Raw genomic sequence first — 48450 nt, 5'->3', positions numbered from 1 at the left:
GAGCTCGACCTGACGCCGGGGCTGATAGGGCGGGCGCGCGCAGAGAGGGGCGATGCCCCGCTGTCCTAGCCTGAAGGCAAAACGGAATAGACTGACCGACCGTCCGGCTGAGTCTGGGAAGAGGTGCCGGGCGGAGGGCGGAGCATGGCCACCGGACCCATCGAAACACATCTCCACCGTTCCTTCAACTGGGAAAATGCCGCCCCCGGGGCCCGCGAGGGGCCTCGGGGGCGTTCGGCTAGCTGCGGGAACGTCCTATCCGCTCAATGTGTTCGGCTGAGATCGGAAATCAACCCTTGCGCAGGACTGTAGAGCAGGAAACTTAGCCCGTGCCGGGCCCGCTGAGACCAGACCGGCGGGATAGACCGGTTCAGATGGGGCTTTGATGCATGGGTGGTCTGTTGATGGACAATTGGGTATGATGCTGTGGTTACTGCATCGACTCTATGATGCATGTTTGTACGTTCCCGGCGGTCGGTTTGCCAGAAGCGCCCCGTCGGTTGTTCCAGACCCGTTTCGAAGAAAGGAAACCACACTAACCTATGGCAGCTAAAAAATCATCTCCCTTGAAGATCATCCCGCTCGGCGGCCTTGATGGCATCGGCAAGAACATGACGGTCTTCGAGTGCGGCGACGACATGGTGCTCGTCGACGCTGGCCTTATGTTCCCCGACGATTCGCAGCCTGGTATCGATCTGGTACTCCCGGATTACACCTATGTTCTGGAGAACGAGGAAAAGCTCCGCGGCATCGTCGTCACTCACGGCCACGAGGACCACACCGGTTCGCTACCGTATCTGCTGCAGGACCTCAACAACAAGGTGCCCATCTTCTCGAGCAAGCTGACGCTTGGCTTTATCGAGGGTAAGCTCTCCGAGTTTCGTATTCGTGCACCCAAGTTCCGTGAGGTCAAGGGCGGTAGCCACGTCAATCTGGGTGGCATTTCGCTCGACTTCTTCTCGATGACGCACTCAATCCCGGGCGCTCTGGGCGTGTTCATCCGCACCAACCAGGGCACCGTTATGCACACCGGCGACTTTAAGCTCGACCAGACGCCCATCGACGGTGTCACGCCCGACTATGCCGCTATCAGCCGCTTTGCCAAGCAGGGCATCGACCTGCTGCTGTCCGACTCCACCAACGCCACGGTCCCCGGTTTTACCAAGTCCGAGGCCGAGGTTGGCCCCAATCTGCTGCATGCCATCAAGAATGCTCCGGGCCGCGTGTTCGTCGCGTCGTTCTCGAGCCACATCCATCGTCTGCAGCAGATCTGCGACGCCGCCCGCAAGTGTGGCCGCAAGGTCGTCGTGACCGGTCGTTCCATGCTCACCAACACCCGCGTGGCGCGCGAGCTCGGTTACCTCAACATCGATGACGCCGATATCATCGATGCCTTCGATATCGACAACCTGCCTGACGACAAGATCGTCGTCATGTGCACCGGTTCGCAGGGCGAGCCCCTGTCGGCCCTTTCGCGCATGGCCAACGGCGAACACAAGACGCTCTCCATCCACGAGGGCGATACCGTCATCCTCTCGGCAACGCCGGTCCCCGGTAACGAGAAGGCCGTCCAGCAGGTCGTCAACAGCCTGGCCAAGCTCGGTTGCGACGTGTGGGATAAGAACCGCGCTCTTGTCCACGTCTCGGGCCACGGTAGCCAGGAGGAGCTCAAGCTCCTGATGGCCATGGCCAAGCCCACGTACTTTATGCCGGTTCACGGTGAAGCCGTGCATCTGCGCGCCCATGCCCAGCTGGCTCGCAAGATGGGCATCAAGGACGATCATATCTTTATCCTCGATAACGGCGACACGCTCGAGATGCGCGGCGGTATCGTCAAACGCGGTACGCCCGTCGAGTCCGGCGTCGTCTACGTCGACGGCCTGCGTATCGGCGATACCGACCCCATCGTCCTGCGCGATCGTCAGAAGCTCGCCAACGACGGTATGGTTACCGCTGTTGCCATCGTCTCGCTTAAGCATAAGAAAATCGAGGCCATCGAGTTCTCGGGCCGCGGCGTCTCGTTTGCCATCGACGACCAGTTCTCTGAGGATGCCTCCGCGTCCATCATGAAGACGATCGAGAAGGGCAAGTTCAGCTTTACGAGCAGCGGTTCCGATGCTATTCGTAAGGCCGTGCGTGATTCGCTTTCTAACTTTATCTGGAGCCGTACGCGCACCCGTCCGATGATCATCCCGGTCGTCATGGAGGTTTAGTTTGGCGCGCGGATCTGCACAAAACGCCAAAGGTAATAAGGCCAATAACCAACCGGCATCTGCTAAGGGTGCCGGTTCCCATCTGCGTGCCAATAAGGGCCACGAGGCGGACTTCGACGATTTTGAGCCCTTGGTGGAGCCCTCGGCCAACCGCGATATCGCCGGCGTGGTCATCGCCGTTTTGGCGATTGCGTCCTTCATTGCCGTGATTTCGCCGGCGACTGCACCCGTTACGGCTGCGGTTGCCGGTTTCTACCACCTGGGCTTTGGTCTGGGCGCCTACGTGCTGCCGATCGTCATTTTGCTGTTTGCCGCCACGCTCTTTTTAGGCGAGGACTCGCCGCTCAACATTCGCTCGGTCGCGGGCGGAGCCGTGGTCTTTATCGCCGTTGTCTCCATTCTTTCGCTGGTGGTGCCGGGTACGAGCGACTCGTGTGACCTTATGTTCACGCCGCAAAATCTGTCCGCCTCGGGTGGCTACATCGGTGCGTTTATTGCGAGTGCGCTGCAGAATGCCCTGGGTAAGCCTATCGCGATGGTGGTCCTGTTGGGCCTTGTCGTCGTGGGCTTGGTCATCATCGGCTTTTCGGTTGGCGGCGTTTTGCGCTCTGCTCGCGACCGCGCGGCCGATTTTGCCGAGCGCCGTCGTGCCGATGTCAACGCCAGCCCGTGGGGTGACGACGAAGCCCTGTCGGTGCCCGGCGTTGCCCGTCCGCACCTGAGCATTCTTCGTCAAAAGGGCTCTGATGCTGCCGTGACCACGGTCATGGGTAACGATGTAGACCCGGTTTTGGACGATGACGACGAGGACGAGGATCCGTTTGTCGACGTATCCGATGCCGTGGAGGCCGAGCGCGCTAAGACGACGCTGATGCCGCGCCGTCATGTCAAGAAGGGCAAGGCCACACCCAAGTTGAATACGAGTGAGCCTGACCCGTCTTGGTCCGATAGCGAGATTGAGCTCACCGAGGGCGATGACGAGGACGACGAGGCTCCGATTGAGACCGCAAAGACAACTTTGCTGCCGCGTCGCCATGCAAAGCGCGACCAGGTAACCGGTCAGCTTTCGATGGAAGACGACCCCGATAAGATCGACGAGTCCGAGCCGCCGTTTGCCGTGAATCCTGTTTCGGCAGCACCTCAGATTCCCGACTTCTTGAAGCATTCCAAGGTTGCCGATGTGCCTGCCTCGAGTGCTGTCGAATCGGCTGCGGCTAGCGATGGGGGAGCGGATGGCGGCACCGCAGATAACGAGGGCGAAGAAGAGGACGGCCTCAAGCTTCCGCCGCTCGAAATCCTGCATGCCAACCCGCAGTCGGCATCCTCCGCGTCTTCTGACAAGGAACTTGAGCAGACTGCCGAGTCGCTTCAGTCCACGTTGCTTGAGTTTGGCCGCAGTGCCCGCGTGGTCGGCTGGATCGCCGGCCCCACGGTGACGACCTTTAAGCTGCAACCTGGCGAGGGCGAGCGCGTGAGCAAGATTTCGAGCCTCGAGGACGATATCGCGCTTTCGCTCGCTGCTCAGTCGGTGCGCATCTTTGCCCCAATCCCCGGCACCTCGCTCGTGGGCATCGAGATTCCCAATCGCAAGCGCCAAAACGTCAATTTGGGCGACGTGCTGCCCTATGTGAAGGGCGGCCCGCTCGAGCTGGCCATCGGCCGCGATGCCGAGGGCACGCCGGTTGTCGCCGACCTCGCCAAGATGCCCCACCTGCTTATTGCCGGTACGACCGGTTCTGGTAAGTCGGTGATGATCAATTCCATCATTACGACCCTGCTCATGCGCGCCCTTCCCGAGGATGTTCGCCTGATCATGGTCGACCCCAAGCGCGTCGAGCTTGCGGGCTATAACGGTCTGCCGCATCTTTACGTGCCTGTAGTGACCGAGCCCAAGCAGGCCGCGAGCGCTCTGCAATGGGCCGTGTCCGAGATGGAGCGTCGCCTGAAGGTCTTCGAGCGTCTTAACGTGCGTAAGATCTCGACCTACAACGAAAAGCAGGCTGCCGGCGAGTTTGAGCATTACGACAACCCGCCGCAAAAGATGCCCTACCTGGTCATCATCATTGACGAGCTCTCGGACCTGATGATGGTCGCCGGTAAGGATGTCGAGGCCTCGATCGTGCGTATTGCACAGCTGGGCCGTGCCGCCGGTATTCATCTTATCGTGGCCACGCAGCGCCCCAGCTCCAACGTGGTGACGGGCCTCATCAAGGCCAATATCACCAACCGCATCGCCTTTAACGTCGCCACGGGCATCGACTCGCGCGTCATCATCGACCAGATGGGTGCCGAAAAGCTCACCGGTTTGGGCGACATGCTGTTCTCCAAGGTCGACTGGGGCAAGCCCCGCCGTATCCAGGGCTGCTTTGTCTCGGATGACGAAATCAACGAGATTGTCGAGTTCGTCAAGTCGCAAAGCGAGCCCGACTACCACGAGGAGATTCTGTCGGCCGTGGCTCCTGCCTCGATGTCCATGGCGGGTGGTGGCGGTATAGTCCGCACCGGAGTCGCCGAGCCGCAAGACGATGACCCGCTCATCTGGGAAGCCGCCCATATTGTGGTGGAATCGCAGCTTGGCTCCACATCTGGCCTGCAACGTCGTCTGAAGGTTGGCTATGCGCGTGCCGGGCGTATTATGGACATGCTGGAAGAAAAGGGTGTCGTCGGTCCGCCCGACGGTTCAAAGCCGCGCGAGGTCCTGCTGGACGAGGAGGGTCTTGCCGCGCTGGAATCTGTCGACGCCGAGATGGCACGTGAAGATCGTGAGTTTGGAGGATTCTGATGGCTGCACGCTTTGGTGACATGCTGCTCGAGCAGCGTCGCCGAATGGGTCTTTCCATTCAGCAGGTCGCCAACACCATCAAAATCAGGCCGCAGATCATCGAGTTTTTCGAAACCGGTAACTTTGCTTCGATGCCGCCGCGCGGCTATGCGCAGGGCATGATTTCGAGCTATGCTCGCTTTTTGGGCCTCAATCCGCGCGAGGTCGTCAATGCCTACTTTGACGACCTGATGGCATACGAACGCGAGACGTCGCAGCAGGGCGGTCGTTTTCAGGACGCCGCCGGCTACGTTAATTCGCGTTCCTCGGTCGATAACGGGCGCTTTCTGATGGTTCAGGGCGGTCGTTCGACCCGCTATGGACAGCGTCCTCAGCAGGCCGGTTATATTACTGAGACGGGTTCGGGCGAGGAGATTCGCTCACAGCGTGACCGGTTCCGCAGTACGCCGATGCCCGAGGACCGTGCACTTCCCGCTGCTCGCGGCGTGGCGCGTGACCCTCGTGCCGGCTACGGCGACGGCGGCTATTCCGATCGCGGTTACCGTGGTGTCTCCACCGGACGCTCTCGCGGTGGCTATGCGGATGCCGATGCCGCGCAGGTGACGCCGCGTCTTCGCTCTCAATCACAGCCGTATGGCCAGCGCTCTTCGGCTTCGCGTTCGGGCCAGCGTGGCTATCAAGGCCGCGGTGAGCTTGCGCCCCGCTCGGGTCAGCGCAGCCTTCAGGGCCAGGGCGGCTATCGCGGCCGTTCCGATAGCAATCGCGGTCGTATGCCTCAGGGAGGCGGCCGCAGCAGTTCCGGTCGTGGACGCGGCGGATCACGTACTCCTCAAAACAACGGGCTCGATCCGCGTATCGTCTACGCCGGCATCGGTGCCGTTGTGCTGCTGTTGATTGTGCTCATCGTGGTGCTTCTGCGTGGCTGCGCATCTTCGGCGCCCGAGAACACGCCCGAGACGCCCACTGCTACCAAGATGACGACCAAGAAGTCTTCTAAGAAGACCGAAACGGTCGACGAGGACGATGACACCGATGAGGCGACGGATGAGTCGACTGATTCGGACGCTACCAAGACGACGGCCAAGAAGGAAGAGAACGAGGTCACGAAGGTCAAAGTCTCCGTTGCCAAGGGAAAGACCGCGTGGATTGAGGTCAAGGTTGACGGCAAGTCGGTCTATGGCGCCCAGGCGACTGGCCCCTTTGAGCAGGAGTACACGCCCGAGTCTTCGATCGAGATCACCACGTCCAAGCCTTCCGATGTCACCGTTACCAAGAACGGTGAAAAGGTTCGTTACGATACCAAGACCTCGGGCGTGGCGCGTGTGACGATCACCGTTCCCAAGAAGGAGACGTCTGATTCCGAGAATGGTGAAAGTTCTGATGGTACCGACACCACCGATGGTACCGATACCACCGACGGTACCGATGCCCAGTCCACGGATGGCGCCGATACCGCAACTGACGGTCAGACACCCACCGATTCTACCGACAATTCGTACGATAGCTACTAGGCCGCTCGTACGCGAAAGGAAACATCATGGCTAAAGATTCCAGCTTCGACGTCGTGTCCGAGGTCAACATGCAAGAGGTCGATAACGCCTTTCAGCAGACCACGCGCGAGATTTCCCAGCGCTATGACCTTAAGGATTCCGGCGCCACGATCGAGCTTTCGAAGGGCGACAAGCTCTTTACGATCAACGCCCCGGCCGACTTTGTCTCCAAGCAGATTGTCGACGTGCTGAGCTCCAAGCTCATCAAGCGCGGCATCGACCTCAAGGCCGTCTCGTGGGATGCTCCGCAGGCGGCATCGGGCGGCACCGTGCGCGTGCTCGGCCATATCGTCGAGGGTATCGACCAAGCGACCGCCAAGAAGATCAACAAGGACATCAAGGACCAAAAGCTCAAGGTCAAGGTGACCATCGAGGCCGACAAACTGCGTGTTTCCTCTGCTTCGAAGGACGCGTTGCAGTCCGTGATCCAGTTCCTGCGCGACCAGGACTACGGCCAGCCGCTGCAGTTCACCAACTACCGCTAATATCAATCGAAAGGACCGCTCTCCAACATGGATACACCGTTGGGCTCCGTGCTCTACATCACCCTCGGGTGCGCTAAGAACGAGGTTGACACTGACCGCATGCGTTCTCTTTTGACCGCCGCGGGCTACGAGGAGGCATTCGACCCGCAGGATGCCGATATTGCCATCGTCAATACTTGCTCGTTCCTCGCCTCCGCAACGTCCGAGAGCATCGAGACCACGCTCGAACTCGCCAACGAGGTTCAGGACGGCGTTCGTTCTTGCCCCATCGTCATGTGCGGCTGCGTACCGTCGCGCTATGGCGATGACCTACCTGACGAGCTGCCCGAGGTCGCTGCCTTTGTGAAGGCCGACGAGGAGGACGGCATCGTGGCGGTCATCGATGGCGTGCTGGGTGTCGAGCGCGAGATTGCAGCCTATATCCCGCAGGTCAAACGTACCGTCGAGGGTGCTGTCGCCTACGTCAAGATTTCCGATGGCTGCAACCGCTTCTGCAGCTTCTGCATGATTCCCTACATCCGCGGCCGCTATCATTCGCGCAATGCCGAGAGCATCATCTCCGAGGTGCGCGACCTGGTTGCCGGCGGTGTGCGCGAGATCGTGCTGATCGGCCAGGACACGGGCATCTGGGGTACCGACTTTGCCGACGAGGACGTCGCCGATGGCTCGCCGCGCAATCTGGCGCAGCTGCTGCGTGCCGTCGCCGAGGCCGTGCGCCCGCACAACGTCTGGGTCCGCGTGCTCTATCTGCAGCCCGAGGGCATGACTGACGAACTCATCGAGACGATTCGCGATACGCCCGAGGTGCTGCCCTATATCGATATCCCCGTGCAGCACTGCGACGCGCGCATCCTCAAGGCTATGCGCCGTTCCGGTTCGCGCCAGGAGCTCGAGGACCTGTTCCGCGATCTGCGTGAGCGTATCCCCGGCATCGTGATCCGTTCCACGGCTATGGTCGGCTTCCCGACCGAGACCGACGACGAGTTCCGCGACCTTATCGACTTTATGGACACCGTCGGCTTTGACTACACGAGCGTCTTTGCCTACTCGCAGGAGGAGGGCAGCCTGGCCGCTAAGATGGAGGGTCAGGTCGATGAGGAGGTTAAGCTCGAGCGCGCCCAGGAGGCCATGGACCTGGCCGAGTCGCTCGGTTTTGCCGCCACCGCCGCACATGTGGGCGAGCGCGCCCAGGTAATCGTCGACGGTATCGAAGAGACCGAGGATGGCGCCGAGTTGATCGGCCATGCCTGGTTCCAGGCGCCCGATTCCGATGGTGCGGTGCATCTGGACGCCAGCGAGGCGTCCGTGGGCGATATTCTGACCGTCGAGTTTACCGATAGCTTCTGCTATGAGCTTATCGGTCATGTTGTGGAGTAGGAGAGCGTCGTGGCTAACGAGAGCAATAAGGAACTGACGAGTGTCTGGACGCCCGCCAACATCGTGACGTGCGTTCGCATCGTCTTTATCCCGGTGTTCATGATCGTGTCGGCGCTTTCTCACACGAGTGTTGCCGGTACGGATTGGAGCACCTTCGACGGCCCGCTCGCCGCCGCTGCCTTCATTCTGTATGTAATCCTGTCGTGTACCGATAAGGTCGACGGTTATCTGGCGCGTTCGCGCAATGAGATCACCGACTTCGGTAAATTCTTGGACCCCATCGCCGATAAGCTGCTCGTGTTCTCGGCCCTGCTGCTGTTCTTGGATTTTGGCTTGGTGACCGTGTGGTCGGTGTTCATTATCCTGTTTCGTGAGCTGCTGGTGAGCGCCCTTCGCATGGTCGCGAGTGCGGCCGGTGTGGTCGTTGCGGCCGATAAGCTCGGCAAGTACAAGACGGCAACCACGATGGTCTCCATCTGCGGTTACCTGTGCGTTTTTGCTATGGCCGGCTTGCACCTTGGCCCGTTGGCGCTGACGCTCGGCATCTACTCGGTGTCGCGCTTCCTGTATGCCGTTGCCGTTGTCTTGACCGTTATCTCGGGCGCCCAGTACTTCTGGAACTGCCGCAAGATCGTCTTTTCGGTCTAGGTCCTGGTGGGTATGACGGACTCTTTTGAGCAGATTTCCGCACATAACGAGGAGCTGGCGCGCGATATTGTCGAGCACGCGAGCGCTCGGGGCGTGACGGTTTCGACGGCTGAGTCGCTGACGGCGGGTATGATCGCATCGACGATTGCCGATATCCCGGGCGCCTCGGCGGTGCTGCGTGGCGGTGCGGTGACCTATTGCGATGAGATTAAGCATCGCGTTCTTGGTGTTGAGCAGGAGACGCTCGACCGCTATACCGCGGTGTCGCATCAGACCGCGCGCGAGATGGCGGTGGGTTCGCTGGAGCTGTACCAGAGCGATATTGCAGTGAGCGCAACGGGTTATGCCGGCCCCGGCGGTGGCACTGAGGACGATCCGGCGGGCACTTTCTATATTGGCTGGTCGCATCGTTCCGCCGATGGGGGCGTGCCGGTCGTGGACTCTGTGCGCTGCCACTATGAGGGTGACCGTTCGTGTGTTCGTGCCCATGCGGTCACGGAGGCATTGGGTCGCATTGCCCTTGTGCTCAACTCTATGGAATAGACGTGTTTTAAGGGGCCTCCGAGCCCCTTAATTGTGGAGATAGGGACCTTAGGCTCATTTGGCGTTTGTGCTGGTTGTAGATGTATTTTTGCCTGCCTTGTTCATATTTGGTCCTTTGTGGTCAAGCATTTGGTCAGTGTTTGGTCGGCGTTTGGTTGGGTTTTGGAAAGACCGCCTGCATATGATTGGCCTGAACGGTTGACCACGAACAGCCGTTCGTTTATTATCGATGCAGTTTGTTAAGAGGAGGGCTATTCATGGCCAAGAATTCAGGTCCCGTACGTACCGTTCATGCTCGCACGACGGGTAAAGAGCGCGATGAGATGATCGCCACCACCAAGGCCGAGATCGAGAAGAAATTCGGCCAGGGTTCCATCATGAGGTACGGCGACGGTGGTCCCGAGCTCGAGGTCGAGGCCATTCCCACGGGCGCCCTGGCCCTCGATGCCGCGCTGGGTATCGGCGGCGTGCCGCGCGGCCGTATCGTCGAGATTTACGGTCCTGAGTCCTCCGGTAAGACGACGCTTTCGCTCGAGATCCTGGCCGAGGCCCAGGCAATGGGTGGCGTTGTGGCATTTATCGATGCCGAGCACGCGCTTGATCCCACGTATGCCGCGCGCATCGGCGTGGATATCGACGAGGTGCTCATTTCCCAGCCCGATACGGGCGAGCAGGCGCTCGAGATTGTTGACATGCTCGTGCGTTCCGGCGCCATCGATGCCATCGTCGTCGACTCCGTCGCCGCGCTGACCCCGCGTGCCGAGATCGAGGGAGAAATCGGCGATACTACGGTCGGTCTTCAGGCTCGCCTGATGAGTCAGGCGCTCCGCAAGCTCGCCGGCTCCCTGTCCAAGTCCAACACGACGTGCATCTTCATTAACCAGCTGCGTGAGAAGATCGGCGTCATGTTCGGCAACCCCGAGACTACGACGGGCGGCCGCGCCCTTAAGTTCTTCTCTTCGGTGCGTATCGACATTCGCCGCATCGACAGCATTAAGCTTAAGGACGAGGTTATCGGTAACCGCGTGCGCGCCAAGGTCGTTAAGAACAAGGTGGCAGCTCCGTTCCGTTCTGCTGAGTTCGACATCATGTACGGTACGGGCATCTCTAAGGAGGGCTCGATTCTGGACATGGCTGTCGAGTGCGGCATCTGCAAGAAGATGGGCTCCTGGTTTGCCTATGGCGAGGACAAGCTCGGCAACGGTCGCGAGGCCGCTAAGGCGTTCCTGCGCGAACATCCCGATTGCGCCGACGAGATTGAGCATAAGGTCCGCCTTGCCTGCGGGCTTGAGTTTGATGACGATGCTCCGTCCGAGGTGGAGCTGACCGATCAGCCTGCGCCTGAGGAGTTTGATGAGCTTTATGCCATCGATGGCTCTGCCATGCTCGATGATGACGACGAGTAACGGATTCTCGTATGTCGTATACGGTGACCGAGGCCACGGTCGTCTTTCCCGATAAGAAGGCGGCCTCCTCGTTCTCGAACGGGTATGCGTCCAAAAAGCCTTGCGCACATATCGATTGTGAGCTTGAGGAGGGTTTTGAGCGGTCCATTTGGATTCCCGTGCGGGTCGCGCGCCTGTATGTCAAAAACCGCCCCGATCTTCCCTGTGATTGGGACAACTTTCGTGAGGCGGTGCAGTTCATCGAGCGTAAATGTGCACTTACCATGGTGACCGAGATGTTATCGCGCCGCGACCATGCGACGGGTGAGGTCCGTGACAAGCTGGCTCGCTACGGCTTTCACCAGCCCGCGATCGATTTCGCCGTCGAGCGCGCCACCGAGTATCGCTTTTTAGACGAGAACCGCTTTTGCTCGTACTTTATCGAGGAACGCAAGCGGCGTGGTTGGGGACAGCGTAAAATCGAGACCGAGCTCAAGCGCCGTCATGTCGAGCTCGATGACATTCCCGGTTATCCCGAGGATTATTTTGCCGTCGAAGACGATTTGGCGCGTGCGTCAGCCCTGCTCGCCAAGCGGCGTGTTCCAGAGACGCGCGGATTCGAAAAACTGGTTCGGTTTTTGATGGGCAAGGGCTTTTCGTATCACATTGCCGCCGATGCCGTTAAGGCACGTCTCGATGCCGAATGCGAGGAATGTGCGCTTTAGGCGTATGCGTTTTGTGGCCCTGCCGTTCACCGCGTTTTAGCCGCCGTACTGGGGCCATTTATTTGACAGTTGTTGTGGTTCAACGTACGATAAACACTGTCATTTGCTTTGTGATATGTGCTCATCTGTGATGAGTTTGTTTATATGTTTATCTGTATCCGACCCGCATAAGCTGCGCCCATATTACTCAAATGTCGCGAGCCGTTCGTAAGGACGGTTCGCTTTGTTGTGTAACGAATCCATAAAAAGGAGTGAGCATGCCTATCATCGCAGCGCTCGTTGGCATCGTTTTGGGTGCTATCGCCGCCATTGCCTACATGCGCACCGCCAGGCAGGGTAGTCTTCACGAGGCCGACGAAAAGATCCAGTCGGCACACGCACAGGCTGAGTCCCTGATCGGTGATGCAAAGCGTCAGGCCGAGACCCTCAAAAAAGAGGCTCTGCTCGAGGCTAAAGAGGAGATCATCAAAAACAAGCAGGCCGCCGAGGCCGAGGACAAGCAGCGTAAGAACGAGATTCGTACGCTCGAGAACCGCGTGATGCAGCGCGAGGAATCCCTCGATCGCCGTAACGACGCTCTCGACAAGCGCGAGCATCAGCTGTCCAGCCAGGCCGGTCAGGTCGAGAAGCGCTCCCGAGAGCTCGAGGAGCTCTGCGCAAAGCAGACCTCCGAGCTCGAGCGTATCGCCGACCTTACCCGCGAGGACGCCCACAAGGAGCTCCTCGATAAGGTTCGCGGCGAGGTTACCCACGAGGCCGCCACGATCATTCGCGAGTCCGAGCAGCAGGTTCGCGCCGAGTGCCACAAGACCGCCCAGGAGATTTTGTCCCTGGCGATTCAGCGCTGCGCTGCCGACCACACTGCCGAGGTCACCGTTACCTCCGTGCACATTCCCTCTGATGACCTCAAGGGCCGTATCATCGGTCGCGAGGGTCGCAACATCCGGACCTTCGAGCAGGTTTCCGGCGTCAACCTCGTGATCGACGACACGCCCGAGACCGTCGTTCTTTCGAGCTTCGACCCGGTCCGTCGTGAGACCGCCCGTGTCGCCCTCGAGAACCTCATCGCCGACGGCCGCATTCACCCTGCCCGCATCGAGGAGATGTATCACAAGGCTGCCGACCTGGTTCAGCAGCGCGTGCGCGAGGCTGGCGAGCAGGCTGCCTTCGATACCGGCATCCACGATCTGCACCCTGAGATCGTCAAGACCCTTGGTGCCCTGCGCTACCGTACCTCGTTTGGTCAGAACGTGCTTCAGCACTCCCTCGAGGTCTCTGATCTGTGCGGCGTGATGGCTTCCGAGCTTGGCCTGGACGTTGTGACCGCAAAGCGCGCCGGCCTGCTGCACGACCTGGGCAAGGCAATCGACCACGACGTCGAGGGCCCGCATGCCGTCATCGGCGCCGAGCTTGCCCGCCGTTATGGCGAGAAGCCCGTTATCGTCCACGCTATCGAGGCTCACCATGCCGATGTCGACCCCAACACGGTGCTCGATGTCCTGGTGCAGGCCGCCGATGCTGTCTCCGCCTCTCGCCCCGGTGCCCGTCGCGAGTCTGCCGAGAACTACATCAAGCGCCTTGAGAAGCTCGAGGAGATCGCCAACTCCCATGACGGCGTCGAGCGTACCTATGCCATGCAGGCTGGTCGCGAGGTCCACGTCATGGTTCAGCCGGACAAGATCTCCGATGCCCAGTCCACGGTTCTGGCTCACGATATCGCCCATCAGATCGAGGAAGAGATGGAGTATCCCGGTCAGGTGCGCGTCGTCGTGATTCGCGAGAGCCGCGCTGTCGATATCGCTAAATAACATGAGCGACGCGAACGAGCTCATCTCATTTATCGCGTCGATGTCGGGGGAGGGCAACCTTCGCGTCGAGGAGAACCTTGGCGAGGGGTATGTCCGCCTCCGCGTTTCGGAGGCCGAGCGGCGCCAGGCAAAGCACGACATTCAGCATGTCGAGGATATCGTCATCGAAATGCTCCGTAATGCTCGCGATGCCGGCGCCGACAAGGTCTATCTCGCCACGACCAAGGAAGATGGCGTCCGGACGCTTGTCTTTCTGGATAACGGCTCGGGTGTTCCGCAGGATATGCAAGAGCGAATCTTCGATGCTCGCGTTACCTCAAAGCTCGAGAGCATGAAGATGGACCGTTGGGGCGTTCACGGTCGTGGCATGGCATTGTTTTCGATCAAGCAGAACACCGACGAGGCCCGTGTGGTCACGTCCGGCGTCGATCTTGGTTCAGCCTTTAAGGTGAGCGTTGCAGCCGACCGCCTCAGTGAGCGTGCCGATCAGTCCAGCTGGCCCCAGGCCGTCAAGGATGAGGACGGACGTTATGTCTGTGCTCGCGGTCCGCATAATATTATTCGCGCTGCTTGTGAGTTTGCGCTCGAGGAGTTGCGTGGTTGCGATGTCTATCTTGGTTCTCCGTCTGAGATTGCCGCGACCCTTTATGCTCAGGCGTCAAGTCGGCTCGATACGTCTCGTCTCCTGTTCATTGACGACGAGAGCGAGCTTCCGGTTGTCGATCGTTTAGGCCTTGCCTCCGATGCCGAGGACTTTATCCGTATCTGCTCGGGTTTGGGCCTTGAGATGTCCGAACGCACGGCACATCGCATTTTGGCAGGGCAGATTAAGCCCGTTCGCGGTGTGACCGCGCGTCTGCTGCGCGAACGTGATTCGTCCTCGCATGCGCCGGCTCCTGTCGATCTCGCGAAGGATCGTCGCGGGCTACGTATTGCCAAGGATGACATGGCACAGTTTTCGCGTGCTGTGGAGCGCGTCTTTAATGACCTTGCCGCCCGGTACTATCTCAACCTTTGCGGCGACCCTAAGATTCGCGTTTCGCGTGATCGAATCACCGTGACCTTCGATCTTGCCAAAGAGGAATAGTGCCTTTACCGAGTCCACTCGGTACGATACAGTTATTGCAGTTAAAACGTACTTTTAAACGCAGGAGTTTCTTCATGGATTGCCTGAAGGTATCAAGCAAATCATCGCCCGCGTCCGTTGCCGGCGCCATCGCCGGCATGGTCAAGGATGGTGTACCCGTCAACATCCAGTGTGTCGGCGCCGGTGCGGTCAACCAGGCCATTAAGGCCGTGGCTATCGCGCGCGGTTTTTTGATTCCAACCGGTTTTGATATTTCCTGCGCGCCCGTGTTCTCCGACATCCTCATTAACGGGGAGTCGCGCACGGCCATCCGCCTTTCTATCTACGTTCACCAGATCAATCGAGCTGCTATGGATAACGTCGTCATGGATGATGTTAAGCCTGTGGCATAGCTTCTGCTTGCCTCGATTCGCTCCCCATCGTTAGGACTTATACACATGGACCAGCGTTCCGTACGCGATATTCTTGCCGGTAAAACCTACTTTATCCGCACATTTGGCTGCCAGATGAATCAGCACGACTCCGAGCGTGTGAGTGGCCTGCTTGATTCGTATGGCTGCCTCATGGCGCTCGATCCCGAGCATGCCGATATCGTTGTGTTTATGACGTGCTGTGTGCGCGAGGCTGCCGATACGCGCCTGTACGGTCAGTGCAATTCCTGCAAAAGCCTGCCGCCTTCGCCTTCGGGCAAGCGCGTGGTTGCCGTTGGTGGTTGCATCGCGCAACGCGATGGCGAGGGTCTGCTCACCAACGTCGATAACGTCAATGTCATCTTTGGCACGCATTCCATCGCACATGTGGCCGAGCTCATTGCCGAGGCGTTCCTGGACGGCAAGCGTCATATCCGCACCAATGAGCATGAGGATACGGATGCCATGAGTATGCCGTGGCACCGTGAGACGCAGTATCACGCCTGGGTGCCCATCATGACGGGCTGCAATAACTTCTGCACCTACTGCATCGTGCCGTACGTGCGCGGTCGCGAAAAGAGTCGCCCCTTCGAGGAGATTGTCGACGAGGTGACCGGCTTGGTGCGCCAGGGCGTGCGTGAGATTACGCTGCTGGGCCAAAACGTTAACTCATATGGCCGCGATTTGTTTGGTAAGCCGCGCTTTGCCGACTTGCTGCGCGCCGTGGGCGATACGGGCGTGGAGCGCATCTTCTTTACGTCTTCGCATCCCAAGGACCTGCTGCCCGAGACCATCGACGCCATGGCCGAGACGCCTGCCGTTATGCCGCAGCTGCACCTGGCCGTCCAGTCAGGTTCGACGCGGATCCTCAAAGAGATGAATCGCCGTTATACACGCGAGGACTATCTGGGCCTGGTCGATCGCATTCGCAACCGCATGCCCGACATCGCGCTCTCGACCGACATTATCGTTGGCTTCCCGGGCGAGACTGAAGAAGACTTTGAGCAGACGCTCTCACTTGCCGAGACGGTCCGCTATGCTCAGGCCTATACCTTCATCTATTCCAAGCGCGCCGGTACCCCGGCCGCCGAGATTGATGATCCTACGCCGCATGAGGTTATTCTCGAGCGTTTCAACCGCCTGGTTAAGGTTATCGAGACCACTGCACACGAGTATAACCAGGGTGAGCTTCATACTGTGGTGCCGGCGCTCATTGAGGGAACGAGCAAAAAGAATGACGCGGTGCTACTGGGCAAGAGTCCCAAGGATCAGACCGTGCATGCGCCTATCCCAGAGGGTTACAGCATCGACCAGCTTGTTGGCAAGATCGTTGATGTTGACGTTGACGTTGCCAAGACCTGGTATTTGTCTGGCTCCGTTGTGGGCGAGCCGCGCTAATGGTTGCTCCTGGGGCAGGTCTTTCCGCCGTTGCGATCGTCGGTCCGACGGCGGTTGGTAAGAGCGATGTTGCCGATCGTTTGGCAGCTCGTCTTTCGTCCGAAGTGCTGTCGTGCGATGCGATGCAAATCTATCGCGGCATGGATATCGGTACCGCAAAGATGGCGCCCGATGAGTGTACGGCGCCGCTGCGTCTCGTCGACATTGTAGAGCCGGGTGTGGCATATTCTGCTGCGCTTTATCAGGCTGACGCTCGCGCGCATGTTGAGCGCTTGCTTGGCGAGGGCCGCCTGCCGGTGTTTTGCGGGGGTACGGGGCTGTATCTCAAGGCCGCCCTCGATGAGATGGACTTTCCCTCGGGTGAACTTGAGGACGATCGCCGTGCGGGCTATCAGGAGCTTGCCGAGCGTATTGGCGAGGAGGGACTGCATGCCCTGCTTGCCGAGCGCGACCCCGAGTCCGCTGCGGTCATCCACCCCCATAATGTTCGCCGCGTGATTCGCGCTCTCGAAATGCACGATGATGGAGTGTCCTACGCGCAGCAAAAGTCGCAGTTTAGTGTTCCGCGCGAGCATTATCACGCTCTGTGGTTTGGTCTGACGCGTAATCGCGAGATGCTCTACGAGCGCATTAACCTGCGCGTCGACCTGATGTTTGAGCAGGGCCTTGTCGATGAGGTTCGCGGTCTTATGGACCAGGGGCTGGCAGATGCCCTGACTTCGATGCAGGCGATTGGCTATAAAGAGATTATCGATGCCTTTAACGGCGTGATTTCTATGGATGAGGCTCGCGAACTCATCAAGATGCGTTCGCGTCGCTATGCCAAGCGTCAGCTTTCGTGGTTTAAACGCGATGACCGTATCGTGTGGTTCGATATGGACGAGTTTACGATCGATGAGGTCGTTGAGGACATCCTGCATCGTATTGAGGCTGTCTAATGGCTCGTTTTCCTCTTGTTTCCACGGCACCCGAGCCCGAGCGTGCCATTTTGGTTGGTGTTGAATGGCGCGACAATGCATGGCCGCTCGATCGATCGCTTGACGAGCTGGAGCGCCTTGCCCATACGGCTGGTGCCCGGTGCGTGGCGCGCTTGTCTCAGCGTTTGGTAAAGCCGTATCCTAAATCGTTTATCGGTTCCGGTAAGGTTGAAGAGCTGTGCGGCCTGGTGCATCGCATGGATGCCGATGTTGTTATCTTTGACGACGACCTGACGCCCTCGCAGCAATCCTATTTGGAGAAAGCCGTGGGCGAGCCGGTAAAGATTATCGATCGTACAGCACTGATCCTGGATATCTTTGGCCTGCATGCTCAGACGCGTGAGGGACGCCTACAGGTACAGCTGGCGCAGCTTCAATATCTGTTGCCTCGTCTGCGCGGTATGTGGAGCCATCTTGCCAAGGAGCAGACGCGCGGCGGCATCGGTTCACGCTTTGGTCAGGGCGAAAGTCAGCTCGAGGTCGACCGTCGCCTCATTCGTAATAAGATCGCTGCGCTTCGTCGTGACCTCAAGCAGGTTGAACAGCGTCGCGATGTCCAGTCCAAGAGCCGCATTGAGTCACCGGCGTTTCGCGTCGCGTTAGCCGGTTATACCAATGCCGGTAAATCGACGTTGCTCAATCGCCTGACCGGCTCTACGGTACTTTCGCAGGACAAGCTGTTTGCTACGCTCGACCCGACGACGCGTTCGTATCGCCTGCCCGGCGGTCGCGGCATGACGATTACCGATACCGTTGGCTTTATTCAAAAGCTACCGCATGGTCTCGTTGATGCCTTTAAGTCCACGCTGTCTGAGGTTCTTGGTGCCGATCTGATTCTTAAAGTTGTGGATGCCTCTGACGAGGACTACGAGCGCCAGCTCGAGGCAGTCGATCGCGTTCTTGATGAGATCGGTGCCGGCGAGCGTTTGACGCTTACGGTGTTCAATAAAATCGATCTTCTCGATAGCGTTGATCGATTGAGTTTCCGTCGTCGCTATCCCGAGGCCGTGCTGTTCTCGGCCCAGACGGGCGAGGGACTCGACGATCTCGTCGACCGTATTGCTCGTGAGGCGGCTGCCACCGATGTGTTGCTCTCCGCTGATATCCCGTATCGCGAGGGCGCCCTCATCACGCTGGTGCATGAACAGGGAACCCTTTTGCACGAGGAATATCTTGAGGGCGGCGTTCGTATTGTTGCGAAGCTGCCGGCTCGTATCGCGCCGCGGCTCAAGCGTTATCGCACCGAGTAGACGAGCTCCAAAAAGCCCAGAATAATGGGCTGATGCAGTAGATAAAAGGGGAGTGCGTGACGTCCAAGGCTGGCGAGCGCCGGGATGGGATTGGCGTAGGCCCAGCTTGGGACGGTCTTATCGATTCCCTGCGCTATGTGTGCGGCGAAGTATCCTGCAAGATACATAAAGAAAAACGGGATAATGGGGTAGTAATCACCTGAAACAAACCCAGGGCTCGGAAATCCCAGCCACGCCAGGTAGGGGACAGGATAGATCGTTTTGGGGATACTCCAGGTGAGGGCGAACAACACAAGGCATAGGGACATGCCCCATCTCGCCGATATCTTCTTAAGGACGGGATCGGTCAACGCCACGATGCCGGTACATGCGGCCATGCAGCAGATGATGCCAAAATTAACCGAATCGTCGACTGAGACAAGTGTTGTTGCCAACCAGACGACGAGTGCTGCTAAGGCGTATTTGGCGGCACGTTTGATATTGTTGCGTGAGAGCGTGCACATCCAACCCGCGATAAACAAGAATACCCAGCTGATGCTGGCACGCCAGATGTCTTGAAAGGCGGTCTGTGTAAACCAGGGCATATCCCAACCGTACAGGTAGGCGAGATCGTAGCAAGCGTGAAAACCTGCCATTGAAATCATCGTAAACCCGCGGACGGTGTCAAAGATGGTGATGCGTTTTTGCATTACGAGAACCGGCGCATCAAGCCGACGACTTTGCCCAGGATAACGGGATTCGTTGCATAGATAGGCTCCATGGTGTCATTCTCAGGCTGCAGGCGTACGCGTCCCTGCTCCTTGTAGAACGTCTTGACGGTCGCTGAACCATCAATCATGGCCACGACAATTTCGCCGTTCATGGCACTCTTTTGTTCACGGACGATGATGTAATCGCCATTGAAGATGCCGACATTGATCATTGAGCTCCCATGTACCTCAAGGATAAAGGAACCCTGATCAGTGGCGATTTCGGTCGGGATAGTAAAAGTGTCTTCGATATTCTGCTCGGCCAGAATGGGAATCCCAGCCGCGACGCGACCAACGAGCGGTAGCGAGACCGTTCCGCGAGGTGCGGTGGGCTCGTCAGATTTAGAAATTGAGACCGAGGAGCCGTCCTCGTTAAAGAGTTCCAGGGCGCGCGGTTTGGTGGCATCGCGCTTGAGTAGCCCACGCGCCTCCAGGGCAGAGAGATGGGCGTGCACGGTGCTGGGGGAGGAAAGACCCACGGCAGAAGCCATCTCGCGCACGCTGGGCGGATAACCCCTCTCCTGCTGATATTCCTTGATGAAGTCGTAAATTTGCTGCTGACGCTTGGTAATTTTGCGAGCCATCAGGGCATCCTCTCTACCCATGTCAAACAAATGTTCGAATTTTGCTTGACAGGAACAACTGTTCGAAGATAATAATAACCGAACATTCGTTCTCGCGCTAGACATTTTTGTCCGCGCGGCTTGATAAAACTGTTCTCAGCAAAACACGCGAGAGGAGAACATGATGAACGCAACGAATATGGTCCAGGGAAACCTCGCCCTTAAGCTCGAGACGCCTGCCGCGCCCGCTTTTACTGTTGTCAAGGGAGGACGTTCCGGTTATCAGCCTTTGCCCGTAAAGTCTGCTCGCACTCAGTATGCTGTTGCCGCGCCGACTCCCGCTGCCCTGAAGGTCTCGACGATTGTTGCCGTCGCCGTTGCGCTCACGCTCTTTTTTGTCCTCGCTACGTCGGTCTTTAGCGCTCGTCACGCCGCGTATGCCGAGTCCGTTTCCAACGTTACCTACGAGACCATTCGCGTTCAGCCTGGTGATTCTCTTTGGTCGCTTGCCGAGGAATATCCAATTGAAGGCCTTTCCACGCAAGAGACTTCCGACATGATCCGTAACGTCAATCATCTGGAGCATGGTTCGCTCGCCGCCGGTGCGCATCTTAAGGTTCCTACTCGTTCGTAATCATTATCACGCTGCGCATGGTACCCTTGTTATCGTTTAAGAGGAGGTACCATGCGCTGTCCCAAATGCGGCAAGGCACATACCCGCGTCGTTGATTCCCGTATGCAGGAGTCAAATAACACCATTAAGCGCCGTCGCGAATGTTGCTCGTGTAATTACCGCTTTACAACGTTCGAGCGATGCGAAGACCCAATCGAGGTCATTAAGTCGGACGGAACTAAGCAGCGGTTCGATCGCAATAAGCTGCTCGTCGGCTTGATGCGCGCCACCATCAAGCGTGATATCGACACTAAGAAGCTCAATGAGATTATCGACGATATCGAGGTCGAGCTGCGTTCTCGTACGCTGACGGCCGTCACGTCCCATGAGTTGGGTGACATGGTGCTCAAGCGCTTGGCCAAGATCGACAAGGTGGCGTACATCCGCTTTGCCTCGGTCTACCGCGATTTCAAAGACGTCGATGAGTTTCTGCAAGAGCTTGACAAGCTAAGGTGATTCCATGTCCAACATTACCGTCAACATAAAGCGTCTCGACCCCACCGTCGAGCTTCCCAAATACGCCCATCCCACCGATGCCGGTTTGGATCTGCGCTCCAACGAGGACTCCGTCCTGAGGCCCTTCGAACGCCGTCTGGTCTCTACTGGGCTGGCCATCGCCCTGCCCGATGGCTACGCCGGCTTCGTCCAGCCCCGAAGCGGTTTGGCCATCAAGCAGGGCCTGTCTATAGTCAATACGCCGGGCCTCATCGACGCCCACTACCGAGGAGAACTCAAGGTTATCCTCATCAACCTGGATCCCTCCAACAACATCCAAATCAACAAAGGCGACCGCATAGCCCAACTCGTCATCCAAGAAGTCCCCATGGTCAACCTCGTAGAAGTAGAAGAACTAGACGAAACCGACCGAGGTAAAGGAGGCTTCGGCTCCAGCGGCGTCGCCTAGGGCGCTCGTATCCCTCCCGCCCGGGGCTTACCTATATCATTCCATGCTCAAACATTCTCGCGTCGCTTTGCTCGCTGCGAAACTGCGCGTGGAACGATATGTGTGAGAGGCGGGCGGGCGGTTACTCGCTTGAAAACAAAAGTCTTTCTAGTAAGCCGATGCGATAAAGGGACATCTTCATTGTCGCATCGGCTTTCTATATCTATATTTTCTGGTTTCGCCTTTGCAGGTTCTACTGGAAGGGAATCTGGTGTAACTGCTAGCACGTAAACGTAGCTGCTCAGCGGGAGCCGCCCATATATCGTTCCACGCGCAGTTTCGCAGCGCAGCGAGAATGTTTGAGCATGGAATGATATATGGGCGGCTCCCGCTGAGCAGCGGACTTTCGTCTACCTGATATGAGCAGGTTTTCCGCCCCAGTAGAAGCGGCAGAAGGCTCGTTTGCGCTTTTGGGGTTTGCCTACGAGCTCCATGGTTGCGATGGCGATGTCCTCCGCTGCGCGTGGGCGGCGCAGCACTTCGCCATTGATGAGCAGTGCCTTGAGCGACTCGGGATGATCGTGGAGATGGCGTAACGTCACGATGAGTTCTCGTGCGGTGGTGACATGCATACTGGCGCCCATGCCGGTGAGCATCGTTGTGTTGGCCTTTTCCTGACCGTATGATTTGCCCAGCAGGATCATCGGCAGATGTGCGCATAGGCACTCGGTGACGGTGAGCCCGCCCGACTTGAGGATTGCCAGGTCGCAGCCGTGCATGAGGGCCGCCATGTCGTCCACGTAGTCTAGAACCGTGACGTTTTCGAGCTTCATGGCGTCGAAGAGCGTCTTGAGTCGGGTGGCGTATTCTTTATCCTTGCCCGGTAAAAAGACAAAGTGCATGTCCTCAAAGCTGCGTAAGAAGGGGAGCGTGTGGTCCATCGCGGCGCGGAAACGCACGTATGGTTGGGGTAAACTGGCACCGGCCATCACCAATACGACGGTTTTGTCTATGGGGAGATTGAACTTGCTGAGCTCATCTTCGCGTTTGTAATCTGAATCGAAACCGGCTCGGATGGGGATGCCCGTTATGCGGATCTTTGACTCGGGAACCTTGCGCGGGCGCAGCGTTTCGGCCATAAACTCGTTGGCTACACAGAATAGATCGGTGTCCTTGTGGGGCCAAAAGCCTTCGACTTCGTAATCGGTCGGCACGCAGATGACCGGGTAATCGATACCCGTGATGACGCGGGCGCCCACAGCGACGTTGGCCGCCGTAATGTGTGTTGCGACCACGGCTATGGGCCTGCGGGTCCGGACGTATTCGTTGAAGGCGGGGAACATAATTCGTGACCATGCTGTGCCGCCGCCCCAGAGCAGATGTCCTGTAAGCGTATATCGCCAGGTCAGGTCGTAAATGGGGCGTGTGGCTCCCGTAAAAGAAGCCGCGGTCTTATTGCCGTCGAATTTAATACGTCCAAAATCAAGGATATCGAGCACTTCAATTTCAATATCCTCAGGGATTCCCTTGGTGCCGCGGATAAGGTCAAATGCTTGTGCAATCGCGTTGGCGGCGGCTTTGTGGCCCGATCCAACCGATGCGTGCACAATGGTTACCAGGGGTTTTTGTGTAGGTGAAACGGTCATTTGCTCCGGTTGGGGAGTGACTTGCATAGGCAGGGGAGCGCTATTGCTCGTCTGCGTTTGATCCATCGATAACTCCCCTTCAGCTTTGTTACGCGATTTATCATTGTAGTGCATGAGTGTCATGTTCACGTAAATTTGGGTATGAGCGCAAAGAACGACAACGTTTCGACGAGAGGATTCTTCATGACTACCGATCAGCCGATTGATGTTGCGATTATCGGTGGAGGCCCCGCGGGCTATGCTGCCGCCATTTACGCTGCGCGTGCCAACCTGACGACGACCGTGATTGAGCAGGGCATGTCGGGTGGACAGATCGCCACGACCAATGAAGTCGAGAACTATCCGGGCATTCCGCTCTTGAGTGGCGCCGAACTCGGCGAGCGTTTTCAGCAACATGCAGAGGGGCTGGGAGCGCAGGTTACATGGAGCATGGTTACGGGTATCGATTACGATGCCGATGCAGCGCTGTTTACGGTGCATCACGATATGGGCGATACGCTTGCCTCGAGCGTTATCGCTTGCATGGGTGCCACGCCGCGATCTGCTGGTTTCGCTGGCGAGGATACGTATCGCGGTCGTGGCGTTTCGTATTGCGCGACGTGTGACGGCATGTTCTTCCGTGGCAAGCAGGTTTTTGTCATTGGCGGCGGCAATGCTGCCTGTGAGGAAGCCCTGTTCTTGTCAGAAATCGCCAGCAGCGTGACCATCGTCTTGCGTCGCGATCAGTTCCGTGCACCTGATGGTGTTGTTCAGAAAGTACTCGAAAAGGACAATATTACAGTTAGGTACCAAACTAGTATTGTTGAGCTTTCTGGTGAAGCGATGCCCACGACAATTTCGTTCAAGGACAATGCAAGCAGTAAGACGCATGCCGAGACCTTTGATCCTGGCTCGTTTGGCATTTTTGTCTTTACCGGCACGCAACCCCATACCGAGCTTGTTGAGCATCTAGTCGATCTGGCGCCTGATGGCGGCATTCTGACTGATGAATCCATGGCGACCCGCACGCCAGGTCTATTTGCTGCTGGCGACATCCGTTCCAAACGCTTACGTCAGGTTGTGACCGCCGTTTCTGACGGAGCCATAGCAGCAACGAGCGCATACGCGTTTCTCCGCGGATAAGTACGATAATATATCTTATGTAAGGTTGTTATCTTTTAACAAAGTGGTTGGACGGTGTATCAATGTGCTGTCCAACCACTTTTACTTGGCGACTATGTGGTATGCAAAACTAGATAACGTAGAATACAATATATAAATGAACGGAGGATCCTTATGAACCACGCCAAACGCGTTATCCCGATGTCCGATACATCGGTCAGCATTAAGCCTGAGGATATTCAGCCCACTGTGCTGCCCGATGCATTTATTCAGTCCGATATCGTTCGCAAACTCAATACGTTGAGTCTGCCGCGCTATGACCAGTTGCCCAATGTGACGCTCTACCGCGACCAGGTCATTGAGTATGTTGCGCTGTGGATGGAGCCGCTGTCCATTTGCGTTGAGCAACCTATCATTACGCCATCGATGATCAATAACTACGTAAAGGTTGGCCTGGTGCCTGCTCCGGTCAAAAAGCAATATGGCCGCGAGCAAATTGCCCGCCTGATCGCTATCTGCATCTTTAAGCAGGTGCTACCTATTGCTGCGGTGCAGGCACTCTTTAACATTCAGCGTTTGAGCTACGATGCCCCGACGGCCTTCGACTATGTGGTTGATCAGCTCGAGGCATCGATTCGTTCGGCGTTTTCTGTCGAGCAGACGCCGGTTCCCGATACGGCGCATCAGGTTACGCGTGAGTCGCTGCTTGTGCGCAGTGCGGTTTCCTCCTTCGTTTCGAAGGCTTACTTGATGAGCTATCTCAAGTTCAACGGGTTTAATAGCTAGCCGACGTATAAAACGGGCGGGACAAAGAGCCATCTGTCGCATTGTCCCGCCCGTATTTTGCTTGGTTGGACTTTATTTGCCTGAAGCTACGCCCATGCCGTAGCCGATGATGAGGCCGTGCATCTCGGCGTAATAGGAATCCAGGCCGTTGCAGGGCATGATGATGGTCTTGGAGCCGGGCCAATGCTCGACTATGCGGTCAGTAAGCGCCCGGGCTCCAGCTTCGTTCTCAACGTGATCGATGATGACCTCGCCGCCCGTAAAACCCTCGGCTTCCATAGTGTCGATGATCTTGTTGAGCATCTTTTTTTCGCCACGAGTGTGCCCGACGAGTTCGATTTTACCGGCCTCACTCGCCGTGCCCAAAATGCGGATATTGAGCTTGTTGGCAATGACGCCGGCTGCCTTAGGGATACGTCCGGCTTTGGCGAGGTTTTCGTAATTGCACAAACTGAAGAGGATTTTGCTGTTCTGCTCAAGGCTATCGAAGTATGCGCAAGCGTCCTCGAATGAGACATCCGGATTGCTTGCAAGATAGCGGTCGAACAGCAAGAAAATGAGATCCATTTTGCCGCCAGCTGCGCGTGAATTGACTAGATGAATCTGTCGGTCGGGCTCCTCGGCAAGAACCATATCGCGAGCCGTGGCTGCCGCATTGTAGCTGCCCGACACGCCCTCAGAGATCGGCATGCAGATGGTCTTGTCTGCCAATTTGAAGAGCTCGGCCCACTCCCCTACGCTGGGACAAGCGCTCGAAGAAGCGTTCGTCTCCGTCTGTACAGCGCAGTTGAGCTCATGCACATCGAGCGAAAGGTCATCGACGAATTCACGCTCCCCTACTCGAATTTTGAGGGGCGCAAATGCAAAGGTGGTATGGGGTGCGGTCGGTTGCCAATCGCGGAGGTTGCAGCTTGAATCGGAGATAAGTGCCCAGCTCATAGAGGGTCCTTTCTAATTGTTCCCATACAATTATAGCCATCTTGCAAATTGAATGTACGGCTATCTAGTTTTGAATACTAGATAGCCGTACAAGATTAGAGAAAAAAGAATGGACCTCGCGACTTAAAGCCACGAGGTCCACATTCACACGCTGTGTAAGATGACTTAATAGCGCACGAAGATATAGTTGTTGTTCATGCCGGCGGCAACGGAGCTGATGATAACACCCGTGTTGTAGTCGGAAGCATGAATCATCTGACCACCACCGATGTAAATGCCGGTGTGGTACGAGTTGACAACAACGTCACCGGGTTGCGGATCGGACACACGCGTCCAGCCCATAAAGGTGCCCGTGGTGCCCAGGCGGCAATAGCGACCAGTGAGACAATAGCTAACAAAACCAGAGCAGTCGAAGCTGTTCGGGCCAATTCCGCCCCAGGAATAAGCGCAACCAAGCTTACTGTATGCACGCGAGACAACAGAACCGCCATCAACAGACTGGCTCGGAGCAGAAGGCGTCGGAGCCGGAGCGGGCGTGGGAGGCTGCGGCGTCGGAGCAGGTGCCGGCGTAGGAACCGGAGTGTTGCCGCCCTGGTTGTTGTTATTGCTGGTCTGGCCACCATTGTTGGTGTTCTCGGTCGTACCGGCAGTCTCGTTGCTCACCGTGGCCTTCTCGGCGGTGCTGGCGTTGATGCCAGCCTGCAGCGCGGCGTTGGCCTCGGCCTCGGCAGCAAGCTCGGCCTGCAGCTGTGAATCTAGGGAGTTCACGACACTCTGGGCCTCAGCCTGCTGGGCATTGAGCTCGTCGACCTTCTTCTGCGTCGCGGCGACGTTCTTCTCCTGCTCGGTCTGCTTATCGGTGAGTTGCTGCTTAAGGTCCTTGACCTCCTGAATGGTCTGGGCCTGCTTGTCGGAAACCTTGCCGTAGTAGAACAGACGGTTGAGCATATCGCTCAGGTCATCGACGCCCGTCAGAACCTGAAGCAGGCTCAGACCGCCGGTTTTGTACTCGCCGGCGACATAGGTCGAGAGCTTGGCCTGACCATCGGCGATCTCCTGCTGCTTTTGTGTGATCTCGCCGGCAGTCTGATCGAGCGCCTGCGTCTGCGTGGCGAGCTCATCGTAAATCTGCTGAGTTTGGGTACCGATCTGCTCGAGCTTAGTACGAGCAGCGGCAAGGTCGGATGCGGTATCGGCGTAGGCAGGAGCCGCGAGGCCCAAGCCCAAAACACAAGCGAGGGTTGCCGTAGCAGCGCAGCGTGCCATGTTTTTGTGCGTGTTTGCTGTGCGCATGTAGCTTCCTTTCCAGTAACTAAGGGTAACGGCTAGTCCACCGTCACCAGGCTAAAGAGCTCCACATCGTCATTAGACGGCGTGAGCTTCTCGCGCGGGTTGAGAAACGCAAGCTCAAGGATACAACCGTAACCGACAAGCTTTGCGCCCATATCTCGCACCAGTTTACCTGTTGCCTCGACTGTTCCGCCCGTCGCGACTAAGTCGTCCAGAATCAACACGGTATCTTTAGAGCTGATAGCGTCGGCATGGATCTCAATTGAATCGGTGCCGTACTCGAGCTCGTAGCTCTGGCTTACGGTCTCGCGCGGCAGCTTGCCCGGTTTACGTGCGGGAACAAAGCCGGCGCCAAGGGCTACAGCCACCGGTACGCCAACCATAAAGCCGCGAGCCTCGGGACCCACGACCTTGGTGATTCCCATGCCGGCAAAGTGCTCGGCGAGGGCATCGGTCATGGCTTTGAGCGCCTCGGGATTGCCAAAGAGCGGCGTGATGTCCTTAAAGATGACTCCGGGCTCGGGATAGTCGGGGATATCGACGATTTGAGATTCGAAGTCGTACATTGCATGACCTTTCAATGGGTTGCCGAAATTTCAGCAGCGGTTATATGCCCGCGGTGGCGGTGCCGGATTGCGAAGGGGCGACGACCTTGAGCGGCTTTACGAGAGAATCCTCGTGCGAAGCCGGCGCGGCTGTCTCTTCGTTTTTGGCCTTGGTGGACTCGGAGCGAGTGATTTCCTCATCGAGTGCATCGATGTCGGCGTCCTCGACCACGGCGTTGAGCGACTCAAAAACGCGGTTCTTGAGCAGCGCGGTATGCACGCCCTCAGTAAGGTCGTGCAGCTTCTTAAACGCTCGCTCGAGCTTGGCGTCGCGTTCGTCATCGGAGGTATCCATGCCGAGCATGCTCACGAGCACCTGCTCAAACATCGAGGACTCGCGGTTGGCGGAAGACACGTACTGACGCAGGTTGCGCGGCTCGATATGGAAGCGTGACAGCTCGGAGCAGTAGCGGATGATCGGAAAATCGCGGCCATCGACGAGCTCACGATTCTGCGGACTCTTGATGATGCGAATGAGGTCGTTCTCGGCGAGCGAGCGGATAAACGAAATCTCGACGCCCAGCATATCGGGAATGGTCTCGATGGGATGCAGCTTTTGCTTAGTCTCCTTGGGCTCCGTCTTGAGCGGAACATCCGACAGCAAGCCCACCTCGTAAGCGAGCGTTGACAGGTCCGTGGCGTTTTCCAAGCGCTGCTTAATCACGTTGAGCGGCATGTAGCGGGTCTTCTGCAAGTGCAGGATGACCTCCAGGCGATCAACGTCCTCCTTGGAGTACTGACGGTATCCCTTAGGCGTACGATGAGGGGTAATGAGCCCCTCATCCTCTAGAAATCTAATTTTTGAGTTCGAAAGATCGGGGTATGCGCCTCGAAGTAGGTTGACGACTTGGCCGATACTCAGATAGTTGCGTTCGGCCATGCCCTACTCACCGGTTTCGATGCGCTCCGGCGTGCTCTCGTGGTAGATGAGCGTAAACGTACCGATCTGAACGGAAGAACCGTCGTGCAGCGGGGCTGCATTGACAATGGCACCGTCGACCCAGGTACCATTGAGCGAGCCCAGGTCCTCGATGCGAGCGCCGAGGCCCTCGCGAATAATGCGCGCGTGGCTGCGCGAAACAGTCATGTCGTTGAGGAAGATGCCGTTCGCGGGATCGCGGCCGATGGTGGTCACGTCGTCCTCGAGCTCAAAGGCGGCACCAGTCTGCGGACCCTTGACGATGGACAGAACGGGGGCGGTGATGCGCACGTTGGCCATGAGGTCGGGAACGGTGACGTCGCTTGAAGGCACGCGGAATACGCAGGTAGCGTCAGCAGTCTTATCATTCTGAGGCATATTGTTAACCATGTTGTCCATGACAACCCCTAACTTATCGCGGACGTGCCGCAAATAATGAACCGTACGTAATCATACCCCAACGAATCAGTCTTCGATTTCAGGGTTCAGAAAGTCGATGTCCTCGTCCTCGGGATGCGCGAGAGCCTGTTTAATGGCCACTCCGCCCTTAATGGAGTAGATGACAGCCGTGAGCATGGAGAAGATCACGCCGCCGTACACAAAGAAGATGCCGAGGGGCACCGAGCTTCCGTTGAGGCCCGGGAAGGCCGTAAGGGTTGAAGGTAAAAGGTGCAGGCCGTCAACAACGGGGAACCCGAGCAGCATGAGCGAGAAGCCGGTCATGAGCAGCGCAGTGGCAATCTTTCCGGGAAAGACGACATCGATGGGGCGACGGTGATAATGACGCACGATAAGCGTGCCGATGCCCAGATAGATGTCGCGGCCAATAATGAGCACGCAGACCCAGATGGGCAGCTCTCCGCGGACCACCAGTCCCAGCACGCCGGTGAACAGCAGCGCGCGGTCGCAAATGGGATCCATGACCTTGCCGAGCCACGAGACCGTCTTAGTCATGCGGGCGATCTGCCCGTCCATCCAGTCGGTGGAGGCGGCAACGGCGTAGATAGCGATGGCGATGACGCGGTTGTTATCCGTCACAAACAGGTACAGAAATACCAGGGTGAGGATCAGGCGCGTAAAGGTGATGAAATTGGAGATCGTAAAGATCTTATTCGACGGGTAATCGGAAGTGCCGATAAGCTCCTTTTTGATCTTCTTTTTGATGCCCACAGGACTCCCCCGCTGGTTAACGACAAAACTTTCGATACTATACCCGTTCCGGCGATGTCTATCCAGCGCAGCCATAGAGAGTCCAGACATGTGGAGGACGCTATTAGGCGGGGGATTTCGCATTCGTGTACATCTGCCTCCAAACATGTCGAAAAATGTCGATTTTGGTGGCTGATGTACACGTTTTGATTCGGTGATTACATCGATCGGGAACGTTGTTGCTTTAAGCAAATTAATCATGATGACTGAAAACAAAAAAGGTCAGACACTAGGTGCCTGACCTGCAAACTTCTGGTCGGGACGACTGGATTCGAACCAGCGACCCCTTGACCCCCAGTCAAGTGCGCTACCAAGCTGCGCCACGTCCCGAAGCTTTTGTTTGTTGCTCTGCTCTCGCTCGCAACAGGGAGTATATTAACCCGAAACTTTAGACTTGTGCAAGAACTTTTTTATAAATTTTGAAGCAAGTCCAAAATTGTATCTGCGAGCTGGGGTTTTGTTAGCACGGGAAGTTCTTGCGTGCCCGTTGTAGTCACAATCCAGGCCTTGTCGGTATCCGTTCCAAAGCCCGAATCGGCGCGCGAGACATCGTTGGCGATAATGGCATCGCAGCCCTTGCGTGCCAATTTGCGCTCGGCGTACTCGACAACGTTATCAGTCTCGGCCGCAAATCCGATCACGCATCGCTTGCCCTTCTGGCGCGAGAGCTCGGCCAAAATATCGACCGTTTCGACAAGCTCGATGTGATCCAAGCGCTCGTTGGACTTTTTGAGTTTATGGTCCGCAGGGGCTGCCGGTGTGTAGTCGGCGACGGCGGCCGCGCAAATGGCCGCATCGGCCGCCTGGAAGGCGCTCAGGGCCGTCTGGAGCATCTCTGCTGCGGTCTGCACGCGCACGCACTCCACGCCGCGGGGCACATCGAGCGATGTCGGTCCCAACACGAGCGTGACCGCAGCACCGCGGCGAGCAGCCTCCCCCGCCAGGGCGATGCCCATCTTGCCCGAAGAGCGGTTGCCAATGAATCGCACCGGGTCGATCGGCTCGTGCGTGGGGCCGGCGGTAATCACGATGCGCCTACCTGCTAGGTCCTGAGGCACGGGGTTGAGCACCTCACAGACAGTCTCGACGATGTCCTCAGGCTCGCTCATGCGTCCCGTGTCCACGTCACCGCAGGCAAGGTAGCCGCTGCCGGGTCCCACCACATGGACGCCGCGCTCGCGCAGCGTGGCCATGTTGGCCTGCGTCGCCGGCGCCTTCCACATGCCGTTGTTCATGGCGGGGGCAATCACGATGGGCCGCGGCGTGGCAAGCAGCGTGGTGGAGATGAGGTCGTCGGCGATGCCGTTGGCCATCTTAGCGATGATATTGGCCGTCGCGGGCGCCACGACCACCAGATCGGGCTCCTGCGCAAGCGAAATGTGGTGGATGGGGTCGAAGGGGTCGTCGAACAGGCCCACGGCGACGGGCTCGTTGGTGAGCGCACGGAAGGTGAGCGGCCCCACAAACTCTGTGGCATGCTCGCTCATAACGACCTTGACGCGCGCACCGCGCTTTTGCAGCAGGCGCACGATGTTGCACGACTTATAGGCGGCGATCCCGCCGGTAATGCCCAGCAGGATCGTTTTTTCCTCAAGTTGCATTGAATTGTTGGGTGCCGCCATCGTTTAAGCTTCCTTGCTCGGGAGCACCAGGAGGCGGTGGCAGTACGGGCAATGCGTAATCTCGCTACCGTCGTGGTTGAGGTCGCTCATGGACGATGCCTGCAGCGCGGTGTGGCAAACCGTGGGGATGTTGCCCTGGATGGTCTCGACGGCCAGGCCGCGGAACTGCTTGAGCAGGCGCTCGTAGTCGGTGAGCACGTCGGTCGGCAGCGTGGCGGCAAGGGCGGTGCGCTCCTTAGTGGCGGCGTCAATCTGTGCCTGGAGGTCGGCGGCCTTGGCGCGGGCGGCCTTGGTGTCGGCCTTCACGCCCTCCTCGAACTTGGCGATGATGGCCTGCGCGCGAGCCTCGCGGTCGAGCGCCTCCTTGTGGGCGACGACGACATCTTTGCGGGTGTGCTCGATTTTGTCCAAGCGCTTGGCCAGGGTGGCGAGCTCGTTCTCCAGGTCCTGAACCTCGCGGTAGTCGGAGCCGTCGACATGGCGCTTCTTGGCGGCCTCGATGGCGTTATTGGTCTGGATCTCGGTGGTGTTGAGATCGTCGAGCTCAATATCCAGGTCCTTGCGCTGGGCGTAGAGCTTGGTCATTTCGGACTTGAGCTTCACATAGGTCTTGCGCTTGGAAGCGAGCTCCTTGAGCTCCGGCATATTGGCAAGTTCGCTCTTGTTGCGGGCGAGCTCCAAATCGATCTGTTGCAGCTTGAGTAGCGTAGCGCCGGCGCTCATAAGTTCTCTCCTTTTGTCACAGTCCACCATTGGCAAGGGTTCAGTATTTTAATCGCATGACGGGGGTCGACCCCGGCATCAACTGCAGAGTTCATCAATATATCAACGAACGGCTCCTCGGAGCGGTCGTGGCCGAGCAGGATCGCCGGTAGCCCGCGCAAGGCAAGGTCTTGCGCCACGTGGTAGCCCGCCTCGCCCGTCACGACAACATCTGCGCCCGCGGCGATGGCGAGCTCTCCAAAGTCGCCCAGGGAGCCGCCCAAAATGGCGACGGTTCGGCACGGGTGCTCGGCTTCACCCCAAACGCGCGGGTTGCTGCCGAAGGCCGTGGCAGCACGGGTGGCAAGATCGCGCAGCGTGCACGGGTCGTTGAGCGTTGCAAGTGCGCCCAGGCCGGTGGCTTCGGGGTCGTCCACGTGCTCCAGTGAGCTCACGGGTGCGGCACCCAGCAGCTCGCTCAGGCAGAGGCAGGCTTCGTGCGAGCGGTCCAGGTTGGTGTGGAGCGAGATAATGCTCACGCCGCATCGGGCCGCCTCATAGAGCGCCGCGCTGCACTGGGGACGCGTGGCATCCGCCGGACAAAACGCCTCGGGCGCCTTGATATAGATGGGGTGATGCGTCAGCAGCACGTTGGCGCCGGCCTCCTGGGCGCGGTGCACATTGGCTTCGGTCGCATCGAGTGCGCAGGCAACACCGGTAATCTCCGCGGCAGGGTCGCCGACGGAGAGTCCTACATGGTCCCAACTCTCGGCATCGGTCTTGGGATAGCGTGCCAGCAGCGCGCGCTCAAGCTCGGCGGCGATCATACGGCACCCACGATCGAGAGGAGCGTCTTGGCGAACTCATTCAGATCGGCCGGATTCACGCGGTCATCGAAGGAGATGCGCAGTGCGCCCAGCGCCTGCTCGCGACCGATGCCCATCGCGCTCAAAACGTGGCTGGGGTCCATGCTGCCGCTCGAGCATGCCGAACCTGCCGACACTTCAAAACCGGCGGCATCGAGCTTGATGATAAGCTCCTCGGAGTCCATTCCGTCAATGTAGATCGATACCATGCCGGGCAGACGGTCGACATGTGCGTAGTCTCCCATGGTGGCGTGAATGCGCGGATGAGCCGTAAGCGTGGCGTAGAGCTTGTCGGAAAGGGCTTGCAGCTTCTCGCGTTCCTGAGCCACATGGGGTGCCAGCGTGCGGGCGGCAGCGGCAAAGGCCAGCTGTGTGCGCAGGTCCTGCGTGCCGGCGCGACGTCCGGCTTCCTGTCCGCCGCCAAAGATGCGGGGACGCAGTGGCGTGCGGGTCTTAACGTAGAGCGCGCCGGAGGCAACGGGACCGCCAATTTTGTGGGCTGCGACGGACATGGCGTCGACGCCTAGCTCGGTGGCATCGAGCGGAATGTGCAGATAGCCCTGGATGGCGTCGGTGTGGAACAGGGCGCCCACGGTATGCGCGGCCGCGGCAAGCTCGCGGATGGGCTGCACCACGCCGGTCTCGTTGTTGGCGACCATGATGCTCACGAGCGCCACGTCGTCGCCTAGTAGCTCGACAAGCGCGGCAGGCTCAATGTAGCCCGCGCGGCAGGGCTGCACCAGGTCGACGGTAAAGCCAGCGGCACGCAGCAGCGGCAGGTTGTCCAGAATCGAATCGTGCTCGATGGCAGATACGATCACGCGGTTGCGCTTGCGGTCGCGCTGACGGGCGCCCTCGGCAAGACCGAGCAGCGCCAGCTGGTTGGCTTCGGTGCCGCCGTTGGTCAGAACAATCTCGGACGGGCGGACGCGTGCGCCAAAGCTATGGGCGATCTCGCGACGGGCAACCTCCAGGCGCGCGGCGGCCTTGCGGCCGAGCGAGTGCAGCGAGTTGGGGTTGACGCCGGCAAGCTCGCTGTCGTCATATTCGCGCTGCGCAAGGAGCGCCTCGGCGCGCATGGGCGTCGAGGCGGCGTAGTCAAGATTCACGGGTATGCGGTTTTGACCTGCGGTCATAAGGGTTTATGCCTCCTGTGCGGCCTCATTGCCCAGCTTCTGCAGCAGCGCAACCTCGGCGGCGGGATCTTCGGACTTAAATACGGCGGAGCCGGCCACGAGAACGCTGGCACCAGCCTTGACGACCTCGGCAATGTTCTTGGAAGAAATGCCGCCGTCGACCTCGATCATGGGCGACACGCCGTGGCGCTCGCACATGGCCTTGAGCTCGTGCAGTTTGGCGATAGTGCCCGGGATAAAGCTCTGGCCGCCAAAGCCCGGGTTCACGCTCATGAGCAGCACCATATCGACGACGTCGATGATGCTCTCGAGCACGCACACGGGGGTGGCGGGGTTGAGCACCACACCGGCCTTGACGCCGCGCTGCTGAAGATGCGTGAGCGTGCGGTGCAGGTGCGTGGAGGCCTCATAGTGCACGGTGATCATGTCGGCACCGGCGTCGGCGTACCAATCGACCGTCTCGTCGGGGTTCGATACCATCAGGTGCGCGTCGACCGGCACGTCGGTGGAGCGCTTGACGGCCTTGAGGATGTCAACGCCAAAGGTGAGGTTGCCGGTAAAATGACCGTCCATAACGTCAAAGTGCACGTAATCGGCGCCGGCGATCTTGTCGAGCTCGCCCTTGAGGTTGGCCATGTCGGCCGAAAGGACGGACGGAGCGATTTTGATGGAACCCATGGTAGTAGCCTTTCTGCGCTAGTCGTTGAGTCCGTAGAACTCTTGAGAGGGGACGCGGTCGGTAAGAATCTCGAGCGCCCTATCCAAAGTAACACCGTTGTAGAGCGTTTGCTCCACGGCAAAGGTGAGCGGAATGTCTACGCCCAGTGAACGGGCAAGCTCGCTGACGCTGCGGGCCGCGACGGCGCCCTCAACCACCATATGCGTGCGCGTCTGATACTCGTCGAGCGACACGCCGTGGGCAAACTCGTAGCCAAAGGTGCGGTTGCGCGAGTGCTCCGAGGTACAGGTGGCAATGAGGTCGCCCATGCCGGCAAGTCCCATGCAGGTCATAGCTTGACCGCCGCGGGCATGCACCAGACGGCTAATCTCGGCCAGGCCGCGCGTCATGATGAGGGCGAGCGTGTTGTCGCCGGCACCGGTGCCGGCGGAGATGCCGCACACGATGGCGATGACATTTTTCATGGCGCCGCAGACCTCGACACCGGTCATGTCTTGCGACAGATAGATGCGGAAGGCCGTGGACAGGAGCAGGTCCTTAAAGGTCTCCCCTATCTGCGGATGTTCGCTGGCGATGACGGCGGCAGAAAGCCCGCCGCGGCAGATCTCCTCGGCATGGTTGGGGCCCGAGAGCGCCGCCACGCGCGCCTCGTTGCCGATCTCGCTGGCGATGACCTCGCTCATGAGCAGGCCGGACTCGGGCTCAATGCCCTTGGTGAGGCAGAGCACCGGGGTGTCGGCGGCGATGAAGGGGGCTGCCTGATGACATACGCTGCGCAGGTGCGTGGAGGGCACGGCAAAGATGATGGCCTCGGCGCCGTCGAGCGCCTGCACCAGGTCCGTGGTGGCGACGACGTTGCCGGGCAGCTCGTAGCCCACCAGATACCGGGGGTTACGGTGCTCGCCGTTGATGCCGGCGGCCGTCTGCTCGCTGTGGGCCCACATGGTCACGCGCTCGGCACGCGCGGCAGCAAGGCCGGCGACGGCGGTTCCCCAGGAGCCAGAGCCAATCAGCGCAACATTCATGACTCTCTCCTACTTATCGTCGGGTTCGGTGACGCGCTTGGTAAACGAGAGCTTGGACTCCTTACCGGTCATGAGCTTTTGGACATTCGAGCGATGGGCCCACACCACGGTGATGCCGATCATCGCCATACAGAACTTGAGCCCCAGGCTGCTGTACGGAAAGACCGCACAGGCAGCGATGGGAAGACCAATGGCGGCGGCAAGCGAGCCCACCGACACAAACTTGGTGATGGCGACGGCAACGATAAACATGCCCAGCAGCGACAGGCCAATGGGCCAGTACCAGGCAAGAATCACGCCCAGGCCCACGGCGATGCCCTTACCGCCGTGGAAGTTAAGGTAAGGCGAGAAGATGTGTCCCCACACGGCAGCCAGGCAAATGACGCCGAGCATCCAGTCACCGGCGGCACCGGGAGCCATGATGCTCACGGGGAAGCCATAGCCCACGCTCGCGATGAGCGGACGCGCGATAAGGACGCAGATGGTGCCCTTAAGGCAGTCGAGCAGCAGCGTGAGCGCGGCCACCTTGGGGCCGGCCACGCGCAGCGCGTTGGTGGTGCCGATGTTGCCGGAGCCCGCCTTGCGAATGTCCGTGTGGTTGAACGCGCGGCCCAGGATCAGGCCAAACGGAATCGCTCCGATAAAGAACGAGACCACGGCGCAGATGGCGGTCAGCAGGATCGGATTAAGCATCCTTTTGCTCCTTCTTCCTAAAGAAGAGTCGAATGGGCGTACCGGAAAAATCGAAGGTCGAGCGCATGCGGTTCTCCACGTAGCGCTGGTAGGTGTCGTTGACCAGGTCGCTGTGGTTGACAAAGAACGTAAACGTCGGCGGGTTGACGCCCGTCTGGGTCACGTAGTGCATGCGCAGGCGGCGCTTGCCGTCCACCACGGTGTGGCCAAACTCGCGCAGGTCGGTGAGGAACGTGTTGAGGCGCGAGGTGGAGATCTTTTGCGAGCGCGTCTTTTCGGCCGCGTCGACCATCGCCCAGATCTTCTCGACGCTGCGGCCGGTCAGGGCCGAGATGCGCAAGTACTGAGCCCAGGGAGCCATGACGCCCAGACGGCGGTCGATGGTCTCCATGCAGGCCTCGCGCTTGCGGTCGTCGTCGAGCAGATCCCACTTGTTGAGCAGCACCACGATGGCGCAGCCGCGCTCGATGGCCAAGCCCATGACCTTCTGGTCCTGCTCGGTGACGCCTACGCAGGCGTCGACGACGAGCAGCGCCACGTCGGCGCGGTCGATGGCACGCAGGCCGCGGACCATGGAGTAGTACTCGATGTTCTCGTACACGGTGCTCTTCTTGCGGATGCCCGCGGTATCGACCATGCGGTAGTGCTTACCGTTGCGCTCCACGACGGTGTCGATGGCGTCGCGCGTCGTGCCGGCAATGTTGGACACGATAGAGCGGTCGGCGCCCAGGATACGATTGAACAGCGACGACTTACCGGCATTGGGGCGGCCGATGATGGCTACGTTCAGCGCGTCGGGGAACTCATCGGCGACCTCGTCCTCTTCCTCCGGAAGCAGGGCCACGATGTCATCGAGCAGGTCGCCCGTACCGTGGCCATGCAGGGCCGAGAGCGGCGTGGGCTCGCCGATGCCGAGCGAATAGAACTCCCAGATGCTGTCGTTCTCGCGATCGGGGTTGTCGAGCTTGTTCACCAGCAGAAAGACCGGCTTGTCGCAGCGCTTGAGCATGCGGGCGACCGACTCGTCCTCCTCGGTGACACCGGTGCGGCCGTCGACCACAAACAGGATGACGGCGGCTTCCTCGGCGGCGGCGAGCGCCTGGTCGCGGATGGACGTTGCAAAGACATCGTCGCTCTTGAGCGGCTCGATACCGCCCGTGTCGACGATGGTGAACTCGCGGCCGTTCCAATCGGCCGTGTGATACGAGCGGTCGCGCGTGACGCCGCGGGACTCGTGGACGATGGCGTCCGAGGTCTGGGCCAGGCGGTTAACGAGCGTGGACTTGCCCACGTTGGGGCGTCCGACGACGGCGACGATAGGTTTCATCTGCTCTCCTTTAATGGGTAGGGTCAGCGGAATTAGTAGAGTCGGCAGGCACAATGCCAAGGATATGCTCCAGGGTATCGAGCAGCTCATGCGGCATGGTCGATACCACATGAACCTCGGCGCCGCGACTGGTAAGGCTTGCGAGTAAATCGTCACGATGATACTCGTCAAGCGTCATGCCGTCAGCGTTGAACATGAGCTTAGGCACAAAGAGCATAACCCCCGACAGGTCTTGGGGTAGCTGCTCCAAGATGTCGCAGGCGACGATGAGGCCGGTCACGTCCACGTTGCCGCCAAAGTAGCGGTTTTTGATAGCCGTGACGGTGCCGGCGAGTCCCTGGGGCGACTCCACAAAGCGGGCCACCGTGTCGCGTGCGCTGGTGCCCGAGAGGCACAGCAGATGCTGGCTGCGGGCGGCGATGGCCTCGCGGACGCGGGCCAGTCGCTCGGCATCGGCGGCAAGCACGTCGTCGGTCTCGTCCAGATACGAGCGGATCATGCCGATGCCGTCGTAGTACTGCGGGTAACCGTCGTAAAAGTCTGCCTCGGGAGGATCGATGCCGGCGTCCAGATAGAACTCGTCGCTCATCTGGAAGGTGTGGCGGCCAAAGCGCTCATAGGCGCGGTCCTGGTAGGGACGGATCATGGCAATGGTCTCGCGCGCTAGCTCGGGCTTGTCGCTGTAGGACCAGCTAAAACGGTTCTGATGCTTGGTAAAACCGAGCGGCACAATGCCCAGGCTTGTGATTTGCTCGTGCTCCTCGCAAAAGTGCAGGGTCTTTTCCAGCTCCTCGCCGTCGTTCATGCCGGGGCACAACACGATCTGCGCGTGAATCTCGATGCCGGCGGCCATGATGGTCTCGAGCACGTCCATGCCTCGCTGAGCGTTACGGCCCATCATACGACGGCGGACGTCGGGGCTCACAGCGTGGACCGACACGTTCATGGGACTCATGTTGCGCTGGATGACGTTTTGCACGTCCTCGTCGGTGAGGTTCGTAAGCGTGACAAAGTTGCCTTGCAAAAAGCTTAGGCGATAGTCGTCGTCGCGAATATAGAGCGTGGAACGACCGCCCTTGGGCAGCATGGTCATAAAGCAGAATACGCAGGCGTTTACGCAGGTACGCATGCCATCGAAGATGGGGCCGTCGAACTCCAGGCCCCAGTCCTCGCCGGGAAAGCGATCGAGTTCAACCGGGGTGACGGTGCCATCGCGCGGGTCGAAGACCTCAAGCTCGACGGTGTCGTCGTCGGCCTCCCAGAGCCACACGATCATGTCGGTGAGCTGCTCGCCGTTGACCGTGAGCACGCGCATGCCCGGCTCGATACCCACATCCCATGCGGGCGATTCGGGGCGCACGTTCTTAACGAGCGCGCCCTCACCCGGCTCGGGGTCGCGGCTGCGCCCGTAATCGGCCACCTCGGCGGCGTATGCGGGTACGGTCTGGTCCATGATTAGCGGCAAAGCTCCTTGATGCGCGCGACGGCGCGTTCGATGTGTTCTTGCGGGGTGGAGGCACCGGCGGTTATGCCGATGTGGTGAGCGTCGGTAAACCACGCGGCCTGGAGCTCGGAAGCTTCCTCGATGTGATGCGTGCGCTCGCAGGCGTCTGCGCAAATCTGCGCCAGGCGGCGGGTGTTGCCCGAGTTCTTGCCGCCCACCACGACCATGCAGTCGCAGCGGTTGGCAAGTGTGGCTGCTGCCTGTTGACGCTCACTCGTGGCGGCGCAGATGGTGTTGATCACACGCAACTCCTGCACGCGCGGGGTGATAGCGGCCACGACTTCGGCGAGGTTCTGCGCGGTCTGAGTGGTCTGCACAACGAGGCCCACCTTGCCCTTGAGCGACAGGGCATCGGCGTCGGCGGCACAGCTCACGACCTGCGCATCGTCGCCGGCGTGGCCCAGAATGCCCTCGACCTCGGGGTGGCCTGGCTCGCCCACGACGATCACGCGGTAGCCCTCGCGCACCAGGCGCTCGGCTGCCACATGGACCTTCTTCACGTAGGGGCAGGTGGCGTCGACCACGGTAAGGCCACGCTCGCGAGCGGCATCGATGACTTGCGGCACCACGCCGTGGGCGCGGATGATCACGGTACCGGTTGCGGCATTATCCAGGTTCTCGGCCAAGCCAACGCCCGCCTCAGCGAGCTCGCGTACCACGATGGGGTTATGGATGAGCGGGCCCAAGGTGTGGACCTGAGCGCACTCCCCTGCCTGCGGCGCGGCGGCCAGCGCCATATCGAGCGCACGCTGTACGCCGTAGCAAGTGCCGGCGTGGGCGGCGATTTCGATGGTAGGCGCGGTTGCCTGGTCGGACGCAGTCGCGGCAGTGTTCGTCACGTTCTCGCTCATGGCTAGAACCTGCCCGGGTGTTCGGCGCACAATTCGTCGCGCATGGCGTAGACGCGGTTCATGGCCTCGGACTCAAACCATTCCAGGCGCTCCGTGCGCTTAAGCCCGGCCGGTGCGTCGGAAAGCGAGATGGACTTGCCGGCGCGAATCCAGCACTTCTTGGGACGCATGAGCTTTCTGCCCGCGGGCGTGATGTCGGACCAGCCGCAGATAGCGAGCGGGTTGACGGGCGCCTTGCCCATCTGGGCGATGAGCGCAAAGCCGCCGTGGACCTCGGGCTTGATCTCGCGCGAGCGGATGCGCGTGCCCTCAGGGAAGATCAGGACGTCCTCGCCGCGCTGCAGCGCATGCTGAGCGGCGCGCAGGCACTTCATATCGGCAGTACCGCGCTCCACGGGGATGCCGCCAACGCGGCTAAAGGCCCAGCTCACAATTTTGCTCTTGGCGAACTCGGACTTAAAGATGGGGCGAATGCGGCGCCCCCCAAAGAACAGCGCCGTCTCCACGGCCAAGAGCTCGGCCATCGAGGTGTGGTTGCAGATGACCACGCTGCCGCGGCCTTCCTGGCGCTCAAACAGCAGATCGGCGTCCTCTACCTTCCAGCGCCACATGAGCTTAGAGAAAGCCCAGAGGATTGCCATGACCACGACGACGGTGCCGCGGATGAGCGCCGGAAACTCGGCGTAGGGGGCGCTGTAATAATCCTCGGGCGTCTGCTTAAACAGGCGCATGGGCTACCTCCTTTGGTTGATGAGGTCCTCGATGATGCGTACAACCTCGTCGATGGCGTGGGCGGTGGAGTCGACGTGCACGGCGTCCTCGGCGGGCACGAGCGGGGCGACCTCGCGGCTGCTGTCGAGCTTGTCGCGCTGCTTAAGGGCGTCGAGGGTCTCGTCGACCTCGGCTTCGAGCTGCTCGGACGTGAGCGGCTGGGCATCGTTTTGGTGACGCTGCAGCACGCGGCGGCGGGCGCGCTCACGCGGGTCGGCGGTCAGGAACACCTTGACCTGCGCGTTGGGGAACACGACGGTGCCGATGTCGCGACCCTCGGCCACGATATCGCGGTCCTCGGCGGCGCGGCGCTGGTGGATGAGCATGGCGGCGCGCACGCCCGGGTAGGCCGAGACCTTGGACACGTTGGCGTCAACCTGCGGGGTTCGAATGGCAGCCGAGGCGTCCTGGCCGTCAATGGTCAGGCGCGTGTCCTCGCCGGTGCCGTTGGTAAAGCGAATCTCGATCTGCTCGGCGAGGGCGTCGATGGCCGCCTCGTCGTCCAGGTCGATGTCGCGGTCGAGCGCGGCGAAGGTGACGGCGCGATACATGGCGCCCGTGTCGAGCTTGTTAAAGCCCAGCTGGCGGGCGATCTCCTTGGCGATGGTGGACTTGCCGGAACCGGCGGGGCCGTCGATGGCGACGATCATGCAATGCTTCCTTTCAATGTTTGACGTGCTGGTATGGTTCGCGGGCTTTGGGGCGCGGCGGGTTGCCTAGCCCGTGTAGCGCTCGCGATAGGTGTTGCGCTTGGGTGCGGAGCCGTGGCTGCCGTGGTGACGCGTGCGGCTGGCGGTGTTGGTCGCACGCGAGGCGCCGCGCTTGAAGCTGGCCTGCTTGGGCGGGATACCGCCGGCCTTGAGGATCTGCACCTCGCGCTCGGTGAGCTCGCGCCACGAGCCCTTGGCTACGCCCTCGAGCTCCAGGCCGGCAAAGTTGCAGCGATGCAGACGGATTACCGGATGGTGAATCTTGCTCAGCATGCGCTTAACCTGGTTCTTGCGACCTTCGCGGATGATGACCTCGACGGCGGTGGTGCCGGGCTTGACGCCCTGTGGCGCCACGGCCTCGGCCTCGCGTGCGGTGATGACGCGGCAGATTGCCGGCTGGCATAGGCCGTCGTCGAGCTCGATGCCATGGCGGAGCGGGTCTAGATCGCGTTCGGTCAGCTGCCCGTCAACGAGTGCCTGGTAGGTCTTATAGACATGCTTGCTGGGATGCAGCAGGTCCTGCGACAGGTCGCCGTCGGTGGTAAAGAGCAAAAGGCCCGTGGTGTCGCGGTCCAGGCGACCCACCGGGAAAAGTCCCGGAAAGCGGTCGCGGGGGACCAGGTCGGCCACACAGGGGCGCTCCTGCGGGTCGCTCATGGTGGTGAGGTAGCCGGTCGGCTTGTAAAGCATCAAGTACACGGCACCCTGGTTGAGCTTGACGGGCATGCCGTCGACCTCGATATGGTCGCGGTCGACATCGACCTTGGTGCCCAGCTCGGTCGCGACCAGCCCGTTGACGGTCACGCGGCCGGCGGTCATTAGGTCCTCCGAGCCGCGGCGGCTCGCCACGCCCGCGCGCGCCAAAAAGCGCTGCAAGCGCATGGTGTGCGGGTAGACGGACTGGGCGTCGGTCGCGGGCGCTGTGCCGTCCGTGGCGCGCGTCTCCCCTACTTCGTTAGTCCTCGTCATGCAAATCCTCCGAGGTCACGTCGACGACCAGAGTCTCCAAGTCCTCGACTGCCTCAACATCTTCAACATCGGTATCGAGCAGTTCGCGCTCTTCGTCTAGGTCCTCGGCCTGCTCCTCGAGCGTGGACTGAATACTGCGGCCGCTCAGGCGCTCGCGGATAAACTGGCGCGACTGCTCGTCGGGGGCAAACTGCTCCAGATCGGGCAGGTCGCGGGTGGAACGCAGGCCGAACTTTTCCAAGAAGGCGTTGGTCGTGCCGTAGATGATGGCCTGACCGCGCTGGGGGTCGCGGCCGAGCTCGCGCACCAGACCCTTGTCGACGAGCGACGCGATGACGCCGTCAGAATTGACGCCACGGATGCCCTTGACTACCTCGCGCGTCACGGGTTGGTGGTATGCGATGACGGCCAAGGTTTCGAGCGCCGCCTGCGACAGCTTTTGCGTGTCCCAGCTCAACACATAGGCCTCGACCACGTCGTGGTAGGCGGGGTGCGTAAACAGGCGCCAGCCGCCGGCGACCTCGCGCAGCTGAAAGCCGCGGTTGGCCTCCTCGTACTCAACCTTGAGCTCGGCGAGCAGCGATGCGCATTCGCCGGGGGCGATATCCAGTGCGCCGGCCAGCGCGGGCGCACTCACCGGGTCGCTCGACACCAGCAGCAGCGCCTCGAGGGCGCCTTTGAGGCTGTTTGCCTCCAGCGTGGAAAGGGTTGACATGGTTGCGGCTCCTATTCGGTGAGCTCGGGGCCCTCGCCGGGCACGTATGCCTCGGCGCCCTCGATTCGGTTGATGCAGATGGTTCCAAAGATCTCGTCCTGGCTCAGCGTGAGCGAGCCGCGCTTGGCGAGCTCCAGCATGGCCAGGAAGGTGACGACGAGCTGCTCGGTGGTGGCATCGCCGTCCAGTAGCTCGCGGAAGGTGCAGGTTTGGTGCGCCATGGTAAAGCGGTCGACTGAGGCTACGGTCAGGTCGAGCGGCACGCGATGCGGCGCCACGTGCTCGGCCTCCAGCAGGAAGGTCTGGCGCTTGCCGTCCAGGTCGGCACAGATGACGGCGAGGCCGCGCAGGGTGATGCCGGCCAGATAGTCGGGCATTAGGCCCAAAAACTCCGGGTCGGGACCGGCCACACGCGGGCGCATGCGGCTTTCGGCCTGCATGCGGGCACCGAGGGCCGCCGCCGCGCCCTTAAACTGCTTGTATGCAATCAGGCGCTGGATCAGGACCTCGCGCAAGGCGTCGCCGTCGAGCGCGCTGAGCTCCTCGAGGTCTTCGTCGAACTCGTCATCGTCGTCATCGACTTTGCGCGGGGCCTCCTGCGGCACCAGCGAGGCGGCCTTGATGTCCAAAAGGGTCGCCGCAACCAGCAAAAAGTCGCTCGCCACGTCCAGGTCCAGCGCCTCGATGCGCTCGGCCTCGGCCAGGTATTGCTCGGCCACCTCGCTGATGGAGATGGCGCCGATATCTACTTTTTGGCGGGTTACCAGCTGCAGGAGCAGGTCGAACGGTCCGCTGTAGACCTGCGTCGACACGCGATACGACATTTTCGACCTCCTTTGACGGCGCCTTCGCGGCGCGGTTTGGGTGCATGTTGCGACCGTTTTGCACGGTCGACCTGTAAGTTTACCCTAGATGCCGGCGATTGCGAAGTTGAGCAGCTGCTCAGCAAGCGGATACACGGTAACGTCGAAATAGCGGCCGATTACATCGATGCCGGTCCACATAGGCAGCAGGTATAGAACCAGGATGAGTATGGGCATAGCGTATTGCTGCAGGTGGTAATAGTTGTTGAGCGCCTTGCCCTTGAGGAAGGGCACGATGATCGACGAGCCATCAAGCGGCGGAATCGGAATGAGGTTAAAGAACGCGAGCGACAGGTTGACCACGATAAACGTGGCGCCGAAGTTCATAATTTGGGACGCCACGGCAAAGGACATGCTGGCGTAGAGGCTGCCGTACGTTGCGTGCATGAGGGCGGCCGCGAGGCACGCGAGTGCGATATTCGATGTGGGGCCGGCTACGCTCACCAGGACCTCGTCGCGCTTGGGGTGCTTGAGGTTGTTGAGATAGACGGGCACGGGCTTGGCGAAGGCGAACACGGGACCGCCTGCGGCGAGCATGAGCAGCGGCAAGATGATGGTGCCAAACGGGTCGATATGGTTGAGCGGGTTGAGCGATACGCGTCCGCGCGAGCGCGCCGTTTTGTCGCCGAGAGCCCAGGCCGCGGCGGCGTGCGCGCTCTCGTGAATGACGATGCCAACGATGACGGCGACGGCGCTGGCGAGCAGGTTCATGATGTAGCTGCTGGACATGGCGCTCTCCTAGCGGACGCGGCGCGAGGCGCGCGTGAGCAGGTAATCGGCCACAAACAGGATCACAGCGACGATGGCGTAATCCAGGCGGAACACGCCGCCAAAGGGCGACGTGATGACGCCGTAGCCGGCGATGGCGCTCGGCAGCGCGCGCGAAAGCTCAACGACAAAGCCCACGATCTGCAGCTTGGCGGTCAGGCCGCTAAAGCACAGCAGCACGGTCATCGCGCTCATAAAGATGCCGCAGATGCGACAAGCGATAGCGATGATGCTCATCGCCACAGCAGTGGCCTTACGAGAGTTCACGCGCGGTCTCCTCTTCGATCTGGGTGGAAAGCTCCAGCCATTCGTCCTCGAGCTTGGGAAGCTCTTGCTTAAGGCCGTTATATTCCCCCAGCGCCGCGTTGAACTTATCCTGATCGGCATAAAGCTCTTCGCTTGCCATCAATTCCATAAGCTCGTCATAGCGGGCGCGCTTTTTATCGAGCTCCGTCTCGATCTTCTTGAGCTGGTTGCGCACGCCCTTGAGCTTTTTGTTGAGTGCGGCGCGGGCCTGGGCCTCGGCGCGCTTTTGCTCCTTGGTCTTTTTACCCTCGGTCGGCTTGGGGGCCGCGGCGGGGCTGCTGGCCTGGACGGCGTTGGCAGGCTTGGTGCTCTTGCTCGCCGCCGGCGCGCTCTCCCCTGCCGCCTCGGCGGCGGCGCGGGCTGCGAGGTCCTCGCGCTTGTAGAGGTAGTAGTCGTAGTCGCCATCGTAGACCGTGACCTTGCCGTCGCGGATGTCGATGATGCGGTTGGCCACGGCGCGTACCAGGTGCTCGTCGTGGCTGATCAGCACGATGGTGCCGGGGAAGTTTTGCAGGGCGTTCTCGAGCATGTCCACCGAGTCGATGTCCAAGTGGTTGGTGGGCTCGTCCAGGCACAGGAGCGCCTCGGGTGCCACGAGCATCTTTGCCAGGGCCAGACGAGCCTTTTCGCCGCCGGAGAGGACGCGGACCTGCTTTTCGATTGCGTCGTTGTCGCTAAACAGGAAGGCACCAAGCAGACTGCGCTGCTGGGGCACGGTCCACTTGGGCGTGACGGTATCGATCTCTTGCAGGACGGTGTTGGACTCGGTCATGCCCTCGAGCGCGTGCTGGGCGTAATAGGCCACGCCCACGTTGGTGCCCAGGTCGCGGGTGCCGGTGGTGGGCGGCTCCAGGCCGGCGAGGATCTTCATGAGGGTGGACTTGCCGGCGCCGTTAGGGCCGACGAGCGCCACGTGCTCGCCGCGGTAGAGCTTGAGGTCGATGTCGCTGTAGATGTGTTTGTTGCCGTAAGACTTGGATACGCCCTCCAGGCCCACGACCATATCGCCGGAGCGCGGCGGGTCGGGGAACTTAAAGTCGATGTGCTTGTGGCCTTCGGGCAGAATGACGAGCTCCTTTTTGATTTGCTCGATCTTACGGATGCGCTCCTGGGCCTGGGCAGCTTTGGTGGGCTTGTAGCGGAACTTGTCGACGAAGACCTGCATGTGCGCGATGTCGCGCTCCTGAGCGGCACGCTTGGCGCGCATCTGCTCCAGGTTGTCCTCGCGCTGTTTAAGGTAGCTGCTGTAGTTGCCGGTGTAGGTGGTCACGCGGCGGTTCTCGAGCGCGGCCACGTGGTCGACGCAGGCGTCCATAAAGGCTCGGTCGTGGCTGACGATGAGGACGGCGCCGTCGTAGTTAGCGATAAAGCCGCGCAGCCATTGGACGCTTTCGAGGTCCAGGTGGTTGGTGGGCTCGTCTAGAAGCAGCAGGTCGGGGTGGCGCAGGAAGAGCTTGGCCAGCGCGATGCGCATCTGCCAGCCGCCCGAGAACTCGGAGCACGGGCGCTCAAAGTCGGTGACCTTAAAGCCCAGACCGGACAGGATCTTGCGCGCGTTGCTCTCGAGCTCGTAGCCGCCCAGGTGCTCAAAGCGGTCCTGGACCTGTCCGTACTCGTTGAGGAGTGCGTCGACGTCCTTGCCCTGTTCGGAGAGCTCGGTGATTTGGGCCTGCAGCTCGTTGGCGCGCTCGCCCATGCGTCGAATCTCCTTGGCCGCGGCCATGACCTCGGCAAGGATGGTGGTGTCCTTTTGCTCCAGGTTGGTTTCCTGCTCTAGGTAGCCTACCTGGCAGTCCTTGGCGTACTGGACCTGGCCAGCGTCGGGGCTGTCGATGCCCATGATGATTTTGAGCATGGTGGTTTTGCCGGCTCCGTTGGGGCCCACGAGCGCGAAGCGCTCGCCGGGGTTGATCTGAAAGGACGCGCCGCTAAAGAGGACGCGTGCGCCGAAGCTTTTTTCGATCTTGTCGACCAGGAGGATCATGGTGCCGCCTTTGATCTTGTTTGCCTATATGAAAAAAGGCCCCAACTTGCGTTGGAGCCTCATTCAATGCTCGGGTGGAGACGAGGGGGATCGAACCCCTGACCTCTTGACTGCCAGTCAAGCGCTCTCCCAGCTGAGCTACGCCCCCGTGCGAAGAAGTACTATACGGGAACTCGGACGGCGATGCAAGGACATTTTTGGAATAACTTTCCGGGGGCGCGGGCGCCGGAGTCCCGCGGGGTCGCGACGGCGGAGACCAGCGCCCGCCTATCAGGCTCCACTCCGGTCGCCCCCGGGATCCCCGCCACGAAACCGGCCCATCTACTACGTTTGGGCGACATCCCCCGACCATGGCGTCTCGGGCAAGAATAAAACCGCAGGTAGACGGCCTGCGGTTTTCGCGAAATACGGGGTATGGTCGAGGGGTCGGGGTTAAACGTAGTAGATGGGCCGGTTTCGTGGCGGCGGCATCGCAGGCAGCCGACCGAGGACGCCCGGAAATGAGTAAGCAGGCTATTTGCAAGTGAAAACTAATGCCATGAAAAAACAGGCCAGACATATTGCCTGGCCTGTTGAAAAACCTGGTGGGCCCTCCGGGATTCGAACCCAGAACCCAGGGATTATGAGTCCCCTGCGCTAACCGTTGCGCCAAGAGCCCTTATAAAGTGGCGCTTGCAGTTGGGGTGGCAGAACAGCCTCCAACGCTTTGAACCACGATGTGAAATACTACCATGCGCGCGGCACCCGTTCAACGCACGATCTTGTCGACCGGGAGGATCATGCTGCCGCCTTTGACCTTGTGTGCCTATATGAAAAAAGGCCCCAACTTGCGTTGGAGCCTCATTCAATGCTCGGGTGGAGACGAGGGGGATCGAACCCCTGACCTCTTGACTGCCAGTCAAGCGCTCTCCCAGCTGAGCTACGCCCCCGTGCGAAGAAGTACTATACGGGAACTCCG

The 48450-nt window shown here is 59.8% G+C and carries 47 protein-coding genes and 4 tRNA genes; 20 read left to right on the top strand and 31 right to left on the bottom strand.

Annotation, left to right across the window (positions count from 1 at the left end; all coding sequences use genetic code 11):
- Nucleotides 1–542: 542 nt before the first annotated feature.
- The 15 genes from I2H19_RS07640 to hflX all read left to right on the top strand — a co-directional run bounded on the left by I2H19_RS07640 (nucleotide 543) and on the right by hflX (nucleotide 18638).
- A complete protein-coding gene (locus I2H19_RS07640) occupies nucleotides 543–2213 on the top strand; it encodes a ribonuclease J (protein ID WP_006235967.1) in 1671 nt (556 codons plus the stop codon).
- Between the two features lies 1 nt (nucleotide 2214).
- Entirely contained in the window at nucleotides 2215–4995 is a 2781-nt protein-coding gene (locus tag I2H19_RS07635) for an FtsK/SpoIIIE family DNA translocase (protein ID WP_229089844.1), read from the top strand.
- Nucleotides 4995–6506 carry a helix-turn-helix domain-containing protein gene (locus tag I2H19_RS07630; RefSeq protein ID WP_195622254.1) on the top strand — a complete coding sequence of 504 codons (1512 nt, stop codon included), beginning with the start codon at nucleotides 4995–4997 and terminating at the stop codon, nucleotides 6504–6506. Before I2H19_RS07635 ends, I2H19_RS07630 begins: the two co-directional genes overlap by 1 nt.
- A 26-nt stretch (nucleotides 6507–6532) precedes the next feature.
- Complete coding sequence (locus I2H19_RS07625; protein ID WP_161160281.1) at nucleotides 6533–7030, top strand: YajQ family cyclic di-GMP-binding protein; 498 nt, start codon at nucleotides 6533–6535, stop codon at nucleotides 7028–7030.
- Between the two features lie 27 nt (nucleotides 7031–7057).
- Entirely contained in the window at nucleotides 7058–8407 is a 1350-nt protein-coding gene (gene rimO / locus I2H19_RS07620) for a 30S ribosomal protein S12 methylthiotransferase RimO (RefSeq protein ID WP_022094698.1), read from the top strand.
- Nucleotides 8408–8506: 99 nt separating this feature from the next.
- The gene (gene pgsA / locus I2H19_RS07615) at nucleotides 8507–9055 is read left to right on the top strand and encodes a CDP-diacylglycerol--glycerol-3-phosphate 3-phosphatidyltransferase (RefSeq protein ID WP_229089845.1); all 549 of its coding nucleotides are present in this window, start codon (nucleotides 8507–8509) and stop codon (nucleotides 9053–9055) included.
- A 12-nt stretch (nucleotides 9056–9067) separates the two neighbouring features.
- A complete protein-coding gene (locus I2H19_RS07610; protein ID WP_195622252.1) occupies nucleotides 9068–9598 on the top strand; it encodes a CinA family protein in 531 nt (176 codons plus the stop codon).
- Nucleotides 9599–9855: 257 nt separating this feature from the next.
- Entirely contained in the window at nucleotides 9856–11004 is a 1149-nt protein-coding gene (gene recA / locus I2H19_RS07605; protein ID WP_022094695.1) for a recombinase RecA, read from the top strand.
- An 11-nt stretch (nucleotides 11005–11015) separates the two neighbouring features.
- Nucleotides 11016–11708, top strand: a complete 693-nt coding sequence (locus I2H19_RS07600; protein WP_195622251.1) for a regulatory protein RecX — start codon at nucleotides 11016–11018, stop codon at nucleotides 11706–11708.
- Nucleotides 11709–11965: 257 nt separating this feature from the next.
- Nucleotides 11966–13516, top strand: a complete 1551-nt coding sequence (gene rny, locus I2H19_RS07595) for a ribonuclease Y (protein WP_195622250.1) — start codon at nucleotides 11966–11968, stop codon at nucleotides 13514–13516.
- Between the two features lies 1 nt (nucleotide 13517).
- Nucleotides 13518–14603 carry an ATP-binding protein gene (locus I2H19_RS07590; protein ID WP_195622249.1) on the top strand — a complete coding sequence of 362 codons (1086 nt, stop codon included), beginning with the start codon at nucleotides 13518–13520 and terminating at the stop codon, nucleotides 14601–14603.
- 74 nt (nucleotides 14604–14677) lie between these two features.
- A complete protein-coding gene (locus tag I2H19_RS07585) occupies nucleotides 14678–14995 on the top strand; it encodes a stage V sporulation protein S (protein ID WP_006235982.1) in 318 nt (105 codons plus the stop codon).
- Between the two features lie 45 nt (nucleotides 14996–15040).
- On the top strand, nucleotides 15041–16411 hold the full coding sequence (miaB, locus tag I2H19_RS07580; RefSeq protein ID WP_195622248.1) for a tRNA (N6-isopentenyl adenosine(37)-C2)-methylthiotransferase MiaB: 1371 nt from the start codon (nucleotides 15041–15043) through the stop codon (nucleotides 16409–16411).
- A complete protein-coding gene (gene miaA, locus I2H19_RS07575) occupies nucleotides 16411–17349 on the top strand; it encodes a tRNA (adenosine(37)-N6)-dimethylallyltransferase MiaA (RefSeq protein WP_195622247.1) in 939 nt (312 codons plus the stop codon). Before miaB ends, miaA begins: the two co-directional genes overlap by 1 nt.
- Nucleotides 17349–18638 (top strand): GTPase HflX, encoded by a 1290-nt coding sequence (hflX, locus tag I2H19_RS07570; protein WP_195622246.1) that lies wholly within the window; start codon nucleotides 17349–17351, stop codon nucleotides 18636–18638. Before miaA ends, hflX begins: the two co-directional genes overlap by 1 nt.
- Here the strand turns inward: hflX and I2H19_RS07565 are convergent.
- The gene (locus I2H19_RS07565; protein ID WP_195622245.1) at nucleotides 18623–19327 is read right to left on the bottom strand and encodes a heparan-alpha-glucosaminide N-acetyltransferase; all 705 of its coding nucleotides are present in this window, start codon (nucleotides 19325–19327) and stop codon (nucleotides 18623–18625) included. The genes hflX and I2H19_RS07565 overlap by 16 nt on opposite strands.
- Nucleotides 19327–19971 (bottom strand): transcriptional repressor LexA, encoded by a 645-nt coding sequence (lexA, locus tag I2H19_RS07560; RefSeq protein WP_195622244.1) that lies wholly within the window; start codon nucleotides 19969–19971, stop codon nucleotides 19327–19329. Before lexA ends, I2H19_RS07565 begins: the two co-directional genes overlap by 1 nt.
- A gap of 163 nt (nucleotides 19972–20134) precedes the next feature.
- On the opposite strand from lexA, the gene I2H19_RS07555 reads away from it, so the two are divergent.
- From I2H19_RS07555 to dut, 3 genes are read left to right on the top strand one after another with little or no spacing between them, the layout of a single operon-like run.
- On the top strand, nucleotides 20135–20584 hold the full coding sequence (locus I2H19_RS07555; protein ID WP_229089843.1) for a LysM peptidoglycan-binding domain-containing protein: 450 nt from the start codon (nucleotides 20135–20137) through the stop codon (nucleotides 20582–20584).
- Nucleotides 20585–20635: 51 nt separating this feature from the next.
- Nucleotides 20636–21079 carry a transcriptional regulator NrdR gene (nrdR, locus tag I2H19_RS07550; protein WP_022093781.1) on the top strand — a complete coding sequence of 148 codons (444 nt, stop codon included), beginning with the start codon at nucleotides 20636–20638 and terminating at the stop codon, nucleotides 21077–21079.
- Nucleotides 21080–21083: 4 nt separating this feature from the next.
- The gene (gene dut, locus I2H19_RS07545) at nucleotides 21084–21527 is read left to right on the top strand and encodes a dUTP diphosphatase (RefSeq protein WP_195622242.1); all 444 of its coding nucleotides are present in this window, start codon (nucleotides 21084–21086) and stop codon (nucleotides 21525–21527) included.
- Nucleotides 21528–21916: 389 nt separating this feature from the next.
- On the opposite strand, the gene I2H19_RS07540 is transcribed toward dut, so the two are convergent.
- Nucleotides 21917–23218 carry an MGDG synthase family glycosyltransferase gene (locus tag I2H19_RS07540; RefSeq protein WP_229089842.1) on the bottom strand — a complete coding sequence of 434 codons (1302 nt, stop codon included), beginning with the start codon at nucleotides 23216–23218 and terminating at the stop codon, nucleotides 21917–21919.
- A gap of 117 nt (nucleotides 23219–23335) precedes the next feature.
- Here I2H19_RS07540 and I2H19_RS07535 point away from each other — a divergent pair, with 117 nt between their 5' ends.
- The gene (locus I2H19_RS07535; protein WP_195622240.1) at nucleotides 23336–24274 is read left to right on the top strand and encodes an NAD(P)/FAD-dependent oxidoreductase; all 939 of its coding nucleotides are present in this window, start codon (nucleotides 23336–23338) and stop codon (nucleotides 24272–24274) included.
- Between the two features lie 153 nt (nucleotides 24275–24427).
- Nucleotides 24428–25039: a DUF1836 domain-containing protein gene (locus I2H19_RS07530; protein ID WP_195622239.1), complete on the top strand. Its 612-nt coding sequence runs from the start codon at nucleotides 24428–24430 to the stop codon at nucleotides 25037–25039.
- A gap of 72 nt (nucleotides 25040–25111) precedes the next feature.
- Here the strand turns inward: I2H19_RS07530 and I2H19_RS07525 are convergent, their stop codons facing one another.
- From I2H19_RS07525 to I2H19_RS07390, 28 genes are all read right to left on the bottom strand, one after another.
- Nucleotides 25112–25978 carry a DegV family protein gene (locus tag I2H19_RS07525; protein WP_195622238.1) on the bottom strand — a complete coding sequence of 289 codons (867 nt, stop codon included), beginning with the start codon at nucleotides 25976–25978 and terminating at the stop codon, nucleotides 25112–25114.
- A gap of 165 nt (nucleotides 25979–26143) precedes the next feature.
- Entirely contained in the window at nucleotides 26144–27271 is a 1128-nt protein-coding gene (locus I2H19_RS07520) for a coiled-coil domain-containing protein (RefSeq protein ID WP_229089841.1), read from the bottom strand.
- Between the two features lie 32 nt (nucleotides 27272–27303).
- Nucleotides 27304–27834 (bottom strand): adenine phosphoribosyltransferase, encoded by a 531-nt coding sequence (locus I2H19_RS07515; protein ID WP_118227237.1) that lies wholly within the window; start codon nucleotides 27832–27834, stop codon nucleotides 27304–27306.
- 40 nt (nucleotides 27835–27874) lie between these two features.
- Nucleotides 27875–28753 carry a transcriptional regulator FtsR gene (ftsR, locus tag I2H19_RS07510; RefSeq protein WP_035138472.1) on the bottom strand — a complete coding sequence of 293 codons (879 nt, stop codon included), beginning with the start codon at nucleotides 28751–28753 and terminating at the stop codon, nucleotides 27875–27877.
- 3 nt (nucleotides 28754–28756) lie between these two features.
- Nucleotides 28757–29191, bottom strand: a complete 435-nt coding sequence (locus tag I2H19_RS07505; protein ID WP_006236002.1) for an FHA domain-containing protein — start codon at nucleotides 29189–29191, stop codon at nucleotides 28757–28759.
- Nucleotides 29192–29257: 66 nt separating this feature from the next.
- Complete coding sequence (locus I2H19_RS07500) at nucleotides 29258–29962, bottom strand: CDP-alcohol phosphatidyltransferase family protein (RefSeq protein WP_195622237.1); 705 nt, start codon at nucleotides 29960–29962, stop codon at nucleotides 29258–29260.
- A 292-nt stretch (nucleotides 29963–30254) separates the two neighbouring features.
- Nucleotides 30255–30331: transfer RNA gene (locus I2H19_RS07495), tRNA-Pro, on the bottom strand.
- An 80-nt stretch (nucleotides 30332–30411) separates the two neighbouring features.
- The gene (gene coaBC, locus I2H19_RS07490) at nucleotides 30412–31623 is read right to left on the bottom strand and encodes a bifunctional phosphopantothenoylcysteine decarboxylase/phosphopantothenate--cysteine ligase CoaBC (RefSeq protein ID WP_229089839.1); all 1212 of its coding nucleotides are present in this window, start codon (nucleotides 31621–31623) and stop codon (nucleotides 30412–30414) included.
- A gap of 3 nt (nucleotides 31624–31626) precedes the next feature.
- Nucleotides 31627–32346 carry a zinc ribbon domain-containing protein gene (locus tag I2H19_RS07485; RefSeq protein WP_117877380.1) on the bottom strand — a complete coding sequence of 240 codons (720 nt, stop codon included), beginning with the start codon at nucleotides 32344–32346 and terminating at the stop codon, nucleotides 31627–31629.
- A complete protein-coding gene (locus tag I2H19_RS07480; RefSeq protein WP_195361970.1) occupies nucleotides 32343–33152 on the bottom strand; it encodes a Nif3-like dinuclear metal center hexameric protein in 810 nt (269 codons plus the stop codon). The genes I2H19_RS07485 and I2H19_RS07480 overlap by 4 nt, the downstream gene beginning before the upstream one ends.
- Nucleotides 33149–34327 carry a cysteine desulfurase family protein gene (locus tag I2H19_RS07475; protein ID WP_195622236.1) on the bottom strand — a complete coding sequence of 393 codons (1179 nt, stop codon included), beginning with the start codon at nucleotides 34325–34327 and terminating at the stop codon, nucleotides 33149–33151. Before I2H19_RS07475 ends, I2H19_RS07480 begins: the two co-directional genes overlap by 4 nt.
- A 6-nt stretch (nucleotides 34328–34333) precedes the next feature.
- The gene (rpe, locus tag I2H19_RS07470) at nucleotides 34334–35005 is read right to left on the bottom strand and encodes a ribulose-phosphate 3-epimerase (RefSeq protein ID WP_195622235.1); all 672 of its coding nucleotides are present in this window, start codon (nucleotides 35003–35005) and stop codon (nucleotides 34334–34336) included.
- Nucleotides 35006–35023: 18 nt separating this feature from the next.
- A complete protein-coding gene (locus I2H19_RS07465; RefSeq protein WP_195622234.1) occupies nucleotides 35024–36031 on the bottom strand; it encodes an NAD(P)H-dependent glycerol-3-phosphate dehydrogenase in 1008 nt (335 codons plus the stop codon).
- A gap of 9 nt (nucleotides 36032–36040) precedes the next feature.
- Nucleotides 36041–36724, bottom strand: coding sequence for a glycerol-3-phosphate 1-O-acyltransferase PlsY (gene plsY / locus I2H19_RS07460; protein WP_195622233.1), 684 nt, complete (start codon nucleotides 36722–36724; stop codon nucleotides 36041–36043).
- A complete protein-coding gene (gene der, locus I2H19_RS07455; protein ID WP_195622232.1) occupies nucleotides 36717–38051 on the bottom strand; it encodes a ribosome biogenesis GTPase Der in 1335 nt (444 codons plus the stop codon). The genes plsY and der overlap by 8 nt, the downstream gene beginning before the upstream one ends.
- 10 nt (nucleotides 38052–38061) lie before the next feature.
- Nucleotides 38062–39504 carry a DUF512 domain-containing protein gene (locus tag I2H19_RS07450; RefSeq protein WP_195622231.1) on the bottom strand — a complete coding sequence of 481 codons (1443 nt, stop codon included), beginning with the start codon at nucleotides 39502–39504 and terminating at the stop codon, nucleotides 38062–38064.
- A 2-nt stretch (nucleotides 39505–39506) separates the two neighbouring features.
- Complete coding sequence (locus tag I2H19_RS07445; RefSeq protein ID WP_195622230.1) at nucleotides 39507–40406, bottom strand: 4-hydroxy-3-methylbut-2-enyl diphosphate reductase; 900 nt, start codon at nucleotides 40404–40406, stop codon at nucleotides 39507–39509.
- Between the two features lie 2 nt (nucleotides 40407–40408).
- On the bottom strand, nucleotides 40409–41137 hold the full coding sequence (locus tag I2H19_RS07440; RefSeq protein ID WP_195622229.1) for a lysophospholipid acyltransferase family protein: 729 nt from the start codon (nucleotides 41135–41137) through the stop codon (nucleotides 40409–40411).
- A gap of 3 nt (nucleotides 41138–41140) precedes the next feature.
- Entirely contained in the window at nucleotides 41141–41827 is a 687-nt protein-coding gene (gene cmk / locus I2H19_RS07435; protein WP_195622228.1) for a (d)CMP kinase, read from the bottom strand.
- 66 nt (nucleotides 41828–41893) lie between these two features.
- Entirely contained in the window at nucleotides 41894–42856 is a 963-nt protein-coding gene (locus tag I2H19_RS07430; protein WP_195622227.1) for a pseudouridine synthase, read from the bottom strand.
- On the bottom strand, nucleotides 42843–43571 hold the full coding sequence (gene scpB, locus I2H19_RS07425; protein WP_195622226.1) for an SMC-Scp complex subunit ScpB: 729 nt from the start codon (nucleotides 43569–43571) through the stop codon (nucleotides 42843–42845). Before scpB ends, I2H19_RS07430 begins: the two co-directional genes overlap by 14 nt.
- Before the next feature lie 11 nt (nucleotides 43572–43582).
- Nucleotides 43583–44395, bottom strand: coding sequence for a segregation and condensation protein A (locus tag I2H19_RS07420; RefSeq protein WP_195622225.1), 813 nt, complete (start codon nucleotides 44393–44395; stop codon nucleotides 43583–43585).
- A gap of 84 nt (nucleotides 44396–44479) precedes the next feature.
- Nucleotides 44480–45163: a site-2 protease family protein gene (locus I2H19_RS07415; protein ID WP_195622224.1), complete on the bottom strand. Its 684-nt coding sequence runs from the start codon at nucleotides 45161–45163 to the stop codon at nucleotides 44480–44482.
- Between the two features lie 9 nt (nucleotides 45164–45172).
- Nucleotides 45173–45469, bottom strand: coding sequence for a hypothetical protein (locus tag I2H19_RS07410; protein ID WP_055250169.1), 297 nt, complete (start codon nucleotides 45467–45469; stop codon nucleotides 45173–45175).
- On the bottom strand, nucleotides 45456–47492 hold the full coding sequence (locus I2H19_RS07405) for an ABC-F family ATP-binding cassette domain-containing protein (RefSeq protein ID WP_195622223.1): 2037 nt from the start codon (nucleotides 47490–47492) through the stop codon (nucleotides 45456–45458). The genes I2H19_RS07410 and I2H19_RS07405 overlap by 14 nt, the downstream gene beginning before the upstream one ends.
- Before the next feature lie 75 nt (nucleotides 47493–47567).
- Nucleotides 47568–47640, bottom strand: a tRNA-Ala gene (locus tag I2H19_RS07400).
- A gap of 434 nt (nucleotides 47641–48074) precedes the next feature.
- Nucleotides 48075–48150, bottom strand: a tRNA-Ile gene (locus I2H19_RS07395).
- A gap of 198 nt (nucleotides 48151–48348) precedes the next feature.
- Nucleotides 48349–48421 (bottom strand) — tRNA-Ala (locus tag I2H19_RS07390).
- Between the last annotated feature and the right edge of the window lie 29 nt (nucleotides 48422–48450).

It is taken from the genome of Collinsella aerofaciens, from assembly GCF_015560135.1.
Taxonomy (GTDB): domain Bacteria; phylum Actinomycetota; class Coriobacteriia; order Coriobacteriales; family Coriobacteriaceae; genus Collinsella; species Collinsella aerofaciens_AN.
Note: the sequence above shows the minus strand (reverse complement) of the source record. Positions and strands in the feature narration are given on the sequence as shown.

Excerpts from the sequence above, each read along its gene's own strand:
- plsY (WP_195622233.1), bottom strand. The coding sequence starts at position 36,724 with ATGCTTAATCCGATCCTGCTGACCGCCATCTGCGCCGTGGTCTCGTTC.
- I2H19_RS07540 (WP_229089842.1), bottom strand. The coding sequence starts at position 23,218 with ATGGATCAAACGCAGACGAGCAATAGCGCTCCCCTGCCTATGCAAGTC.
- I2H19_RS07485 (WP_117877380.1), bottom strand. The coding sequence starts at position 32,346 with ATGAGCGCCGGCGCTACGCTACTCAAGCTGCAACAGATCGATTTGGAG.
- lexA (WP_195622244.1), bottom strand. The coding sequence starts at position 19,971 with ATGGCTCGCAAAATTACCAAGCGTCAGCAGCAAATTTACGACTTCATC.
- I2H19_RS07445 (WP_195622230.1), bottom strand. The coding sequence starts at position 40,406 with ATGAGCGAGAACGTGACGAACACTGCCGCGACTGCGTCCGACCAGGCA.
- I2H19_RS07465 (WP_195622234.1), bottom strand. The coding sequence starts at position 36,031 with ATGAATGTTGCGCTGATTGGCTCTGGCTCCTGGGGAACCGCCGTCGCC.
- cmk (WP_195622228.1), bottom strand. The coding sequence starts at position 41,827 with ATGATCGTCGCCATCGACGGCCCCGCCGGTTCCGGCAAGTCCACCATC.
- I2H19_RS07520 (WP_229089841.1), bottom strand. The coding sequence starts at position 27,271 with ATGCGCACAGCAAACACGCACAAAAACATGGCACGCTGCGCTGCTACG.
- I2H19_RS07505 (WP_006236002.1), bottom strand. The coding sequence starts at position 29,191 with ATGGACAACATGGTTAACAATATGCCTCAGAATGATAAGACTGCTGAC.
- I2H19_RS07535 (WP_195622240.1), top strand. The coding sequence starts at position 23,336 with ATGACTACCGATCAGCCGATTGATGTTGCGATTATCGGTGGAGGCCCC.
- scpB (WP_195622226.1), bottom strand. The coding sequence starts at position 43,571 with ATGTCAACCCTTTCCACGCTGGAGGCAAACAGCCTCAAAGGCGCCCTC.
- I2H19_RS07625 (WP_161160281.1), top strand. The coding sequence starts at position 6,533 with ATGGCTAAAGATTCCAGCTTCGACGTCGTGTCCGAGGTCAACATGCAA.
- I2H19_RS07405 (WP_195622223.1), bottom strand. The coding sequence starts at position 47,492 with ATGATCCTCCTGGTCGACAAGATCGAAAAAAGCTTCGGCGCACGCGTC.
- I2H19_RS07565 (WP_195622245.1), bottom strand. The coding sequence starts at position 19,327 with ATGCAAAAACGCATCACCATCTTTGACACCGTCCGCGGGTTTACGATG.
- miaB (WP_195622248.1), top strand. The coding sequence starts at position 15,041 with ATGGACCAGCGTTCCGTACGCGATATTCTTGCCGGTAAAACCTACTTT.
- rimO (WP_022094698.1), top strand. The coding sequence starts at position 7,058 with ATGGATACACCGTTGGGCTCCGTGCTCTACATCACCCTCGGGTGCGCT.
- I2H19_RS07475 (WP_195622236.1), bottom strand. The coding sequence starts at position 34,327 with ATGACCGCAGGTCAAAACCGCATACCCGTGAATCTTGACTACGCCGCC.
- rny (WP_195622250.1), top strand. The coding sequence starts at position 11,966 with ATGCCTATCATCGCAGCGCTCGTTGGCATCGTTTTGGGTGCTATCGCC.
- I2H19_RS07530 (WP_195622239.1), top strand. The coding sequence starts at position 24,428 with ATGAACCACGCCAAACGCGTTATCCCGATGTCCGATACATCGGTCAGC.
- coaBC (WP_229089839.1), bottom strand. The coding sequence starts at position 31,623 with ATGGCGGCACCCAACAATTCAATGCAACTTGAGGAAAAAACGATCCTG.
- I2H19_RS07450 (WP_195622231.1), bottom strand. The coding sequence starts at position 39,504 with ATGGACCAGACCGTACCCGCATACGCCGCCGAGGTGGCCGATTACGGG.
- pgsA (WP_229089845.1), top strand. The coding sequence starts at position 8,507 with ATGATCGTGTCGGCGCTTTCTCACACGAGTGTTGCCGGTACGGATTGG.
- I2H19_RS07630 (WP_195622254.1), top strand. The coding sequence starts at position 4,995 with ATGGCTGCACGCTTTGGTGACATGCTGCTCGAGCAGCGTCGCCGAATG.
- I2H19_RS07590 (WP_195622249.1), top strand. The coding sequence starts at position 13,518 with ATGAGCGACGCGAACGAGCTCATCTCATTTATCGCGTCGATGTCGGGG.
- ftsR (WP_035138472.1), bottom strand. The coding sequence starts at position 28,753 with ATGGCCGAACGCAACTATCTGAGTATCGGCCAAGTCGTCAACCTACTT.
- rpe (WP_195622235.1), bottom strand. The coding sequence starts at position 35,005 with ATGGGTTCCATCAAAATCGCTCCGTCCGTCCTTTCGGCCGACATGGCC.
- nrdR (WP_022093781.1), top strand. The coding sequence starts at position 20,636 with ATGCGCTGTCCCAAATGCGGCAAGGCACATACCCGCGTCGTTGATTCC.
- I2H19_RS07585 (WP_006235982.1), top strand. The coding sequence starts at position 14,678 with ATGGATTGCCTGAAGGTATCAAGCAAATCATCGCCCGCGTCCGTTGCC.
- I2H19_RS07640 (WP_006235967.1), top strand. The coding sequence starts at position 543 with ATGGCAGCTAAAAAATCATCTCCCTTGAAGATCATCCCGCTCGGCGGC.
- I2H19_RS07420 (WP_195622225.1), bottom strand. The coding sequence starts at position 44,395 with ATGTCGTATCGCGTGTCGACGCAGGTCTACAGCGGACCGTTCGACCTG.
- dut (WP_195622242.1), top strand. The coding sequence starts at position 21,084 with ATGTCCAACATTACCGTCAACATAAAGCGTCTCGACCCCACCGTCGAG.
- I2H19_RS07515 (WP_118227237.1), bottom strand. The coding sequence starts at position 27,834 with ATGTACGACTTCGAATCTCAAATCGTCGATATCCCCGACTATCCCGAG.
- miaA (WP_195622247.1), top strand. The coding sequence starts at position 16,411 with ATGGTTGCTCCTGGGGCAGGTCTTTCCGCCGTTGCGATCGTCGGTCCG.
- hflX (WP_195622246.1), top strand. The coding sequence starts at position 17,349 with ATGGCTCGTTTTCCTCTTGTTTCCACGGCACCCGAGCCCGAGCGTGCC.
- I2H19_RS07555 (WP_229089843.1), top strand. The coding sequence starts at position 20,135 with ATGAACGCAACGAATATGGTCCAGGGAAACCTCGCCCTTAAGCTCGAG.
- I2H19_RS07610 (WP_195622252.1), top strand. The coding sequence starts at position 9,068 with ATGACGGACTCTTTTGAGCAGATTTCCGCACATAACGAGGAGCTGGCG.
- I2H19_RS07525 (WP_195622238.1), bottom strand. The coding sequence starts at position 25,978 with ATGAGCTGGGCACTTATCTCCGATTCAAGCTGCAACCTCCGCGATTGG.
- der (WP_195622232.1), bottom strand. The coding sequence starts at position 38,051 with ATGAAACCTATCGTCGCCGTCGTCGGACGCCCCAACGTGGGCAAGTCC.
- I2H19_RS07480 (WP_195361970.1), bottom strand. The coding sequence starts at position 33,152 with ATGATCGCCGCCGAGCTTGAGCGCGCGCTGCTGGCACGCTATCCCAAG.
- I2H19_RS07440 (WP_195622229.1), bottom strand. The coding sequence starts at position 41,137 with ATGCGCCTGTTTAAGCAGACGCCCGAGGATTATTACAGCGCCCCCTAC.
- I2H19_RS07430 (WP_195622227.1), bottom strand. The coding sequence starts at position 42,856 with ATGACGAGGACTAACGAAGTAGGGGAGACGCGCGCCACGGACGGCACA.
- I2H19_RS07415 (WP_195622224.1), bottom strand. The coding sequence starts at position 45,163 with ATGTCCAGCAGCTACATCATGAACCTGCTCGCCAGCGCCGTCGCCGTC.
- recA (WP_022094695.1), top strand. The coding sequence starts at position 9,856 with ATGGCCAAGAATTCAGGTCCCGTACGTACCGTTCATGCTCGCACGACG.
- I2H19_RS07600 (WP_195622251.1), top strand. The coding sequence starts at position 11,016 with ATGTCGTATACGGTGACCGAGGCCACGGTCGTCTTTCCCGATAAGAAG.